The 57,671-nt window shown below is 42.7% G+C and carries 46 protein-coding genes, 2 tRNA genes, 1 rRNA gene and 2 pseudogenes (1 of these 51 running past the window's edge); 31 read left to right on the plus strand and 20 right to left on the minus strand.

Features of this window, described 5'->3' with window-relative positions:
- Positions 1–174: 174 nt before the first annotated feature.
- The 8 genes from rrf (at position 175) to HMPREF9007_RS02295 (ending at position 6,579) form a co-directional block, all read left to right on the plus strand.
- Positions 175–285, plus strand: a 5S ribosomal RNA gene (rrf, locus tag HMPREF9007_RS02330).
- 323 nt (positions 286–608) lie between these two features.
- Complete coding sequence (locus tag HMPREF9007_RS02325; RefSeq protein ID WP_008763542.1) at positions 609–1,052, plus strand: hypothetical protein; 444 nt, start codon at positions 609–611, stop codon at positions 1,050–1,052.
- A 152-nt stretch (positions 1,053–1,204) separates the two neighbouring features.
- The gene (locus tag HMPREF9007_RS02320; RefSeq protein WP_008763543.1) at positions 1,205–2,002 is read left to right on the plus strand and encodes a MotA/TolQ/ExbB proton channel family protein; all 798 of its coding nucleotides are present in this window, start codon (positions 1,205–1,207) and stop codon (positions 2,000–2,002) included.
- Between the two features lie 29 nt (positions 2,003–2,031).
- Positions 2,032–2,637: a biopolymer transporter ExbD gene (locus tag HMPREF9007_RS02315; RefSeq protein ID WP_008763544.1), complete on the plus strand. Its 606-nt coding sequence runs from the start codon at positions 2,032–2,034 to the stop codon at positions 2,635–2,637.
- 15 nt (positions 2,638–2,652) lie between these two features.
- Positions 2,653–3,306 carry a biopolymer transporter ExbD gene (locus HMPREF9007_RS02310; protein WP_008763545.1) on the plus strand — a complete coding sequence of 218 codons (654 nt, stop codon included), beginning with the start codon at positions 2,653–2,655 and terminating at the stop codon, positions 3,304–3,306.
- 26 nt (positions 3,307–3,332) lie between these two features.
- Positions 3,333–4,145, plus strand: coding sequence for an energy transducer TonB (locus HMPREF9007_RS02305; protein WP_008763546.1), 813 nt, complete (start codon positions 3,333–3,335; stop codon positions 4,143–4,145).
- Between the two features lies 1 nt (position 4,146).
- Complete coding sequence (locus tag HMPREF9007_RS02300; RefSeq protein WP_008763547.1) at positions 4,147–5,091, plus strand: substrate-binding domain-containing protein; 945 nt, start codon at positions 4,147–4,149, stop codon at positions 5,089–5,091.
- Positions 5,092–5,112: 21 nt separating this feature from the next.
- A complete protein-coding gene (locus HMPREF9007_RS02295; RefSeq protein WP_008763548.1) occupies positions 5,113–6,579 on the plus strand; it encodes a tetratricopeptide repeat protein in 1,467 nt (488 codons plus the stop codon).
- A gap of 93 nt (positions 6,580–6,672) precedes the next feature.
- Here the strand turns inward: HMPREF9007_RS02295 and HMPREF9007_RS02290 are convergent, their stop codons facing one another.
- A complete protein-coding gene (locus HMPREF9007_RS02290; protein ID WP_032850763.1) occupies positions 6,673–8,310 on the minus strand; it encodes an alpha-galactosidase in 1,638 nt (545 codons plus the stop codon).
- A 242-nt stretch (positions 8,311–8,552) separates the two neighbouring features.
- Positions 8,553–8,625: transfer RNA gene (locus HMPREF9007_RS02285), tRNA-Pro, on the minus strand.
- A gap of 797 nt (positions 8,626–9,422) precedes the next feature.
- On the opposite strand from HMPREF9007_RS02285, the gene HMPREF9007_RS02280 reads away from it, so the two are divergent.
- From HMPREF9007_RS02280 to HMPREF9007_RS28110, 7 genes are read left to right on the plus strand one after another with little or no spacing between them, the layout of a single operon-like run.
- Complete coding sequence (locus HMPREF9007_RS02280; protein ID WP_008763550.1) at positions 9,423–10,013, plus strand: DUF3575 domain-containing protein; 591 nt, start codon at positions 9,423–9,425, stop codon at positions 10,011–10,013.
- Between the two features lie 18 nt (positions 10,014–10,031).
- Positions 10,032–11,450, plus strand: coding sequence for a DUF3868 domain-containing protein (locus HMPREF9007_RS02275; RefSeq protein WP_032850764.1), 1,419 nt, complete (start codon positions 10,032–10,034; stop codon positions 11,448–11,450).
- Positions 11,451–11,504: 54 nt separating this feature from the next.
- Complete coding sequence (locus HMPREF9007_RS02270; RefSeq protein WP_008763552.1) at positions 11,505–13,523, plus strand: Mfa1 family fimbria major subunit; 2,019 nt, start codon at positions 11,505–11,507, stop codon at positions 13,521–13,523.
- Between the two features lie 10 nt (positions 13,524–13,533).
- On the plus strand, positions 13,534–14,550 hold the full coding sequence (locus HMPREF9007_RS02265; protein WP_008763553.1) for a FimB/Mfa2 family fimbrial subunit: 1,017 nt from the start codon (positions 13,534–13,536) through the stop codon (positions 14,548–14,550).
- Positions 14,547–15,635, plus strand: coding sequence for a hypothetical protein (locus tag HMPREF9007_RS02260; RefSeq protein WP_008763554.1), 1,089 nt, complete (start codon positions 14,547–14,549; stop codon positions 15,633–15,635). Before HMPREF9007_RS02265 ends, HMPREF9007_RS02260 begins: the two co-directional genes overlap by 4 nt.
- 45 nt (positions 15,636–15,680) lie before the next feature.
- Positions 15,681–17,465, plus strand: coding sequence for a hypothetical protein (locus tag HMPREF9007_RS28105; protein WP_317197951.1), 1,785 nt, complete (start codon positions 15,681–15,683; stop codon positions 17,463–17,465).
- On the plus strand, positions 17,462–18,907 hold the full coding sequence (locus HMPREF9007_RS28110; RefSeq protein WP_317197950.1) for a hypothetical protein: 1,446 nt from the start codon (positions 17,462–17,464) through the stop codon (positions 18,905–18,907). The genes HMPREF9007_RS28105 and HMPREF9007_RS28110 overlap by 4 nt, the downstream gene beginning before the upstream one ends.
- A gap of 84 nt (positions 18,908–18,991) precedes the next feature.
- Here HMPREF9007_RS28110 and HMPREF9007_RS02250 read toward each other — a convergent pair whose 3' ends face one another.
- Together HMPREF9007_RS02250 and HMPREF9007_RS02245 are read right to left on the minus strand one after the other, a co-directional pair.
- A complete protein-coding gene (locus HMPREF9007_RS02250; protein ID WP_008763555.1) occupies positions 18,992–20,203 on the minus strand; it encodes a site-specific integrase in 1,212 nt (403 codons plus the stop codon).
- A 377-nt stretch (positions 20,204–20,580) separates the two neighbouring features.
- Positions 20,581–20,653: transfer RNA gene (locus HMPREF9007_RS02245), tRNA-Phe, on the minus strand.
- 204 nt (positions 20,654–20,857) lie between these two features.
- Here HMPREF9007_RS02245 and HMPREF9007_RS02240 point away from each other — a divergent pair.
- On the plus strand, positions 20,858–22,117 hold the full coding sequence (locus HMPREF9007_RS02240; protein WP_008763556.1) for an ATP-binding protein: 1,260 nt from the start codon (positions 20,858–20,860) through the stop codon (positions 22,115–22,117).
- A 66-nt stretch (positions 22,118–22,183) separates the two neighbouring features.
- On the opposite strand, the gene gadC is transcribed toward HMPREF9007_RS02240, so the two are convergent.
- Entirely contained in the window at positions 22,184–23,896 is a 1,713-nt protein-coding gene (gene gadC / locus HMPREF9007_RS02235) for a putative glutamine/gamma-aminobutyrate antiporter GadC (RefSeq protein WP_008763557.1), read from the minus strand.
- Between the two features lie 216 nt (positions 23,897–24,112).
- On the opposite strand from gadC, the gene HMPREF9007_RS02230 reads away from it, so the two are divergent.
- Positions 24,113–24,853 (plus strand): potassium channel family protein, encoded by a 741-nt coding sequence (locus HMPREF9007_RS02230; RefSeq protein ID WP_008763558.1) that lies wholly within the window; start codon positions 24,113–24,115, stop codon positions 24,851–24,853.
- Between the two features lie 325 nt (positions 24,854–25,178).
- Here the strand turns inward: HMPREF9007_RS02230 and glsA are convergent, their stop codons facing one another.
- Positions 25,179–26,144, minus strand: coding sequence for a glutaminase A (gene glsA / locus HMPREF9007_RS02225; protein ID WP_008763559.1), 966 nt, complete (start codon positions 26,142–26,144; stop codon positions 25,179–25,181).
- Between the two features lie 8 nt (positions 26,145–26,152).
- The gene (locus HMPREF9007_RS02220; protein ID WP_008763560.1) at positions 26,153–27,598 is read right to left on the minus strand and encodes a glutamate decarboxylase; all 1,446 of its coding nucleotides are present in this window, start codon (positions 27,596–27,598) and stop codon (positions 26,153–26,155) included.
- Between the two features lie 30 nt (positions 27,599–27,628).
- Here HMPREF9007_RS02220 and HMPREF9007_RS28115 point away from each other — a divergent pair, with 30 nt between their 5' ends.
- Entirely contained in the window at positions 27,629–27,823 is a 195-nt protein-coding gene (locus HMPREF9007_RS28115; protein ID WP_016269929.1) for a hypothetical protein, read from the plus strand.
- Between the two features lie 34 nt (positions 27,824–27,857).
- Here the strand turns inward: HMPREF9007_RS28115 and HMPREF9007_RS02215 are convergent, their stop codons facing one another.
- Entirely contained in the window at positions 27,858–28,361 is a 504-nt protein-coding gene (locus HMPREF9007_RS02215) for an RNA polymerase sigma factor (protein ID WP_008763561.1), read from the minus strand.
- A gap of 253 nt (positions 28,362–28,614) precedes the next feature.
- Between HMPREF9007_RS02215 and HMPREF9007_RS02210 the strand changes: the two genes are divergently transcribed.
- Positions 28,615–29,847 (plus strand): MFS transporter, encoded by a 1,233-nt coding sequence (locus HMPREF9007_RS02210; RefSeq protein WP_008763562.1) that lies wholly within the window; start codon positions 28,615–28,617, stop codon positions 29,845–29,847.
- Between the two features lie 6 nt (positions 29,848–29,853).
- Entirely contained in the window at positions 29,854–30,774 is a 921-nt protein-coding gene (locus tag HMPREF9007_RS02205) for a DMT family transporter (RefSeq protein ID WP_016269927.1), read from the plus strand.
- Positions 30,775–30,851: 77 nt separating this feature from the next.
- On the opposite strand, the gene HMPREF9007_RS02200 is transcribed toward HMPREF9007_RS02205, so the two are convergent.
- The 3 genes from HMPREF9007_RS02200 to HMPREF9007_RS02190 all read right to left on the minus strand — a co-directional run bounded on the left by HMPREF9007_RS02200 (position 30,852) and on the right by HMPREF9007_RS02190 (position 33,093).
- Positions 30,852–31,244, minus strand: a complete 393-nt coding sequence (locus tag HMPREF9007_RS02200; protein WP_008763564.1) for an HIT family protein — start codon at positions 31,242–31,244, stop codon at positions 30,852–30,854.
- Positions 31,245–31,296: 52 nt separating this feature from the next.
- Positions 31,297–31,761, minus strand: coding sequence for a transcription elongation factor GreA (gene greA / locus HMPREF9007_RS02195; protein ID WP_008765198.1), 465 nt, complete (start codon positions 31,759–31,761; stop codon positions 31,297–31,299).
- 180 nt (positions 31,762–31,941) lie between these two features.
- Positions 31,942–33,093: a TlpA disulfide reductase family protein gene (locus HMPREF9007_RS02190; protein ID WP_008763566.1), complete on the minus strand. Its 1,152-nt coding sequence runs from the start codon at positions 33,091–33,093 to the stop codon at positions 31,942–31,944.
- 195 nt (positions 33,094–33,288) lie between these two features.
- Here HMPREF9007_RS02190 and pnp point away from each other — a divergent pair, with 195 nt between their 5' ends.
- The 5 genes and pseudogenes from pnp (at position 33,289) to HMPREF9007_RS02165 (ending at position 42,406) form a co-directional block, all read left to right on the plus strand.
- The gene (gene pnp, locus HMPREF9007_RS02185) at positions 33,289–35,415 is read left to right on the plus strand and encodes a polyribonucleotide nucleotidyltransferase (RefSeq protein WP_008763567.1); all 2,127 of its coding nucleotides are present in this window, start codon (positions 33,289–33,291) and stop codon (positions 35,413–35,415) included.
- Between the two features lie 141 nt (positions 35,416–35,556).
- Positions 35,557–36,117, plus strand: a complete 561-nt coding sequence (locus HMPREF9007_RS02180) for an RNA polymerase sigma-70 factor (protein ID WP_016269926.1) — start codon at positions 35,557–35,559, stop codon at positions 36,115–36,117.
- Positions 36,118–36,222: 105 nt separating this feature from the next.
- Positions 36,223–37,162 (plus strand): annotated as a pseudogene (locus HMPREF9007_RS02175) (FecR family protein).
- A gap of 209 nt (positions 37,163–37,371) precedes the next feature.
- Entirely contained in the window at positions 37,372–40,743 is a 3,372-nt protein-coding gene (locus HMPREF9007_RS02170) for a TonB-dependent receptor (RefSeq protein WP_032850765.1), read from the plus strand.
- A gap of 64 nt (positions 40,744–40,807) precedes the next feature.
- Positions 40,808–42,406, plus strand: a complete 1,599-nt coding sequence (locus tag HMPREF9007_RS02165) for a SusD/RagB family nutrient-binding outer membrane lipoprotein (RefSeq protein WP_008763570.1) — start codon at positions 40,808–40,810, stop codon at positions 42,404–42,406.
- A 721-nt stretch (positions 42,407–43,127) separates the two neighbouring features.
- Here HMPREF9007_RS02165 and HMPREF9007_RS02160 read toward each other — a convergent pair.
- Entirely contained in the window at positions 43,128–43,442 is a 315-nt protein-coding gene (locus HMPREF9007_RS02160; RefSeq protein ID WP_008763571.1) for a hypothetical protein, read from the minus strand.
- Between the two features lie 210 nt (positions 43,443–43,652).
- Here HMPREF9007_RS02160 and HMPREF9007_RS02155 point away from each other — a divergent pair, with 210 nt between their 5' ends.
- Positions 43,653–44,132: a helix-turn-helix transcriptional regulator gene (locus HMPREF9007_RS02155; RefSeq protein ID WP_008763572.1), complete on the plus strand. Its 480-nt coding sequence runs from the start codon at positions 43,653–43,655 to the stop codon at positions 44,130–44,132.
- 29 nt (positions 44,133–44,161) lie between these two features.
- Positions 44,162–45,912: pseudogene (locus HMPREF9007_RS02150) on the plus strand (ATP-binding protein).
- Positions 45,913–46,221: 309 nt separating this feature from the next.
- Here the strand turns inward: HMPREF9007_RS02150 and buk are convergent.
- Entirely contained in the window at positions 46,222–47,283 is a 1,062-nt protein-coding gene (gene buk, locus HMPREF9007_RS02145) for a butyrate kinase (RefSeq protein WP_008763573.1), read from the minus strand.
- A 30-nt stretch (positions 47,284–47,313) separates the two neighbouring features.
- Positions 47,314–48,258: a phosphate acyltransferase gene (locus HMPREF9007_RS02140; RefSeq protein ID WP_008763574.1), complete on the minus strand. Its 945-nt coding sequence runs from the start codon at positions 48,256–48,258 to the stop codon at positions 47,314–47,316.
- Between the two features lie 179 nt (positions 48,259–48,437).
- On the opposite strand from HMPREF9007_RS02140, the gene HMPREF9007_RS02135 reads away from it, so the two are divergent.
- From HMPREF9007_RS02135 to HMPREF9007_RS02120, 4 genes are all read left to right on the plus strand, one after another.
- Positions 48,438–49,244, plus strand: coding sequence for a glycoside hydrolase family 16 protein (locus tag HMPREF9007_RS02135; protein ID WP_008763575.1), 807 nt, complete (start codon positions 48,438–48,440; stop codon positions 49,242–49,244).
- 10 nt (positions 49,245–49,254) lie between these two features.
- Positions 49,255–50,163, plus strand: coding sequence for an LD-carboxypeptidase (locus tag HMPREF9007_RS02130; protein ID WP_008763576.1), 909 nt, complete (start codon positions 49,255–49,257; stop codon positions 50,161–50,163).
- Between the two features lie 71 nt (positions 50,164–50,234).
- Complete coding sequence (locus HMPREF9007_RS02125) at positions 50,235–51,230, plus strand: M28 family peptidase (RefSeq protein ID WP_008765186.1); 996 nt, start codon at positions 50,235–50,237, stop codon at positions 51,228–51,230.
- Positions 51,231–51,260: 30 nt separating this feature from the next.
- Positions 51,261–51,686: a SufE family protein gene (locus HMPREF9007_RS02120; protein ID WP_008763578.1), complete on the plus strand. Its 426-nt coding sequence runs from the start codon at positions 51,261–51,263 to the stop codon at positions 51,684–51,686.
- A gap of 51 nt (positions 51,687–51,737) precedes the next feature.
- On the opposite strand, the gene HMPREF9007_RS02115 is transcribed toward HMPREF9007_RS02120, so the two are convergent.
- From HMPREF9007_RS02115 to HMPREF9007_RS02090, 6 genes are all read right to left on the minus strand, one after another.
- Entirely contained in the window at positions 51,738–51,962 is a 225-nt protein-coding gene (locus HMPREF9007_RS02115; RefSeq protein ID WP_008763579.1) for a helix-turn-helix transcriptional regulator, read from the minus strand.
- A gap of 22 nt (positions 51,963–51,984) precedes the next feature.
- Positions 51,985–52,641: a DUF2975 domain-containing protein gene (locus HMPREF9007_RS02110; RefSeq protein ID WP_008763580.1), complete on the minus strand. Its 657-nt coding sequence runs from the start codon at positions 52,639–52,641 to the stop codon at positions 51,985–51,987.
- Between the two features lie 12 nt (positions 52,642–52,653).
- Positions 52,654–53,457: a CPBP family intramembrane glutamic endopeptidase gene (locus tag HMPREF9007_RS02105; protein ID WP_032850767.1), complete on the minus strand. Its 804-nt coding sequence runs from the start codon at positions 53,455–53,457 to the stop codon at positions 52,654–52,656.
- A 364-nt stretch (positions 53,458–53,821) separates the two neighbouring features.
- Positions 53,822–54,784 carry a bifunctional riboflavin kinase/FAD synthetase gene (locus tag HMPREF9007_RS02100; protein ID WP_008763582.1) on the minus strand — a complete coding sequence of 321 codons (963 nt, stop codon included), beginning with the start codon at positions 54,782–54,784 and terminating at the stop codon, positions 53,822–53,824.
- A gap of 10 nt (positions 54,785–54,794) precedes the next feature.
- Positions 54,795–55,418 carry an HAD family phosphatase gene (locus HMPREF9007_RS02095; RefSeq protein ID WP_008763583.1) on the minus strand — a complete coding sequence of 208 codons (624 nt, stop codon included), beginning with the start codon at positions 55,416–55,418 and terminating at the stop codon, positions 54,795–54,797.
- A gap of 7 nt (positions 55,419–55,425) precedes the next feature.
- Positions 55,426–57,671, minus strand: partial view of a calcium-translocating P-type ATPase, PMCA-type gene (locus HMPREF9007_RS02090; RefSeq protein WP_008763584.1) — the 3' portion only. Its footprint extends 445 nt past the window's final position; only the last 2,246 of its 2,691 coding nucleotides appear in the window; its start codon lies beyond the right edge, outside the window; its stop codon occupies positions 55,426–55,428.

Genomic DNA, 57,671 nt, shown 5'->3' on the forward strand with positions numbered 1-57,671 from the left:
TTTCGGACGGTGCGGATCGCGATATATACTTTAGCTTTTTAATTGTACAATTGACAAATGACAATTGACAATTAGATTAACAGATACTTGAATTACTTTTTATCATGTCGATAACTTATCATGACAGCTGCGATAATTGTCATTTGTCAATTGTCCATTGTCAATTGAAGAAATTCAGGTGGTTATAGCACGAGGGTTCCACCTCTTCCCATTCCGAACAGAGAAGTTAAGCCTCGTCACGCCGATGGTACTGCGTAACAGTGGGAGAGTAGGTAGCCGCCATTTTTAGAGAAGCCCTTCCGGTAGAAATACCAGAAGGGCTTTATTGTTTTGGATACTTTCGGATTTAAGACTGGAGAGGATTTATTGATTATACATATTTCTCTCAATTATTAAACTTGGCGGACTTCTTTAAAACGTATGTATGCCTAACTACTTTTAACACATAAAATCACAAACTGCGAGAACAAAACACTTTGTACGTTGTTTCAATAATAGAGTTAAACTTTTATGCTTAAATGATGTGAATAACGACAAACGGATATATTTAATTGCTACATTTGTCGCCGAAATACGAGAATTCGATATAAACAACTAAAATAAATATCATGAAAGGTTCTGTGAGATTCATATTAGCGATTGTTCTGCTGATGCTATCATATAGCATAGGTGGAAATGCTATGAATATCACTTCATGTATTTCTCAGAACGAATGCTCTTGTCAGTTGTCTGAATCAACTTCCGATACGAATTCTAATTCTTCATTTAAGACTCGTTCGCTGGGGTATGACAGATCATCCCAGTCTTTGTCTATTTCTGACGTAGAATTAGGCTTTAAATCAGTAACAGAAACATCTTCTAATAATTATCGTCTGCGTAGAATCATTGAATCCAATGATTTCTTTAAAGACGTTATGTATAAGTTCTTCTTGTTAAGAGAAAACTCACTTGTATTAGATCAAAGTAAATCCTATTATTCGGATAAGGATCCACATTACTCCATTATCTGTAGCGACTACTACGTGTTCGCTCTAAGACGTATCCTTATTTAATTACTTATCCCATCTTATTTACTTTTTCGTACCCTGTATGAAGCTGTGTGACTTTCATTCTTGAAAAGTCACAGGGTCTATAGCGCAGTGTATCTAATCATTTGAAAATTTTCTAAATAACTAAAATTAATATCTTAACAAAAAAACTTATTATGGAAACTACTAAAAAGTCTCAGATTGTAGGTATAAAGAATGCCGGTATCGTAATCATCTGCTGTTTCATTGTAGCAGTGTGTATTTTTCAGTTCCTGTTGGGAAATCCGTCTAACTTTATGAACAATGACCCTAACAACCATCCATTGAACATGTTGGGTACCATTTACAAAGGTGGTGTGATTGTGCCTGTTATTCAGACACTGTTGTTAACTGTACTCGCTTTGAGTATTGAACGCTTTTTTGCTCTTCGTTCTGCTTTCGGTAAAGGCTCGTTGGCTAAATTTGTAGCTAACATCAAAGAAGCTCTGGCTGCCGGTGACCTTAAGAAAGCACAAGAGATTTGTGACAAACAACGCGGTTCTGTTGCCAATGTAGTTACTGCTACTTTGCGCAAGTATGAAGAAATGGAAAAGAACACTGCTTTGCCTAAAGAACAAAAGCTGCTGGCTATCCAGAAAGAACTGGAAGAAGCAACTGCTCTGGAAATGCCTATGATGCAGCAGAATCTTCCGATTATCGCTACAATTACTACTTTGGGTACATTGATGGGATTGCTCGGTACTGTAATCGGTATGATCCGTTCATTTGCCGCATTGTCCGCCGGTGGTGGTGCCGACTCTATGGCTTTGTCACAAGGTATCTCTGAAGCCTTGATCAATACGGCTTTCGGTATCTTGACAGGTGCGCTGGCTGTTATTTCTTACAACTACTTCACTAACAAAATTGACAAATTGACTTACGGACTCGACGAAGTCGGATTCTCTATCGTGCAGACTTTTGCAGCTACTCATTAATTTGGCGAACCCTTTAAAATCTATTAATCATGGGTAGAGCGAAAATTAAAAAGAAAGATACGTTCATAGATATGACCGCTATGAGTGACGTAACTGTATTGCTTCTGACTTTCTTTATGTTGACATCAACATTTGTGAAGAAGGAGCCGGTGCAGGTTACCACTCCAGCCTCCGTATCGGAAATCAAGATTCCGGAGACAGATGTACTCCAGATTCTGGTTGACCAGGAAGGAAAAATATTTATGAGTCTCGACAAGCAGCAGGATATGCAGGCTGTCTTGGAGAGTATGGGTGAAGAGTATGGCATCAAGTTCACTCCGGAACAGGCAAAGAGGTTCACAGTGGCTTCTACGTTTGGAGTGCCTATCAGAAGTATGCAGAAATTCCTTGACCTCCCGGAAGATCAACGGGACAAAATTCTGAAGAATGAAGGAATTCCTTGTGATAGTACCGATAATCAGTTCAAGTCGTGGGTACGTAATGCACGTGCCGCCAATGCTGATCTGCGAATTGCTATTAAAGCGGACGCTTCAACTCCATACTCAGTGATAAAGAACGTAATGAACTCACTTCAGGATTTGCGGGAAAATCGGTATAATCTGATTACTTCTCTCAAAGCAGAATCTGAAAATTAAAAGGGAGGAAAGACAATGAGTGCTGAAGTACAAGAGAGCAGCGGAAAAAGAGGAAAAGGCAAGCAGAAGAAAATGACTGTCCGGGTAGACTTTACCCCGATGGTGGATATGAACATGTTGCTGATTACTTTCTTTATGCTTTGTACCACGCTGAGCAAGCCTCAGACGATGGAAATAAGCATGCCGAGCAATGACAAGGATATAACTGAACAACAAAAGAGTATGGTGAAAGCCTCTCAGGCAATTACATTATTGCTGGGAGCCGATAACAAGCTCTATTACTATGAGGGAGAGCCTAACTACAAGGATTACACCTCATTGAAAGAGACTAGTTACGGGGCAAACGGGTTACGTGCCGTACTTCTTCAGAAAAATGCTGCAGCTGTTAATCAGGTAAGAGCTTTGAAACAACAGAAGCTCGATCTGAAGATAACAGATGACGAATACAAAAAGAAGGTTTCCGAAATAAAAAGCGGAAAAAATACGCCGACCGTCATTATCAAGGCGACGGATGATGCTTCTTATATGAATCTGATTGATGCATTGGACGAGATGCAGATATGTAATATAGGTAAATATGTGATAACGGATATTGCCGAAGCTGATGAGTTCCTGATTAAGAATTATGATGCTAAGGGAGAACTGTCACAGAACTTGGCCGATAAATGATGTAACACCTAAAAAAAGAAAGTAAAATGGCAAAATTAGATTTAGCTTCTTCGGAATGGTGTCAGCTGATTTTTGAAGGCAAGAATCAAGCGTACGGCGCATATAGAATGCGTGCCAATTCACCCAGACGGCATACTATTGCAATGCTGATTGTGGTGGCGATAGCAATCGTTGGATTTACTATCCCTACGCTGCTTAAGTTGGCAACCCCGGAGCAAAAGGAAGTAATGACAGAGGTAACAACTTTGTCGAAATTGGCAGAACCGGAAATCAAACAGGAAGAGATGAAACGGGTAGAACCGGTTGCACCTCCCCCTCCTGCATTGAAGAGTTCTATTAAGTTTACTGCCCCTGTTATCAAGAAAGATGAAGAGGTGCACGAAGACGATGAGATCAAGAGTCAGGAAGAATTGACTTCTACCAAAGTGGCAATCTCCATTGCCGACGTAAAAGGTAATGACGAAGCCAACGGAGCCGATATTGCTGACCTGAAGCAAGTGGTGACACAGGCTGCAGAACCGGAAAAAGTATTTGATATGGTAGAGCAGATGCCGACCTTCCCCGGTGGACAGCAGGAACTGATGTCATACCTTGGAAAAAATATCAAGTATCCGACAATTGCGCAGGAGAATGGAACACAAGGTCGCGTTATTATCCAGTTTGTGGTAGAGCGTGACGGTACTATCACCGATGTGCACGTAGCTCGTGGTGTAGACCCTTACTTGGATAAAGAAGCCGTGCGTGTGGTACAAAGTATGCCGAAATGGATTCCTGGTAAACAAAATGGTAAAGCGGTACGTGTGAAATTCACCGTTCCGGTAATGTTTAGATTACAGTAAGATGATGAAGAGACAATTTTGGCTGGTAGGAATCGTTTTGTTGGCGGTGTTGAGTGCTTGCCGTTCCAAATCGGATGGACCGACGGATACGTATTCGTCTGGGGTGATATCTATTGCGGCGGATGAAAGTTTTGAGCCTATTATACAGGAAGAGATAGATGTGTTTGAAAGTCTGTATCCTTTGGCCGGAATTGTTCCTCGCTACACGACGGAAGTCGAGGCTATTAATTTACTTCTGAAAGACAGTGTCCGGTTGGCTATTGCAACCCGGACATTGACTGAGGAAGAAATGAATTCCTTTCACAGCCGCAAGTTCTTTCCCCGCGAGATTAAGCTGGCTACAGATGGTCTGGCATTAATCGTCAACCGGGACAATCCGGATTCTTTGTTGACCGTACGGGATTTCAGCCGCATCCTCACTGGTGAGGCGAAAGACTGGAAGGATATAAATCCGAACTCCCGCCTGAAGAGTATTCAGGTGGTGTTCGATAATAAAAACTCCAGCACTGTACGCTATACAATGGATTCTATCTGTGGTGGAAAACCACTGGCTACTGACAATGTCAGTGCCTTGAAGACCAATCAGCAGGTGATAAAGTATGTAGCAGAGAACCCCGGAGCAATGGGAGTCATTGGTGTGAACTGGCTGGGCAACCGCAGCGACACCACCAACCTTTCTTTCACCGAGGAAATCAGAGTAATGGCAGTGAGTGCGGAGGATGTAGCTACTCCTGCTAACAGTTATAAGCCTTATCAGGCTTACCTGTATTATGGTAACTATCCATTGGCACGACCCATTTACGCATTACTGAATGATCCTCGCAGTGCGCTGCCTTGGGGATTCGCTTCTTTTATGACATCCGACAAAGGGCAGCGGATTATATTAAAATCTGGACTTGTTCCGGCTACTCAGCCAGTGCGTATTGTCCATGTGAAAGACGAATAATAACTAAAATTAGAGACTATCATGAAAAGAGTACAAATGTTTTTAGCTGGAGCGTTTATAGCAGTTGGGTCGCTCTATGCGCAATCATCTGATGCCGAATGGCAGGCAGGAGTTGCAAAATTGAAAGAAACCATTCAGACGAATCCGGCTCAGGCCAATGAGGAAGCTGAACAGTTGATAAAAGGAAAGAATAAAAAGAATGTGGAACTTCTGGTGGCTATCGGCGAGGTATATCTGAAAGCCGGAAAACTTCCGGAAGCACAGGAGTATGCTGCTCTTGCCAAAAAAGTGAATGGCAAATCGGCTCTTGCCTCCGTACTGGAGGGAGACATCGCCTTTGAGCAGAAAAACGCCGGTCTGGCATCTCAGAAATATGAAGAAGCTATCTATTTCGATCCGAGTTGCACAGAAGCATATCTGAGATATGCGGATATTTATAAATCAGCCAATGCTGCTCTGGCCATTGAAAAACTGGAACAGCTGAAAGCCCAGGAACCGTCCAACACAGCCGTAGATAAGAAACTTGCCGAAATCTATTATTTGAAGAATGATTTTAGTAAAGCCGCCGAAGCTTATTCGCGTTTTGCGATGGGACCGACAGCGACAGAAGAGGATTTAGTGAAATATGCATTTGCCCTCTTCCTGAACCATGACTTCGAGAAGTCACTTGAAGTGGCGAATATGGGATTGAAAAAGAATGCGCGTCACGCGGCGTTCAATCGTCTGGCAATGTATAATTATACAGACCTGAAGCGCTTTGATGAAGCAATAAAAGCGGCGGATGCTTTTTTTACCGAATCGGACAAGGCTGATTATTCATATCTTGACTATATGTATTACGGGCATTTGCTCGAAGCTCTGAAGAAATATGATGAAGCTGTAGGACAATATGAGAAAGCCATACAATTAGATCCGACAAAGACGGACTTATACAAAAATATCTCTTCTGCTTATGAACAGAAGAATGATTATAAAAAAGCAATCAGTGCTTACCAGAAATATTATACATCCCTTGATAAAGAACATCAGACTCCGGATTTACAATTCCAGTTTGGCAGACTTTATTATGGTGCAGGTACGCAGACTGATTCGCTGACAATCAATGCTGAAGAACGCAAGCAGGCTTTGATGGCTGCTGATTCTGTTTTCCATTCCATCGCAGAAGCAGCACCGGACAGCTACCTGGGTAATTTTTGGAGGGCACGTGCCAATTCCGCACTTGACCCTGAAACGACTCTTGGACTGGCGAAGCCTTTCTATGAGGAGGTAGCCACCCTGCTGGAAAGCAAGAATGATCCTCATTATAATTCAGCTTTGATTGAGTGCTACAGTTATCTTGGATATTACTACTTGTTGGCTATTGAAAATCCGGCACTGAAAGCGGAAGCAATGGCGAATAAAGAAAAATCGAAGGAGTATTGGAGCAAAATTCTGGCTATAGACTCCACTAATGCTACTGCTAAAAGGGCATTGGATGGCATCAAATAGTGAATAATTTTAGTTGTTTGTCGTGACAGGAGGAGTGGAGAGTGATCTTAGCTCCTCCTTTTTTATTGTCACGTTTAGCTGTTTTTCAGTCTGTTACATTCCTTTGGTAAGCGTAAAGCAGTCGATGTCCGGTGCCCAGTTGTAGCTGTTGCCCATACGGATATGATTGTAACCGGCTTTCAGATCAACGGGGATTGTGACTTGATTGTGCTTGTCATCTTCTCCCAGTGAATCGATTTTGGTTACGATGCCGTTGACATCTATCTCCAGTTGTCTCCCTTTGCCGAATGAATAATGAACCGTCATTTGGTAACGTCCGCCGTCTGCGCTGTATACTTCCGCCCATTCTGCGTAATTCTCCGGTTGTCCGCCCAAGAAACCTACTTTCATTTTTCCGGAAGCTTCCTGATCGGCGGCATATATGATGCCTTTCGGATTTTTGCCAAGATCATTGAACATTGGCAGGTATGCCCATTCTGCTTCATATAATGTCGGTTCCAGACGTGTTTCGCCTTCCATGCGGAGGAACATAGCGCTGTGTGCAGGAAGCGTTTGCTCAAAGACATCAGAGAAATTTCCTAAATCACTGCGTTTTGCCAAGTCACGTACTTTTACGTTCCCGCCAAACTCCAGTGCCGAGAAAGGTACGGAGAAGCTGCAAACAGTATCCGATGGATTGTAAAGAGCAACGGCACGTACATTACCACGTTTTTGTTCGATGTCTTTTACCAGTACATAGCCTTCGTTCTCATGTTGTGCTACGTATGCCTGCAAGCCCAACGGGTCTTGGTTCAGAGCGATTAATTCTTTGTTTGTCAGCAGTTCAAGAGAAGATTCCGGCAAACTTTCCAGATTACATCCGATCAGCAGAGGCGAGCTCATGATACACCATAAGCCGAAGTGAGCTTCTTCTTCTGTCGGGGTAAGTCCTTTTCCTCCTACTTTGCTGTTGTCGCGGAAACCGATGACCATCATATCCATATCATTGTAGTGCCCGTCTTTGGCGTAGGCAGACAGGTATAGGTTTTTGCCGACCACATATCTCAATGACCCCCAATGTGCATTGATGTCACCGCTGATACGCCATGAAGTAGCTACATCCTTTGCCCATGTGCCGGGAAAAGCCCAACGGCAGATGTTGACAGAGACGTCCTTGTTTACTTTGTCGATGCTGTTCCGGATGGAAGTATAGCGTTCCTGTTCATTCAGGCCCAGTACATCTCCGCCGCAATAGTCTATCTTGATAAAGTCGAATCCCCAGTCGCCGAAATAGAGTTGGGCGTCTTGTTGCTCATGTCCGTAAATACCGGCACCTACTCCTGCATGATCGTTGTCCCAGATAGAACCGCAAGTGTTGTTGCCGGCATCTGTATAAATACCGGCTTTCATTCCAAGACTATGTATATGGTCGGCAACCGGTTTCATGCCATTCGGGAAACGGTTTTTGTTGGTCTGCATCTTTCCATTGCCGTCCCGTTCGCCGAAGAAACCATCATCAATATTAATATAATGATATCCTGCGTCTTTCAGACCTTTTTTAACCATCAGGTTGGCCTGATTCTTAATAATATCTTCACTGATATCTACCCGGAAAGCGTTCCATGAGCTCCAACCCATAATAGGGGGATTGACTGCTTTTTCACTTCCGGACTGAGAAACCTGAGTTTCTGCACAACTAACACATAACAAGGAAACTACCGCTGTGGCTAAAAGGTGGAATCTGTTTTTCATGATGTAATAGGTTGATGAATTAATGGGATTAAATGAAATATTGGTAACAAAGATATAAATGAATCTATTGGCGTGCAAATAAATTAAATTGAAAATAGGGAGGAATCGAACGAAAAAGAAATTGATTATTGAATTATCCGATGGATGATCAGTACTTCATACCCGCCGTCCCGATTTCGTCCCGGCTGTTTTAAAAAATAAGGATTAACTTTCTGAATCTCAGTAAGCTAACCCTTATCTTGTCGGAATGAGGCGACTCGAACGCCCGACCCCTACGTCCCGAACGTAGTGCGCTACCAACTGCGCTACATTCCGCTCTTGAATGTGATGTTGCTGAAAATTGAGCTTTGAAAATTTTTATTCGTAAAACTCTGATTAACAATACAATTATTATCACATTATAGTCAAAGAAATAGATTGTATATATGTTAAATGTTTAACCTATATTGCTCTTATTTTTTTGACGGTGCAAAGATATGGAAAAGGTTCGATTTATCCAAATACTATAGGAATATTTTTTGGAGGGAACTTCATAATGTATTCTTTTATAATGATAAGAACAAAGCTATATCCCGTGTTCTTCTCTTTAGTGCTGACTTTTAAGACAAAGAGTTTATCTCCTAATGAGAAACTGAAATATTCATTATTAGGTATATCGGCAATATGCAAAATTGAATATATGCGGATATTTAGTTCTAGTATATATACAATTTAAGTACCTTTCTTCCTAAGAGATGTATCCAATCTGTTGCAAAATTATATAAAATATTGTAAATGACAATGTAAAATATAAACTTTTTTTAGCTAAACTATTAAAAACTAGGGGATTTGCAAAACTTTGTAATCTATACATATTTCTAGTTAATTCATTATTCGTTGAAATTCAATTAATTACAATTATATTACAGATTGGAAACTTCTCTTAGGAAGAGATATATTTGAAATGTCATTTATTTCTACTCATATATATAGGGGTGTTGAAAAGATGTATGTAACATTGATTTGATATATAACGTATGTCTAAAATATTTCTATTTCCGATATATAGGATAAATAGGATTCGAATTGTATGCGTGTATGTGTGAATTTAGTAATATATAATACTTATATATATGAAAAAAAACAAATTGAAACTGTATGCAATTATGATTTTTGTGCTTCTTTGCACAGAAGTACATTGTCAGAAAGTAGCAATCAAAAGCAATTTATTGTATGATGTTACTGCAACTGTTAATGCAGGAATAGAAGTTGGCCTTGCTCCGAAATGGACATTTGATCTTTCCGCCAACTATAATGGCTGGACTTTTTCACATGAGCGTAAGTGGAAACATTGGCTTCTACAACCAGAAGGGCGTTATTGGTTTTGTGATCGTTTCGCTGGTCATTTTGTTGGTGTTCATGCTTTGGGTGGGCAGTATAACATTGGTAATCTGAACAATCATATTTCATTTCTTGGAACAGATTTATCTGTGCTTTCTGATCGTCGTTATCAAGGTTGGTTTGCCGGTGGTGGTATTGCTTATGGTTATGCGTGGATATTGAACAAACGTTGGAATTTGGAAGCGGAGTTAGGTCTGGGCTGGATTTATACTCGCTACGACAGTTATCCCTGTACCCAATGCGGTACAAAAATAGCCGATGGAAAATCGCATAATTATGTTGGACCTACAAAAGCGGCAGTCAATCTTATATATACTTTTTAAATCACACAAATTACGGATATGAATAGAACAACAAAAATATTTTGTAGTAGTTTGCTATTCCTACTCTTGATGATGGGAGCAAAGGCTCAAACAATAATGGGCGGTAATGTGACAGTATCTGACCTTGCCGTGTCTCGTTCGGAAGATAAATTGTTCGTATCAATGGATATTGATGTTTCGGCATTGAGTGTAAAAAGTAACCGTGAAGTGATTCTTACGCCTAGATTGTCAGGAGAAGGTAATGAATTGAACTTACCTTCGGTGATGATAGCTGGTCGCAACCGCTATTATCATCATCTACGCAATGGCTTGTGTACGGATGATGTGATGCTTTATCAAAAAAACAAAGTATCTGTGGTCAAATATCGTACAGTCGTACCTTATGCCGATTGGATGAAACGTGCCATGCTCAGTACGGGCAATGAAACATGCGGTTGTTGCGGCGAGGCACTTGTTGATGGCAACGAGCCTCTGTTGGTACTTCAGTTGGAGCCGAAAGAATTTGTGCCTGCCTATGTATACATTCGTCCGAAAGCAGAACCGAAAATTAATGTACTGGAAGGTTCGGCTTATATTGACTTTCCTGTGAATCGAACAGAAATTCATGAGGATTATCGTCGTAATCCGACTGAATTGCAAAAGATACTTAATACTATTGATGCGGTGAAGAATGATGTGGATACACGGATTATCTCTGTCAGCATTAAAGGATATGCTTCGCCTGAAAGTCCCTATTCGAATAATGAACGTCTGGCGATGGGACGAACGAAAACACTGAAAGAGTATGTACGCAAACAGTACGATTTTGCCGATTCACTATTCATTACCGATTACGAGCCGGAAGATTGGGCAGGACTTGAACGTTATGTAGAAAACTCGTATCTCGAAAACAAAGCAGGTATTCTGGCATTAATCCGCAGTAACCTGGAACCAGATGCAAAAGAACGTAGCATCAAGACTGCCTTTCCCAAAGATTATGCATTCTTACTGAAAGAGGTTTATCCGGGGCTTCGTCATTCAGACTATGCAGTCAAATATGAAGTGCGTACCTATACTGATATCAACGAAATCAAACGTCTGATTAAGACACAGCCACAGAAGTTAAGTTTGAACGAGATGTATCTTGCTGCACAGGATATGAAACTGGGGAGTGAAGAATATAATGAAACATTCGAAGTCGCTGTACGTATGTTCCCTGATGATGAAGTTGCTAATCTGAATGCTGCAAATGCCGCAATGGACAGGGGGGATATGAAGAATGCGGAATATTATCTGAAGAAAGCTGGAAACTCACCTCAGGCTGTTTATGGTCGGGGAACATATGCTGCCTTGAAGAAGGAGTTTGATATGGCAGAGAAAATGTTTACTGAAGCTGCACATAGGGGGCTGGCTGATGCGGAGGAGATGTTAAAGCAAATAAAAGAGATAAAACATTAACAGGATCTAAATATAAAAACATAGAAATTATTAATTCATTCAAAGTTGCAGATTATGAAAAGAATTAGCAAGTATTTTTTATGCCTTTTTGCCGTAGTTCTCACAGCAGGTTGTGCTGAGGATAAACTAGGTGAAACAGAATTTGACCCTACTGTTTATGAGGGAGATAAGGCATACATGACAGTACAGGTAACTATGCCGTCTGTACCCGGTTCGCGTAGTAATACGGTTGAAGGTGGTGGCAGCAATGTTGGTGTCGAAATCGGTAAAGATTATGAGAACAATGTGAAAAGAATGTACGTGGTACTTGCCCGCAGCACGGATAATGCATTCATTGCTTTTGGTGACATGTCGGACAAGATGAAACAATCCGCAAATAAACAGGCTTATATCGGAACTTCCGAAATAACTAAAACACAGTTGTCTCAGTTCTATAATGATACAGAAACACCAACTGATAAAAAGGAAGTGAATGTATTTATATTTTGTAACCCGACAGATGAATTGGTAGAACTTATCAGTAAAACTGAATATAAGAATACGACATGGTATAATGCAATTTGCAAGGGTGACGATAAGGAATTAGGAAAGATATGGAGCAAGAATGAAGGTGGCAGCTTCCTGATGTCCAACTATTCCATAGCCAAACGCTTGCTTCCTAATACGATGAATGACTGGTTGTTATATAATGAAGCTACTCCGTTTAATCTTTCCGGAATAAACAATGCGGGAAGTTTGTCACAAGTAGACAACAGTGTAGGTGGTGCAGTGAAAGTAGAACGCGCAATGGCACGTTTCGATTTTAGAGATGGTAGTCGTAGTTTGCCTGAAAATATACGTCCTCAGGAAGGCAATACCTATCCGGTTGTACAAGATATTGCACCGGACGGAACACCTGGTGCTTACATTGTAAACGTTCAATTAGGTAAAATGGCTTTGGTGAATATGAATAATAGTTTTTATTATTTGCGTCGGGTATCTGATAATGGACTTCCGGCACAAGCTAGTCTTTGCAGCCCGGAAAAGCCCTGGTTTACCGTTGCGGGAGGTGGGGAAACTCATCTTGTTGGTAATTATGTCGTGGATGTGTGGGCAACCGAGAAGAATCAAGGCATTGAGACAGCAAGATTAAGTGAGTATTTTAATTACCCTCTCTTTCAAGCTGACGGCTCAATAGACAATACAAAGCAAGATCAATGGAACACACATTTATTATCTAACATTCTTGGTGGTGAAGCAGATACAGATAATAGCTGGAATACTGGTAACAAATATGGTGATTATCGTATATGGCGATATGTAACGGAGAATACAATTCCGGGACCGGTTGACAGACAGGTAAACGGTATAACAACCGGTATTGTTTTCAAAGGAAAAATGATAGCTACTGAAGATGCTGCTAATAGCTCTGACGAAGATCTCAAGCGCTTGGCAGAAGTTATTAATTACACTGCTTCTGATTTGAAGCGTGATTCTTATAAAGATCCGATTATTTATATGTTTGGCGGCAATTTGTATGTAAGTTGGCCAAATGTGCGAAAAGCAGTGAAAGCTGTTGCATACAACAAAGAGACCAAAACATGGAGTCGTTCTCATCCGCTTTATGTGGCTGTATATGGTACCGGTGGTACAGGTGAGGAAGGGGATGCTAGCCCTCAAGATGAAAGTAGTGCTAATTCTAAATGGAACACTTGGGACAGAAACAACAAAACACTTGAAGGTTCTTATCTCAGTGATTTCAGACAAGCAGCTACTGATGCCGGCATAACCATCTATCAGTCAAGCGAGGACAAAGACGGTGGTTGGGGCTATTATTGCTACTATTATTATTGGAATCGCCACAATGACAATGGTGTGGAAGGTGAAATGGCTCCGATGGAGTTTGCTGTAGTTCGCAACAATGTTTATAAACTTGCTGTAACTAACATTTCCCGTCTTGGGCATCCACGTATTTCAGATAATGACCCTGATAACCCAGGCCCTGATACTCCGGATGAGCGAGGTGATATTTATCTGACAGTTTCGGTAGATGTATTGCCTTGGGTGGTTCGTGTCAATAATATCGATTTTTAAGAAACCAAAGATGCATAATAAAAAACGAAATATAATTTCAGGGTTTATCAGTACGGTGCTTGGCATCGTACTGATAAATTTTGCCTTTTCATCGTGTGAACGTATTTATGAAGATCTTGCTCCATGTCCGCATGGCGTGTCACTACGCTTCATTTACGACTACAATATGGAATATGCCAATGCATTTGCTAAGAAGGTGGATTGTCTGACATTGCTGGTCTATGATGAAAATGGCAATTATGTGGATACTCGCATAGTGACGGGTACGGAGTTGCAGGACGAGAATTATCGCATGAAGCTGGACCTCAAACAAGGAAATTATCATTTCGTAGCTTATGGTGGTCTGGCTTGTAATAAGAGCTCTTTCCTTATGAAGTATACACCCGGAGAAGGAACTGGATATACCGATTTGCAAGTGGAACTGGATTCGGAATGCTTGACAAATCCCAGACGAAAGAACTTGCATGGTTTGTATTGGGGTGAACTTACTCTCGCAACTGCCGACCTTTACAGTGAAGGCACCGTTGAGATGATGAAGAACACCAATAATATTCGTGTTGTGTTGCAACAAATGAATGGTGAGCCGGTAGATGATAAGAAATTTGAATTTGAAATTACCGATGATAATATACTGTTCAGTTACGATAATAATTTGCTTGAGAATGGTATGGTGACATACACTCCATGGGCGCAAGGGCAAGCTTCGGCAGGATTCACTGATGAGGGAAGAGAAGTGGTGGTAGCTTATGCCGAACTATCTACTTCACGGTTGATGGTGCGTGACTGGTACTCGCCTAAGCTGACGGTGCGTCGCAAAGCAGATGGTGTGGAAATTATCAATATTCCACTTATTAACTATTTGCTTATGCTTAAGAGTGATCTGTATGCAAGCATGGATTCGCAGGAGTTTCTCGATCGTGAAAGTGAATGGTCAATGATATTCTTCTTAAGCCCGAATCTTGAATGGATTAAAACTTATATTAAGATAAACGATTGGACTGTCAGAATCAACGATATAGGACAATGAAGAAAATCGCATATATCATTATACCATGGGCTATTTCTCTCCTTTTTCGGGGGTGTGCTCATGATGCAGATAGTGAAATGTTTGACAGGGGAGTGCCGTTAGTGAATCTTAATATCAGCGTTGCCCTGTCTGACATATCGCAATCGGGTACACGGGCCAGTGATATCTATCCAGAGTCTCCGGTAAATGATAATGAGAAGATGAAAACGTTGCGTATTATTGTAGTACGTAACAATGATAATATAGTGGAACATAACCGGATTTACAATTTGGAGGTTGCATCTACTGATTGTTATAGCGAGCCGATGAAGGTTATCGGAAACGAAAAGAAACGAATTTATTTGTTTGCAAATGAAGCTACGGAAATAAAGACAACGGGATTTTTTCCGAAACGTAAATTGGTAGAGTGCGATTTTGAGAAAATTCAGCCCGGAAGCTTATTCTTTACGGATTATATATCCAACCTAACCATTCGGCTAGGCAGTAATACGGAACGAATCGACGGGCCGTTGCCGATGAGTGGACTTTATATGGTAGATGTGCCTGCCGAGGATTGTGAACGTGAGCTTTCCATAACGAGAGCAGCTGTTAAATTTACTTTCAATATGACGAATGAAAGCAGCCGGTCCATAGAGATCACGAAACTGACTATTGATAAAATGGCGGAAAGGGAGTATTACTTGCCGCATAATGCTACATATATAGAGAGAGAAACGACGGAGGGAACAAAGTTCTGGGACATAAATAGTTTTGATGTTCCTACTTTGAAAGGGTATTATACATATGATGCGTCATCGTTGTTTAAAGGGCAACTACTCCCGGGAGATGAAAATACGAAAACCAATGAGCAACCGATTTACCTGTTGGAGGGGAAGCATAGTGATGACAACAATAAGGAAAACCCTTATCTGCTGACTTTGGGTGTCAACGGAACAGAATTGAAAAGTTACTTGCCAAATCTTCCACAGTTGCCGCGAAATACACATGTGGTGGTAAATATCACAATTAATGAACATGCAATGGATTGCATAGTAGATGTGCGTCCTTATACCGGAATCACACTAGAACCCGATTTCGGATTATAAAAAATGAAAGGAAAGATTTCCTTAAATAACTTTATACAGGAAAATATGAAACGCAACATTATTTATAGTCTTACAGGTATGCTGATATTTGTCTTGACTGCCTGTACAGATGATTGGCTGAACAACGAAGGCGAAAGAATGCCGGAAGGAGAAGTCAGTGTGAGTGCTACTGTAGAGTTTCTTCCTCTTCGGCCGGCTCTGGATGTAAACACTCGTACGGCAGGAGATGTAATCAAAGACATCAATGATCTTTGTGTGTTGCTGTATGATGAGGAAGGAAATCTGGTGAAATCGTACTATCTTCTTCCGAAAGGTACTGCTTCAACGAAAACTACAGATAAATTCGATGTTGATGATATTGACCGTACAGACGCAGATGCGGAAGGAGACAAAACGGCGGAAACCAAAACCAAGCGGGCTACCTTCAAGTTAGCTCAAGTTCCTTACGGCTATTATTACATGTATGCGGTAGCAAATATGGGTAACTTGGCTGAATCGGAAAAAGATAATATACAAACAGTCGATAAACTGAAATCGATTAATCTGACATGGGAAGCAGAAAACTGGTTCTCGACAGAAGAAACTACTGATGGAAAAGTGACAAAAGCTACTAAAAACCATCAGATGTTTGGCTACTTCACAATAAAAGAGAATACACCTGCGGGTGCTAACCGCAATACGGAAGCTTCACGGATAGCTATAAACAAGAAAGATATGGAATTGCATGCATGGATTCGCCGCGCAGCTTCCAAAGTAACCATTGCTTATGATGCCAGTGGATTGAAAGAAGGAGTTTTTATTTACTTGAAATCGGTTCAGATAAAGGATATTCCTGTTAATTGCTACTTGGGAAAAACAAACACACCAAGTGAAAATGAACAATCGTCCTTAATAAAAGACGGAGAAATTATAAAGTATTATACAGGAACTACCCCACCTGCATTTGACGAATCTTATCCGGTGCGTTTAGCTACGGGAAGAGCTTATTATCCGTGTGAAGAAAATGGAACTTTTAAATATGGACACGAAGAGGCAGCTGATGCTTTGTTTTTCTTTGAGAATATGCAGGGAGACCAGCCATATGATAAGCGCCAGGATGCAGATAAAGATGGAGAACTGGATCATCCCGGATTACCTCCTCATCTGCAACAGCCGGACAAAGATTATTCAAAATATAGGCCAAAAGATAACGTGCCTTATGGTACATATATTGAAGTAGACGCTTATTATCGTTCTATTAATGAAGAAAAAGTAGGTAGTGGTGATATTAAATACCGTTTTATGCTTGGCAAAAACATTACAACAAACTATGATGCCGAACGTAATCATCACTATAAACTTACATTGAAATTTAAAAATTTTGCAAATGATGCAGACTGGCATATCGAATATGCTGAACCGGAACCAGGTATTGAGGTGCCTAATCCCTATTATATTTCCTATTTATATAACAGAACGATGGATTTGCCTATAAAAATAAATCCAGGTTATGCGAAAGTGGAAAGTGTGAAAGCGGAAATAGTCAACAATGGTTGGGCGCCTATTGGTGCAGATGCTAATAATTTTGATTATTATCATTTTGATTTGGAAGGCAAGAATGTATGGAATGGATTTCTTTCTTTGCGCCGTACTACTGCAACCATACTTACAACAACAGAAAAAGATGCTAGTGAAGGCTCGGGTATTGTTTATGCAGAAAGCAACCAAGAATACTATAACCGAACTCAACGAGGAAATCGCGAATATGCCGTAGATCCAGGCATTCACGAAGATACTGAATATGGTAATTATTCTGTGCGTAAAGAAGAGGGACGAATATACTTCATATGAGTATACCTTTATATACACGTGCGAAACAGATGATCGCAAAAACTAGTTATACCGGGAATAATCCATATGTAGCCTACCGGCGTCAGGCAAAAATAAAAATAACCGCTACTTTATCGCAGGGTGAGCCATTAACAGAAATAGTTGATATATTCCAGGTACGTCGCGTAGTCAATCCTAAAGGAATATATCGACGGCATAATAATGACAAGCCTTTCCATGTCGTTTTAAAACGTTTGGCACGGGAGAATGCTACAAATTTCGAAGAATTTACTTCCGAGGGGGCTTGGGAAGCTGTTGTTGCAGCGACAACACACGAAGGATTTGTGAAGTTAGAAAAAAGTAGTAGTAACAAGTATACGAGTATAGATGAACATGGTACACTTAAGGGGCTTTCCGGTTCAGTAATTGATTTCAAAATTACTTTCAATGGTACATGTACAGAAAATGAATCCCGCCATGCCGTTATTCGTGTCAGCTATCACAACAATACTTGCAATCACCTTATATTTGTCCGCCAGGGCTATGCTCCTGTAGCTTTGCTTGATGAAGGACGGGCTTGGCATACGTTTAATATGAAAACTGCTACGGAGGAAACAGATTCGCCAGTAGAAGAAGGGTCATTGTTTAAGTGGGGAAATCTGAATGAGCCAATTGATGCGTCAAGTAATAAGCATGAGAAAGAATATTGGATAGAAGTACAGCCGAAAGACTTTAAAGATGATAAAGCCAAGCCACTAAAGATTGCTGGAAAAGAGACTACTAAATTGTGGGATGAAATCACATCTCAGCCTTTTAATACCCCTTTTGAAAAGCCTAGAATCAATGGAAAAGAAGTGGAAATTGCCAATTACGATGATTATAATGTATTGTATAAAAGCAAGGATATAGAAATGGGCTATGGTGTACTCTATGGTGATGATGCTGAGGAAACACTTTCCGATATCAATGAAATATACGGATATCGTTATGGCAGTTCCGGCACATATGGTATGCGTGGTTGTTTTATATATAATAAAACGAATGGACGGAATCTATTCTTTCCGATAGGAGCGTCAGGCTATGGACATAGAAAACAAGGATATGGTGATATGAGAAATTGGCAGGGCGTAGTTACTGGTCAGGGCTATATACATGGTGAGACAAAGAATGCAGTTGTACTCCGTTATTCTGCTGGACGTAGTGATAAATTCAATATGACGGCAGGTGATGAGAAACCTTTGTTTTATGATTTGTATATGCGTCCGGGGGCTATCTATTGGTTACAGCGGGTGTATCCACCAGGACGCGATGGAGAAAGTGATATTATGGCGTGGGATATTAATTATTTCTCTTTTGATTTTAATCTGATTTCTAAAAGTAATGTTTACGCAACTCTTACTGGTGAAAATAAAATAGAAACACCTAAAAGTGATGCATGTTTTATCCGTTGTGTAGAGCCATGATAATCTTATTTATTAATAATGTAGTATTGGAAAACTAAACAGGGCTGACTTTTGGGTCAGCCCTACCAATACTTTTTTTGTATACTATAATGATTTAAGTATAATACTGTTTGCTTTATCCACTATGGAGGCGTCTAACGAGGCTAGATAAATACGTGTTGTGTTTTCGGAGTCATGTCCCATAGCTTCGCTAATAACCGAGATAGAGATATTCTTACTCTTGGCAATGTTTGCCCATGCATGGCGGGCGACATATGTTGTTAGTGTGACGGGGATCTCTAACATTTGTCCTATTACCTTCAGTTTTCTATTAATCAAATGTGAGGCATTTTTATATTCTCTTCTTGGGTCTTTACCGTTATTTTTGATGATAGGTAGTAGATAAGGACTTTCTATAGTGTTATATTTATCGACAATTTTTTGCATGGGCTTTTCCCACTTAATGAACAATTGTTGGTCGGTTTTATGTCTGCGATAGGACAGAACTCCATTTTGCAGATCTTTCTTTTTCAGATATGCCATGTCAATGAATGACATTCCGCGGGTGTAGAACGAGAACATGAAGATGTCTCTTGCATAATCCATCAAAGGGTTTGTGCTCAGATCTAAATTTTGTATTTGGCGAATTGTTTTTAGAGATACAGCTCGTTTTACTGTTTTGTCAATACCGGTATATACATACTTGAACGGATATTGTTGTTGTGTTAACTCTTTTTCTACAGCACGATTGTATATTGCTCGGAGATTCCGCATATAATATGAACAACTGTTTGGACAGACACCGCAGTTTTTAAGGTATATTTCATATTTTATCATCAGATTGGAATTTACATCTTCAAGTAGAACGTCACCATTATTGTCCATAAAACGCTTGAAACTGTTGTATGCTGAGGCATAAGACTCGGCAGTGCGTTCTTTGCCGATTTGTTTTAGTTGTACAATAAGATCTTGTGCGAATGATAGAAAACTGTATTTATTGATGGGGGGAATACGGAATAGCTCTATTATTTTTCCGGAGGTAAAAGGATTGCCCGAATGTTCAAGCTTTGAAATGATATTTTTCAGTCTATGCATGTCTTCTGCTATTTGGCTTGTTAGTTGAGCGAGAAAACGTCGTCTTATGTCATTATTGTCCGGAAGAATGATGCAAGCCAAATGCTTATCCCATTCTGAAGGAAAAATTTTATAGCCGGTATTGATTTGCCTGGTTACTCTGGCATGAATGATTTGATAGAATAATACGCCTTCTTTTGTTTTTACGGAAGAGGTACGGAATTTGATTTTTATTGTTGCCATATCTACATGATTTGTTATATAAAACTATAAATAAATGAATATAACAAATGAGCATTTATCTGTCTCTTTATAAAATTAGTCCTTTGTCATACAGAAAAAATGCCTAATGGAAACATTTTTATTTATCATTCATTTAGGATATTAGAAAACATATTTGCTATAGAAAAAGTTTGTTCATTAAATGAATTTAAAAGTGGGCGAAAAGCTGTTGCTTAACATGAGATGATGATTGAATAAATGCTGTACCAAAATCAATTGCAGAATGGTACCATATTTATGTTGATTCTCATTCCTATTGATTTTACCTGTTCCAGAAAAAGAAAAATCCCTGAATTTTGAAAAAAATCAGGGATTAATATTGTTTTGCTTTTTAAAAGTGGTGCCACCAGGAATCGAACCGGGGACACAAGGATTTTCAGTCCTTTGCTCTACCAACTGAGCTATGGCACCTTTCTCGTTTGCGGGTGCAAAGATAAGTATATTTTTTAATACTGCAATAACTTAGAGAGAATTTTTCGTCTAGTTAGGGAGAAAGAAAAGAACTTTTCTTTTTAGGTAGAATAAATATGCAAATGTAGCATCATTTATTCGGTATATTTTATACTTTTACGAGTCAAAACGATCAGGGCACTACAAACAATAGAATATATTATTATGACATTACAGTTTGTTACAGTTGTTTTATTAGCTGCATTCATTTATCTACTGATTAAGTATCAGTCGGTTAAGAAGAAAATGATATCGGAAACATCTGTAATGTTGCATGAATCCAAAGAGTTAACTTCCATCCTACAGAATATAAACGTTTACTATCTGTTGATTGACAGAGACTTTATCGTTCACAATACCAATTATTATACACTGAATCATTTGACTCCTGTGCAGGGAGAAATAAAAAGAGTCGGAGATTTATTGCATTGCAGAAATGCGATAGCAGCCGGAGAATGTGGAAAACATGAACAGTGTAAATTGTGCTGCATACGTACATTCATAAGCAAGGCTTTTTATGAGAAGAGAAGCTTTAAGAAACTGGATGCCTCTATGCAACTTTTAAGTGAGGATGAAAAGACGGTTATTCCCTGTGATGTTTCTGTTTCGGGCGTTTATCTGAAAATAAACGGTGAAGAACGTATGGTGCTGACAGTTTATGATGTGACGGAACTTCGAAATATGCAGCGCCTGCTGGATGTAGAAAGAGAAAATGCGATTTCTGCCGACAAACTTAAGTCTGCCTTTATTGCCAATATGAGTCACGAAGTCCGTACTCCATTGAATGCCATTGTCGGATTCTCGGGGCTGATGGCTACTGCTACCAGCGAGGAGGAAAAGAAGATGTATACCGATATTATCTCTGAAAATAATGAGCGGTTATTGCGACTGGTAAATGATATCTTCGATCTTTCGCAAATAGATGCAGGCGTGTTGAACTTTGTATATTCGGAGTTTGATGCTAATGATCTACTGAGGGAGCTGGAAGGACTTTTCGGAATGAGGCTGAATGAGAATCCTTTGGTGGCACTGGTCTGTGAAGCACATCTGGAACCGATTATGATGCATTCGGAGAAACAGCGTATAATTCAGGTATTGACGAACTTGCTTCACAATGCGATGAAATTTACTAAAACAGGTGAAATCCGTTTCGGATGCCGTATGGAAGGTACGGATGAAGTCTATTTTTATGTATCGGATACCGGTATTGGTATTCCGAAGGAGGAGCAGGAGAAGATATTCTCCCGTTTTACGAAGCTTGATCGGGAAATGCAGGGAACGGGGCTTGGACTGACGCTTTCCCAAACGATTGTTCATAATTTTGGGGGAAGATTCGGTGTAGAATCGGAAGTCGGTAAGGGTAGTACTTTTTGGTTCATCTTGCCTTTGGTTACGAAGAAAGAAATAACAAATGATGAGATATGAATAATCCCACCTTGAGCATTCCCTGATTCAAGGTGGGATTATTTATGTAAACAATATGTTTAGCTTTTAAGATTTAGGTGTACCCGCATCTTTAATTCCGGAATTTGGCGATCCGTTGCTTGCTGCGGTATTTCCACCGGAAGGAGCCGGATTGCTTGTCGGAGTAGAACCGGAGGTTGTAGAGCCTGCGCTTGCCGGGCCGGAAGTTGGGGTACTTGCTGGTCTGGCAGTAGCGGAACTGACCGGACTTGCAGACGATGTCGAAGCAGAAGCCGGACGAGCGGCATTTGCACTGTTGGCAGTAACACCGGCAGTCACAGCCTGAGGCTGAACTTCCCAATGGAATGGCTCGAAATTAGAGTTCGGATCTACCCAAGACGGTTTCTTGGATGCGTAGATGATAAACGGAGCAACGACTACGATCAATGCACCGATGATCAATACGGAGAACCAAACGGTATTGCTACCGGTAGAAATCTGGCTGGGGGGGATGAAGCTCAGAATGAATGCGAGCAATGAACCACAGAAGCCAAGACCACCAATGAACCACATCAAACCGTTACCGGACTTACCGATACGGAACGGGCGGTTCAATTTCTTCATCTTATAACGCAGTGCGATAGCTCCGGAGAACATTAACAAATACATAATCAGATAAAGAATCACTGTCAGCTGTGACAGAATCTGATAGAAACTCTGTACGGAAGGCATAACGACGAACAACAAACTCAGCACAGTCACAGCGATACCCTGCACGAACAAGATATTCTTCTGTACACCCAGTTTGTTTGTTTTCTGGAAGAACGGAGGCATATAACCTGCTTTACCTACGGCAAAGATACCTTTTGACGGACCTGCAACCCATGTCAGTACACCTGCCAACACTCCGAATGCAAGAGCGATAGCGATGATCGGTGACAACCAGGAAGCGTGAATGTATCTGAAGTAGTTATCGAAACCGACGAGCAAACTCTGAGTTAAGTTAATATCCTTGGCAGGGATAATAACGCCCAGTGCGAAGGTTCCCAATACGAAGATAAGAACAGTGATCAGTGCACCGATAAATACTGCTTTCGGATAGTTCTTGGAAGGGTTTTCTACGTCTTTTACGTGGATACCGCCCATTTCCATACCGGCATAAAACAGGAAGATACTGGCAGCAAGGACGACGTTATCGAAGTTGGTAAAGTCAGGGAAGAAGCTGCTGTGGAAATCCATATTGGATTGTCCTCCGGTTGCCAGATAGATAATACCTAATATAATCAGCAAAGCGGCCGGAATAATCGTACCTACCATACCACCGATTTTGGCTACCTTACCAACCCAGCTCATACCTTTCAGAGAAATGAATGTAGCCAGCCAGTAGATGATAAGAACTACGACGAGGGTGTAATACTTGTTGTTTGCCAGCGACATATCATGTACGTCGTTCATTCCGATGAAGGCGATGGATACGGCACCGAATGTCAATACGGTAGGATACCAGATCGTACTTTCGATCCATTGTACCCAGATGGCGAGGAATCCCAGTTTTTTGCCGTAGGCTTCGCCTACCCATCGGAACACACCACCTTGCTTATCCTGAAACATAGCTGCCAGTTCGGCTGCTACGAGCGATGTCGGGATAAGGAAGACAATCGCCGCGAAAAGATAGTAGAAGGCCGAACTCATTCCGTATACGGCCTCGGCTGGTAGCCCACGCAATGATACTACTGCCGTAACGTTCATGATAGCCAGGGTAAACACGCCTAGCTTCACTGCATTTTTAATATTTGCCATAAGTTAAGGTTTTAAGTGAAAAATATTTTAAAGTCAGTGTTATAACAACATTTTGCGTGAGATGTTTCCGCAATCTCTTTCAAAGTTCGTTAATTAACATCGCCGGATGGCTCAATTGTAAACCTCCGGATGCCTGTTCCGAAACAATCGCTTTCTTAGATTGTTTCTAAGCATTATAAGTTACATAAGAATCATTTTATTATAAATTAAGTAGTTATGAAATCAGCGCTTTCCGATTTTATTCTGGGGAAAAAGGGAATTTATGGCATTCTCCACATTATTATATTGTTAATGTCTCTTTTTCTGGTTATTAGTATTTCGATTGATACGTTTAAAGGGATTCCTTTTTATACACAGTCCTCGTACATGAAAATCCAGTTGTGGATCTGCATCTGGTTCCTGTTCGATTTTGTACTGGAGTTTTTTCTGGCAAAGCATAAGTGGCGTTATATACGGACGCACTTTATCTTTTTGCTGGTGGCGATCCCTTATCAGAACATCATTGCGTATTACGGGTGGACCTTTTCTCCCGAAGTCACTTACCTACTCCGGTTTATTCCTTTGCTGAGAGGGGGGTACGCATTGGCCATCGTAGTGGGCTGGCTCACCTATAACCGGGCTTCCAGCCTGTTCGTCTCCTATCTGACAATGTTGTTGGCAACGGTCTATTTCGCCAGCCTTGCCTTCTTTGTCCTTGAACATAAAGTGAATCCGTTGGTCACAGATTATGGAGACGCTTTGTGGTGGGCATTTATGGATGTGACTACCGTCGGGTCGAATATAATCGCGATGACGACCACCGGAAGGGTACTTTCCGTGCTGTTGGCAGCTTTGGGAATGATGATGTTCCCGATCTTTACAGTCTATATTACGAATCTGATTCAGCAGTCTAATCAAAAGAAAAAGCAGTATTATGCGGAAGAGGAAGAAAAGACGGCGCCTGCACAGGGGACATAATCCTTTTTTATAAGGTCAGACTCATATCAGTATCGATTTGTATTGGAATGATACACAGTGCGATATGAGTCTCTATATTCTCAACGTGTTCTCATACCTTTGAGAAAAAATTCTCACCACAATGAGAAAAAATACTCATGCCTTTGAGAAAATATTCTCACTGCAGTGAGAAATTTTTCTCATTGCAATGAGAATATCAGTGTTCAAGTACATTGTTTTTTTGAATAGAGTACTTAAGGAAAATAGAAGTAAGATATTGATAGTAGAAAAGGTTACTACCCCCTTAAAGGATAGCAACCTTTTGTTTTTCTCATAGAGCGATAAACTAGTCGACTACGATCAAGTGATTGTCACTGAATACATTCAGTCCCAGTTTATTCATGACATATTGGATAGCCAATTGTGCTTTTACCGAATTGCCTGCACCATCCAAAGGAGGAGCGAATGCGGCAATACCGAACTGTCCGGGCAATACGCCCATTACACCACCGCCTACACCGGTTTTAGCCGGAATGCCGGAGGTATACATCCAGTCTCCTGTATGCTCGTAGAAACCTACGGCAGCGATCATTGCAGTGATCTTGGGAGCGAGGCTGGCATCGAATACTTCTTTCTTTGTCACCGGATTCACACCACCGTTGGCGATTGTCCCGGCTGCCACAGAAAGCTGCAAGGCCGTTACTCCCAATGAGCATTGGCGGGTATACAGGTCCAGCGCCATATCCGGATCATCATAGATACGGTTGTAGTTCTTCAGCAACCACGCAATGGAACGGTTGTTAAAGTTCGTATCCGATTCGGATTTGTACAATTCATCAATCAGTTGGGGAGCGCTGCCGCATAAATCGGTCACGTTCTCTACGATGGCATCCCACTTCTTGGCAGAGTCGCCGATAGGTTTTACCATACTGCAGGCTGAGATGGCACCGGCGTTTACCAATGGAGTAGACGGGTGGTCATTTTCCAGCAGGATAGCGATGATTGAATTGAAAGGCAGGCCCGTTGCGTCAGCTCCGATCTTGTCTAATATTTCTTTGGCACCATATTGGCGCAGTGCAAGGATGGCCGTATGTACTTTGGATACGGATTCGATGCCGAAGCGGTAGTCAGTATCTCCCACATGGATGGTCTGCCCGTTGAGCAGGCAGACACTGATTCCAAAGAGATCTTTGTTGACATTGGCCAGATAAGGGATATAGTCGGCATTCTTACCGCCTGTATTCGTTTTCACCTGATCGTATGCCTCCTGTACCACTTCTTTCAATTGAGCGAGTGTTACTTTTTTGTCCATAGATCAATTTATTTTTTTACGGTTTTATGACGACGACCACCGTGATTGAACATCTTGGCTTCTACCGGAAGATTTTTTTCCTGAGCCATGCGGGTAGGAGTCGGGAAATCAAGTTTTTCCAGTTCGGCAATTGCATTCTTGATATCACCCAGCAACATATCTGCCATATCGCGGCTGAATCCCTGGCGAACAACTACACGCATTACTACATAATCTTCCAATTTGGAAGGCAATGTATAAGCCGGAACCATCCAGCCGTGCTGAGACAGTTTATCCTGCAAATCGTACAATGTCCACTTGGCTGTTTTTGCATATTCCGGTTTCAGATACCAGATGAACAATGGGTTCACTACATTTTCGGAGTAGTTGACGAACGGAGCCATCTTGGCGATTTCACCGTGGATGTATTTGGCAATCTGCAAAGAATTATATTGTACTTCCTTGTAACCTTGGAATCCCAAACGGATGAATTGATAATATTGTCCCAGAATCTGAGCGGCAGGACGAGAGAAGTTCAAGCCGACCTGAGTAATGTTGGCACCCAGATAGTTGACGCTGAATGACATTTCTTCGGGCAGATATTCTTTGCCTTTCCAGCAAACCCAGCCAAGTCCCGGATATACCAGACCGAACTTATGACCGGATACACTGATAGAAAGTACCCATTTCAGACGGAAATCCCACTTCGTATCCGGATAGAGGAACGGAAGAATGAAACCACCACTGGCGGCATCTACGTGGATAGGAATGTCATAACCGGTTTTGGCGTTGTAAGCGTCGAGAGCTTTGTCCAGTGCTTCAACGTCATCGTTCAGTCCTGTCCATGTAACACCTTGGATAGGTACAACACAGATAGTGTTTTCATCACACATTTTCAGCGCTTCTTCGGGGTCGAGAGTGGTCTTTTCAAGAGTCAAAGGCACTTCACGCATTTCGATCTGCCACAGTTGCGCGAACTTTTCCCATACAACCTGGAAACCTGTTGAGATAACGAAGTTAGGTTTGTCAAACGGTTTACCTTGAGCTTGTCTTTTCTTACGCCAGCGCAACCATGCAGCTACACCGCCCAGCATACAAGCTTCGGAAGAACCGATTGCCAATGCACCGGTTTTCCATGTATCTTTTTCCGGAGAGTTCCACAAGTTGGCGACGATGTTGATACATTTGCCATTCATTACGGCGATACGAGGATATTCGGTTTCATCAATATAGTTGATGTTGATTGCCTCATTCATCAGCTTGGTAGCGTAATCGTCCATATAGGTGGTTACGAAAGTAGCTAAGTTCAAGCGTGGCTGAGTCTGGGCAAATGTTTCATCTTTAACCATCTGGTAAGCGACTTCAGGGGTGGTTGGTCCATCAGGAATTCTTTCTACCGGAGAGGGTTGTAACATTCTGTCTGAACCGAATACGTCGGTTTTTGCATCACCTTTTCTGAAATTTAAATCTTCCATACTAATTTGTTTTTTTAAAGGTTTAGGGCGATGGGGATTTTCCCCGTCGAATTTCCCTCAACAACAGCAGATGGTTTTGAAAGTTTTCGGCTTTTACATTATTTGGCGTTTATTAAGGGGCGGCTTTGGGGCAGGCGTAAGGCGGTGGGAACGGAAATAAAAAAGGCAAGAAGGGGTTGTTTCCCTCTTGCCTTTGGCTATTTGCTGACAACTGGCAGCTTATAGTTATCTGATACCTATTGAATTGTGTTGTTAAGGTTTAGCGGAAGTCCTTCAGTTCTTCCTGCAGTTTTTGGCGGGTGAAGAATATGCGGCTCTTTATCGTACCTAACGGCAGGTTCAGCTTTTCCGCGATTTCGCGGTACTTGAAGCCGGAAACATGCATGGCAAACGGCACTCTGTATTCTTTGGGTAATGAATTGACTACACGGTGCATCTCTTTCAGGTCATAGGCTTTTTCGGTGCTTTCAAACCCTGTGTCCTGCGGTAAATTCAGGTGGTAAAGGTTGTCCGTCCGGTCAATGAATGTCTGGTCACGAACTACTTTGCGGTAGTTGTTGATAAAGATATTGCGCATGATGGTATACATCCATCCTTTAAAATTTGTGTCAGGCATATATTTATCTTCATTGTCTAATGCTTTTAATGATGTTTCCTGCAACAAATCGTTTGCTTCTTCGCGGTCGGTTGTCAGCTTATAAGCGAAACGGAGTAATTCGTCCTGTACTCCTACTAAATCTTTTCTGAAGCTTACACTTTTCATATACGTTGCTTTTTAAATTGTGAATATTCGTTGTTAAATTTCGATGATGCAAGTTTACGGGATTTTTTTAAGTACGGCAGGGGTGAAACTGACGGAATTTAACCTAAAAACTGTCTACGGATAGTTTTTAGGTCATAATCTGATAGTTTTTGGGTGTTTTTCACCCGTTTTTTGAATATTCACTGTTGTCTCATTTGAACTTTATAAGGTAATCATTGTTTTCATCAGACCTAAACTTTTAACGAACCGGTATATGAAAATACAAACTGGGAGGGGAACAATACCTCTTATCACTTTAATAGCTATCTGGTCTATCTCGGCATTGACCTCTTTGCCGGGGCTGGCTGTTTCGCCTATATTGGGCGACCTTACCAAAATTTTTCCGAAAGCAACCGACCTGGATATTCAGATGTTGACTTCGCTGCCATCGTTGTTGATTATCCCTTTTATCCTTTTGGGCGGTAAACTCACCGAGAAGGTCGATTTTGTCCGTATCCTGAAAATCGGACTCTGGCTCTTTGCAGCAAGCGGTATCTTGTATCTGATCTCCAATAAAATGTGGCAGTTGATCGTTGTGAGTGCCCTGCTGGGTATCGGCTCCGGACTGATTATTCCTCTGTCCACGGGGTTAATCTCAAAATATTTTGTGGGTACTTATCGGGTGAAACAATTCGGATTGAGTTCTGCCATTACCAATTTTACATTGGTGATAGCTACTGCCGTGACCGGATATCTGGCGGAAGTCAGCTGGCATTTGCCGTTTTTGGTCTATCTGCTCCCGTTGATTTCTATTCTGTTGGTTGGTCACTTAAAAGAAAGTCAGTCTGACGCTGCCGTCAAACCTTCTTCTCAAAGTACCGCGCCATCCGGACAAACGGCTGCCGTAGATACCGGAGGAAGTAAATATGGAATCCATATCAAGCATCTGCTTCAGATCATGCTTTTCTACGGAGTGACGACTTTTATTGTGCTGGCAGTCATATTCAACCTTTCTTTCCTGATGGAGAAACACCATTTCTCCAGTGGCAATTCGGGACTGATGATCTCGCTTTTCTTTTTAGCGATTATGGCTCCGGGTTTCTGTCTGGACAAGATAGTGGATGAACTGAAAGAACGTACCAAAGCATACAGCCTCCTGTCTATGGCTGTGGGGCTGGCGCTGATCTGGATTGCCCCGATCGAATGGCTGATTATTCCGGGATGTATCCTGGTCGGTTTGGGATATGGCATTATTCAGCCTATGCTGTATGATAAAACGACGCATACGGCACTGCCTCAAAAGGCGACAATGGCATTGGCTTTTGTGATGATGATGAATTATCTCGCCATCTTGCTCTATCCTTTTATTATAGATTTTCTCCAAAATCTGTTTCATACCCAGTCGCAAGAGTTTCCTTTTGTCTTCAACTTGTTGATAACTATTGTCACATTCTTCTGGGCTTACCTGCGCCGCGATACCTTTTTGTTTAACGATCAACTGAAATAAAAAAAGATGAAGAATAAGAAACTGGAAGCCAATCTGAGTATGGCTGTATCAAAAATATTCAGCGGTTTGAATATGAATGCCCTGAAGTATCTGCTTCCCCTATGGATGAGCCCGTTGACAGGTGCGACACTTCGTTGCACCTTTGCCGCCGCTGCATTTTGGGTGATCGGATGGTTCATGCCGCCGGAAAAGTCATCCGCCAAAGACAAATGGCTGCTTTTCCTGTTAGGGGCATTCGGACTGTACGGCTTTATGTTTCTTTATCTAGCGGGATTGAGTAAAACGACTCCTGTATCCAGTTCCATATTTACCAGTCTGCAGCCTATCTGGGTGTTTCTGATTATGATTTTCTTTTATAAGGAGAAGGCGACATGGAAGAAAATTCTTGGAATCTCAATCGGACTGGTCGGTGCACTGGTCTGCATCCTGACCCAACAGAGCGATGATTTGGCCTCCGATGCTTTCATGGGAAATATGCTTTGTCTGATCAGTTCTGTCGTTTATGCTGTCTATCTGATTTTGAGTCAGCGCATCCTTTCTTCTATCGGAGCAATGACTATGTTGAGATATACATTTTCCGGTGCGGCGGTCTCCGCTATTATCGTGACATTTATTACGGGATTTGATGCGCCGGTGTTCTCTATGCCGTTCCATTGGACACCTTTCCTGATATTGATGTTTGTACTCATATTTCCGACAACGATCAGCTATATGTTGCTTCCGGTCGGTCTGAAGTATCTGAAAACAACAGTCGTCGCGATCTACGGTTATCTGATTCTGATTGTTGCGACCATTGCCTCTCTGGCTCTCGGACAGGACCGTTTTAGCTGGACGCAGACGTGTGCCATCATTTTTATTTGTATCGGTGTTTATCTGGTTGAGGTGGCCGAAAGCAAAGACAAGTCGCCGGACCCCTTGAAGAAATAATCATATATAATGTATGATATGAAAAAAAAGCGGGCGCCCTTCTCAGGGTGCCCGCTCACTTATGTCGTCATCATGTTTTATAGAGAGGAGCTGATTGCTTGCGCAATGGATTTAAATTCTTCATCCGATAATTTCAGCTTCGGATTGGAGAACAACATATCCGATTCCTTCTGAATAGGAATTAAGTGGATATGGGCATGCGGTACTTCCAGGCCGATAACCGCTTCGCCTACCTTTTTACAAGGGAAGGCTTTTTCGATGGCACGGGCTATCTTCTTTGCGAATACGTGCATTGCTGCGAGGTCTTCGTCACTTAAATCGAAGATGTAGTCTACTTCCTGTTTGGGGACTACCAGCGTATGTCCCTTTACCAATGGATTGATATCAAGAAAAGCAAAAAAACGATCGTTTTCCGCTATCTTGTAGCAAGGAATTTCGCCTGCGATGATTCTACTGAATATTGTTGCCATAATCTTTGATAGATAAAAGAAGGCAAGCCTCACACGGAGACCTGCCTTTCTGTTAAATTGATATGTTTACTACTTCTAATGCAATTTTACCCTGTGGTACGGTAATTTCTGCAATATCACCTACTTTCTTGCCAAGCAGACCTTGTGCAATCGGGGTGTTTACGGAAATCTTGCCTTCTTTCAGGTTAGCTTCGCTTTCGGAAACGATGGTATAAGTCATCTTCATGCCATTCTTGACGTTCTTCAGCTCCACTTTGTTCAGAATCTGTACAGAGTCTGTCTTTAGTTTGGACTCGTCGATGATCTTGGCATCTGCAATGACCGTTTTCAATTTGTTGATGCGCATTTCAAGCATCCCCTGTGCTTCTTTGGCTGCATCATATTCTGCATTTTCCGACAAGTCGCCTTTATCCCTTGCTTCGGCTATAGCCGCAGAGATTTTGGGGCGTTCCACTGTTTCCAGTTCCTTTAATTCTGCCATTAACTTTTTGTAACCTTCTTCTGACATATAAGCCATGATGTTTTTCCTCCTTTTATTTAAAATGGTCATATAAACAAAAAAGAATTCCAACATGGCACATGTTGGAACCCTCTCTTCAATTATTTCTCTGCAAAGATAGACTTTTAAGTGATATCTGTCAAGTGAAAAATGATGCTATGTAACATATTTAAATGAAATATGCTAAATTATAACAACTTAGAGTAATGACTTGACGGATGCTTCGAGGTCTTTGATGTCTTCGCCGCGGAGCTTCAGTTCGTTGTTCCGGTTGATCAGGAAGATGGATGGAACCTGGCGAACATTATATACAGCTACGTTGGTCGAGTAGACACCGTTGCCGTCACGTACGCAAACCCAGGGCAGGTTGCCTGCTGCGGTTTTCCAGTAGTGCTCGTCTGCGTCGAGAGATACCTGATAGATTTCCAGCCCATCCTTTGCGTATTTATTATATAGTTCGCGAAGCATCATATTGTGAGGAGCTCCTGCCGGTGACTGGAATACGGAGAAATCCAGCAGCACTACTTTCCCTTTCAGGTCGGTCAGTTTGCGGGTATTTCCTTTCACGTCACGCAGGGCGATGTCGATAATACCGGTCTCGATGATCTTGTCCTGTGGAATTTCCAGAGACTTGCTCTGTGGCTGACGGGTATTTTTCATCCCTTTGATTACGATATTATATAGATTTTTTGAACGTACAGCATCCGGATATGTATTGTTGAGGCTGGTAGCGACAGCTGCAAAACATTTTACATCGTCCTTGTTGTTCAGCGGATCGAAGATCAGATAGTCATTCAGCTTTTGGAACAGGGCGAAGTAAGCGGCTGCCGTGTTGGGAGCTGCGAATATATAATTCACTTTGACGTCCTCCTTATAGTTCTTCAGCAGTGTTGCGAGGTTCTCTTCAAACGTATCGTGTCCCAGTTTGTTGGCACGCAGCGCATTCAGTTGCTCGTCCACATTCTTTTGAAGATTGATTTGTTTCAGCGTCAGTTCCTTTATCTTACTGCTGTTTTCAGATCCTTCTACCGTGTAGGCGGTAGAGAAATCAACATATGGAGCGTTGATCTGTAGCGTTTCGATAGAATCCACAGAAAAGTTGATGACTTTGTTGTCTACCCGCAAGCGATAAAACTCGGGTGATTCGGGGCGGGGTTGTTTAAACTTGAATGTACCTTCTCCTTTCAATTTAACCGAATCAAGCGGAACAATACCTTCCAGACCGGAAGCTTCGAGATAAAGCATTTTCCCGTCGGCCCCTGATATGTCTCCGTTCACTTCAAACTCAGGACCGGAACTACAAGCTGTAATGGTAAGTGCGGCAAGCGCTACAAAAGTTATCTTTTTCATATCTCGTGTGTTTTTTAAGAGTTGCAAATATACGTCTTTTCGAGATTACTCAAAGCTTTTTGCCTGCTTCTTCACCTCTATTTTGCAAAAAAAACATATAGCGTCTAACTTTTTAGCTCATTTCCACCTGATTACAACGAGAAATGTATATCTTTGCAGGAATTTTGAAAGAAAAGTATAGATAAAACAATTTTTATGATTAACCCAATTGTTAAGACGATCGAGTTACCTGATGGAAGAACCATCACACTCGAGACGGGAAAGTTGGCAAAACAGGCAGACGGTTCTGTAATGCTACGCATGGGAAACACCATGTTATTAGCTACTGTTTGTGCCGCTAAAGATGCAGTTCCCGGAACAGATTTCATGCCTTTGCAGGTAGAGTATAAAGAAAAATTTGCGGCATTCGGCCGTTTTCCTGGTGGCTTTACCAAGAGAGAAGGTAGAGCTTCCGATTATGAGATTTTGACTTGTCGTCTCGTTGACCGCGCTCTCCGCCCACTATTCCCTGATAATTATCACGCAGAAGTATATGTAAATATCATCCTTTTCTCTGCTGACGGTGTAGATATGCCGGACGCACTGGCCGGATTGGCAGCTTCTGCAGCACTCGCTGTTTCAGATATTCCTTTCAACGGACCGATCTCGGAAGTACGTGTAGCACGTATCGACGGTCAGTTTGTAATCAATCCTACTTTTGACCAACTGGAAAAAGCTGATATGGACCTGATGGTTGCCGCTACTTATGATAACATCATGATGGTAGAAGGCGAAATGCACGAAGTATCTGAAGCTGAACTGCTGGAAGCAATGAAGGTAGCTCACGAAGCTATCAAAGTGCATTGCAAGGCTCAGATGGAGCTGACTGAAGAAGTAGGCAAGACAGTGAAACGTGAATATAACCATGAAGTAAACGATGAAGAATTGCGTAAGGCAGTTCGTGAGGCTTGTTATGACAAGGCTTATGCAGTAGCTGCTTCCGGAAATAACAACAAGCACGAACGTTTCGATGCTTTTGATGCTATCCGCGAAGAGTTCAAGGCTCAGTTCTCTGAAGAAGAACTTGAAGAAAAAGCTGCGCTGATCGACCGTTACTATCATGATGTAGAAAAAGAAGCGATGCGTCGTTCAATTCTTGACGAGGGCAAGCGCCTGGATGGTCGTAAGACTACTGAAATCCGCCCGATCTGGTGTGAGGTTGGTCCTCTGCCCGGTCCTCACGGATCTGCTATTTTCACTCGTGGTGAAACTCAGTCTCTGACTTCTGTCACTTTGGGTACGAAGCTCGACGAAAAGATTATCGACAATGTATTGGAACACGGAAAAGAACGTTTCCTGCTGCACTATAACTTCCCTCCTTTCTCTACAGGCGAAGCAAAAGCTCAACGTGGTGTAGGCCGTCGTGAAATCGGTCACGGTCACTTGGCTTGGCGTGCCTTGAAAGGACAGATTCCTGCTGACTATCCATACGTAGTACGTGTTGTTTCGGAAATCCTCGAATCTAACGGTTCTTCTTCTATGGCTACCGTATGTGCCGGAACATTGGCATTGATGGATGCCGGTGTGAAGATCAAGAAGCCGGTATCGGGTATTGCTATGGGACTGATCAAGAATCCGGGCGAAGAAAAATATGCTGTATTGTCTGACATCCTTGGTGACGAAGACCACCTCGGAGATATGGACTTCAAGGTAACCGGAACAAGAGACGGTATCACTGCTACTCAGATGGATATCAAGGTAGACGGTCTGTCTTACGAAATTCTGGAACGTGCTTTGAACCAGGCTAAAGAAGGACGTATGCACATCCTTGACAAGATCACCGAGACAATCGCTGAACCGCGTGCTGACCTGAAAGACCATGCTCCTCGCATTGAAACAATGACTATTCCTAAAGAATTTATCGGAGCTGTAATCGGCCCTGGTGGAAAAATCATTCAAGGTATGCAGGAAGAGACCGGTGCTGTTATCACTATCGAAGAAACAGACGGTATGGGACGCATCGAAGTTTCCGGAACCAACAAGAAATGTATTGATGATGCAATGCGCATGATCAAAGCAATCGTTGCTGTTCCTGAAGTAGGCGAAGTATATAAAGGTAAAGTTCGCTCTATCATGCCTTACGGTGCATTCATTGAATTCCTGCCGGGTAAAGACGGTTTGCTGCACATTTCCGAGATCGACTGGAAACGTCTGGAAACAGTGGAAGAAGCCGGAATCAAGGAAGGTGATGAGATCGAAGTGAAACTGATCGACATCGATCCGAAGACAGGAAAATTCAAACTTTCAAGAAAAGTATTGATGCCAAGACCGGAAAAGAAGTAAAAAAGCAGATAGCTTTTAGATAATGTGATAGCCCGATTACTCAGTATTCGGGCTATTTTTTTGTCTATTATTTTGCTTTTCTGCGAAAATATGTGTTCTTTTGTACGAACTAATGAAAATAGCCTGTAAATCTTATGCGTGATGCACCAAACGAACAACATATCTTCTATTCAACTTTTTTCTGAATTCTTTCATGAGAATCAAGAGAAGTTTTTGTCGTTTGCCTATTCTTATATAAGAGACAGGCAGGAGGCGGAAGATATATTGATGGAGTCAATGATTACTCTGTGGGAAAACAGGGATAAGTGGGAAGAAGATTCCAATCTGCACGGTCTGCTGCTGACTATCATCAAAAACAAAGCGCTCAACTATCTGGCACATCTGCAGGTGCGTCTTCGGGCCGAAGAAGAGATAAATAGCCATAGCCAGCGGGAACTGGACCTGAGAATCTCTACACTGGAAGCCTGCGAACCGGATGCGATCTTTGATTCGGAAATACAGCATATCGTACAGAAAGCATTGAAACGTATGCCGAACCAAAGCCGGCAGATTTTTATATTGAGCCGTTATCAAAATACTCCGAACAAAAAGATAGCGGAACAACTCGGCATTTCCGTCAAAAGTGTGGAGTTCCACATCACCAAAGCATTGAAAATTCTGCGTACCGAACTGAAAGATTACCTGGTTTCTATTCTTTTTTAAAAATAATCGCATTTTTCGTTAGGGTTGTTCAAGGCTGACCTGTTTTATATATAGAAGGGAGAGAAAAAGCCTTTCTATAAATATAAATAGGAAAAGCCAATATCTATGAACCAGGATTTACTACATAAATATTTTAAGGGCGAGACTTCTGTCGACGAAGAAAAACGCATTCTTAACTGGGTGGACGAATCGGAAGAAAACCGGAAGACATTGCAGAAAGAACGTATGCTGTTTGACATCGCCCTTTTTACTGACTCTAAGAGAAAAATGAGAGAGAAAGCAGGCGCGGGCGCTCGCATCATTCCCATGTTAAGGTGGAGTGCCCGTATAGCTGCTGCTGTAATTGTAGCTGTCAGTTGTGGATTTCTGATTAATGAATATCGGTATGATAAATTGGCACAGTTGCAGACGGTCACTGTTCCTGCCGGTCAACGGGCACAGATTACGCTGGCGGACGGAACCAAAGTCTGGCTGAATTCTGAATCGACGCTGAGCTACAGATCTGACTTCGGGCGCCGCGACAGAGATGTGGAACTGGACGGAGAGGCTTACTTTGAAGTAGCGAAGAATAAGGAGATACCTTTCTACGTAAATACGGAGACCAATCAGGTCAGAGTGGTAGGCACTCATTTCAACGTCTGCGCTTATAAAGGAAGCAATGAATTTGAGACTACCTTGGTAGAGGGCATCGTTGATATTTACGCTTATGACAATGAACGTCCGCTGACCCGCCTGACTAAGAATGAATTCTTCGGTTCCTATCAGGGAAAATATAAAAAAAGCCGTTCTGCCTTCTTATGATTATCTGCGCTGGCGGGAAGGTCTGTATTGCTTCGACGATTCTCCTTTCAGTTGCATCCTCACCAAGCTGGAGAAATATTATAATGTGAAGATCACCGTAGAGAATCCGAAAGTGCTGAATTATCGCTGTACGGGCAAGTTCAAGGAACAGGACGGCGTTGAACACATTCTCAAGGTTATCCAGAAAGATCACCCGTTTACTTATTCGATCAGTGAAGAAGGAGACAGCATCCGGATAGAATAAAGCCAGAATAAAAATTAAGATGAATAACTGAGCTCAATGATATACACCTTAAATTAGTACTAACCCTTTAAAAACATAATGATTATGAATAACAGTCAATAAGTATACCCCTTACCGAAAAAGAATCGGAAAGTACCCCCATACTTCCCGATTCGAAACAGTCAAAAATCGACCTTAATCAATTTATTAACTTAACACGTTGCAAAGATATGAGAAAAATTTCTTTGAAAGGGCTTTTTTGCCCAAAAAGTTTAGAATCTAAGCAAATAATACTGACTATGAAGATCACATTATTCCTTCTTCTGTTCGTAACATTCCAGGCTTATTGTGAGAATGGATACTCTCAGAGTGCTAAAATAAGCATTCCGCGTTCGACTCTGAAAGTAAGCGAATTGCTTACCCAGATTGAGTCTCAGACCGACTATTTGTTTGTCTACAATAAAAAAAGTGTCGATACCAAGCGGGTAGTTAATGTAGATGCTACCAATCAGCCGGTATCCGAAATACTCGATAAGGCTTTTGAAGGAACAGGTATCCATTATGTGGTGGAAGGCAATAATATCGTGCTGACCAAGAACATAACGGAACATGCATCCACACAGCAACAGAAACAAATTACGGTGAAAGGTGTCGTGACCGACATGAGAGGCGAGCCTATCATTGGCGCCAGTGTCGTGGAAAAAGGTACGACGAATGGTACAATCACCGATTTGGACGGTAACTTTACTTTGAAAGTGCCAAGCGACGCTATCATTAATATCACCTATGTAGGTTACCAACCACAGAGCCTCTCTGTCAGCGGACAAACCACTTTCAAGATCAAGATGGAAGAAGAATCGATGGCACTGGAGCAGGTAGTGGTAACTGCTATGGGTATCAAGAAAAAAGCCGCCTCGCTGACTTATTCTACCCAACAGCTCGGAGGCGACGAACTGACCCGTGCCAAAGACCCCAACATGATTGCCGCCCTTGCCGGAAAATCGGCAGGTGTGCAGATCAGCAAGAGTGCTTCCGGTCTGGGAGGTTCGGCCAAAGTATCTATCCGTGGTATCCGTTCGGCCAACGAAGACGGAAATAACCAGCCGTTGTATGTGATTGACGGTGTGCCTATGCTCAATAGCACCACAGAATCCGTATCTACTGTTATGGGTGGTAAGAATGACGGTGTCAACCGTGATGCAGGTGACGGTATCTCCAATCTGAATCCGGATGATATTGAAAGCATGAGTATTCTGAAAGGTGCCTCTGCTGCTGCATTGTACGGTTCGCAGGCAGCCAACGGGGTGATTCTTATTACGACTAAGAAAGGTAAAGCAGGAATCCAGAGAATTACTTACTCATCCGGTCTGACAGTTGATCATGCGATCAGTTTGCCGGAATTTCAAAATAGTTATGGAGCGAAAGCCGGTTCAAGCTGGGGAGAAAAGGAAAATGTGAAGGACTATGATAATGCCGGAAACTGGTTCAGCAATGGAGTGACCGCTATCAACTCGGTTTCTGTGATGACCGGTAATGAGAAACTGCAGACTTACTTCTCTTATGCCAACACGACCGCCAAAGGTATTGTCGACTCCAACAAATTGCGTAAGCACAATCTGACTTTGCGTGAGAGTGCTTCTCTTTTCAATGACCGTCTGAAACTGGACGCCAATGCTAACCTGATGGTGCAGACTATTAAAAACTCTCCTACTTCCGGAGGTATCTATCTCAATCCGTTGGTGGACGTTTATGGTTTCCCGCGCGGACAGGACCTGAGCGAATATGCCACTAATTTCGAAAAGTTCGACGAGAATCGTAATATGCCCGTACAGAGCTGGTTTACCACTCCGAGCGAATGGACACAAAACCCATATTGGGTAAAGAACCGTATCTTGAACAACAATAAGCGCTACCGTGCATTGGCCTCCCTGACTGCTAATCTGAAAGCAACCGACTGGCTCAACCTGCAAGCTCGTGGAAATGTGGATTACGTCAGTGATAAGTTTGACCAGAAAATGTATGCGAGCACTTCTCCTGCCATTGTAGGAAATAACGGCCGCTATGTATATGCCGACACACAGAACTTCCTGATTTATGGTGACGTGATGGCTATGTTCAACAAGCATTTCGGTGATTTCTCCGTGAATGCCGCTTTGGGTGGTAGTATTAATGTGCAGACCGAGAATTCATTGACATTGGATTCCAAGACAGCTTCTTTGTACAAACCCAACTTGTTCACTGTTCCCAATATTGTAATGAACACCAGTGCTTCTGCCGAGCAGGTGATTGACCGCAGACGTACAATTCAATCCGTATTCGCAACGGCACAGGTAGGATGGAAAGACGCATTGTTCCTCGACTTGACAGCACGTAATGACTGGTCGTCCACGTTGTCACATACCAATAGTGTGGACAAAGGATTCTTCTATCCTTCTGTAGGACTCTCCTGGGTGATCAACGAAAGCTTTAAATTACCGCAATGGATTTCTTTCGGAAAGATTCGCGGATCATGGGCGCAGGTAGGTAACGACTTACCGATTGGTATTACCAATTTGTCCGATATCATCGGGGCCGGAGGAAAGTTGCAGGCAGTAGACGTATATAACAGAGGTGACCTGAAACCGGAAATCAGTAACTCTATTGAATTTGGTCTGGAATGGAGACTGTTCAACAGCCGTGTTGATTTTGATTTTACTTACTATAAGACAGATACTAAGAATCAGTTGCTGAAAGTTCCGACCAGTGCGGGTGAAGATTATGCATACCGTTATATCAATGCAGGTAAGATTCGCAACAAAGGATTTGAAATCACATTGGGAGCTACTCCGGTGCTGACCGAAGATTTCCGTTGGAAAACGACTTTCAATTATTCACAAAACCGTAATAAGGTAGTCGAACTGGCTCCGAATTATACTTCCTTCGTATATGGTGACCCGGGTTTCTCTATGGCATATATGATGCAGATTAAAGAAGGCGGCTCTTTGGGAGACATCTATGGAAATACGTTCGCACGTGACGAACAAGGTAAGATTAAGGTATCCGATGAAGGCAAACCTATTTCAGAGTCAGGTAATAAAACATATCTGGGAAATTGTAATCCGGACTTTCTGTTGAGTTGGGCTAATACCTTCACTTATAAGGGTTTCTCTCTGTATTTCCTGATCGATATGCGCAAAGGCGGTGATGTCATGTCTCTGACACAAGCTACATTGGACGGCAGAGGGGTAACGAAGGCTACGGCTGAAGCACGTGACAGAGGTTATGTGGAAGTTGACGGAACAAGATTTGAAGATGTAGAAGGTTTCTATTCAGTAGTAGGTGACCGTAACGGTATCTCCGAGCGTTATATGTACAGTGCGACCAATATTCGTTTACGCGAATTATCTCTGAGCTATTCGTTCCCGTCTACTTTGCTGGCCAAGACTAAGGTATTCACCGGTATTGATGTATCATTGGTGGGACGTAACCTGTTCTTCTTCTACAAAGATGCTCCTTTCGATCCGGATGCTATCTTGTCTGTAGGTAACACTAATCAGGGAGTTGATGTATTCGGTATGCCGACAACCCGTAACATTGGTTTCAACGTTAAATTTACATTCTAACTTTAAAGCAAGCGAATTATGAAAAAAAAATCTATATATAGCGAATCTGTTAGTAGCCGGACTGATGACATTTACCGGATGTACGGATGGTTTTGAATCAGATAATGCCAATAAAGCCGGATATACGCCTGAACTTCAGGAATATGATCTTCAGAAATATGTGCTGAACCTCGGCGTCATGCAGCAGGGTATTTACTTTAATTACGATTGGGGAAGAGGTACCGACTGGACTTTCCAGACTATACAGAATCTGGGTCATGATATGTTTGCCGGATATTTTCACGATATGAACAACAGTTTCAATGACAAGAACTCTGTATATGCTTTGAATGACGGCTGGACAGGCTCGGCATGGACATATACTTATGGATATATAATGACCGCCGCTCAGAAATCGGAGAAGATCAATCAGGAACAGAAAGGTTTGCTGGGAGTGACCAAAATCCTGAAAGTCGAGTTGATGCACCGTATAGCTGATACTTATGGCCCTATTGTCTACACTAAATTCGGACAGGAAGAGGGTGATAATGTCGATAGTCAGGAAGCCGCTTACCGTCAGTTCTTCAAAGATTTGGACGAAGGAGTCAAACTGATCAACGAATATAAGAAAGCCAATGCCGCTCTCGAACCTTTTGCTGCTGCCGATATTCTGATGCCGGCAGGCAAACGTACACTGTCACAGTGGGTGAAGTTTGCAAACTCTCTCCGCTTGCGGCTTGCAATCCGTGTATCGATGAGTGCCCCTGATCTGGCGAGAGCAGAAGTTGCCAAAGCGATGGATGCAACTGCCGGTGGCGTGTTGGAGAGTGCGGATGAAACAGTTGCCGTTTCTACCGAAAGCGGTTATAAGAATCCGCTGGGAACAGTCAATGAAGGCTGGGGAGAAGTATTCATGGGTGCTACGATGGAGTCTGTTTTGGTAGGATATAATGATCCGCGACTGATTAAGTATTACTCGAAAGCGGAAGGTGGTGATATAAAAGACGAAAAGGGTAATTTGATTATTGCCGAAAGAAATAAGATTGCCGGTACTTATAAAGGTGTTCCCCAAGGAACAGGAGTTACTGTAAAAGACGAAAACCGTTACCGTCTGCATTCCAAGAGTACGATTACCAAACAGACCGATGCTATCTTGATGACTGCTGCCGAAGTATGGTTCCTTCGTGCTGAGGCTGCCTTGCGTGGATTTACTTCCGAAAACGTGAAAGACTGCTACGAGAAAGGTATTACGGTTTCCTGTCAGCAATGGGGAGTGAATGTAGGCGATTATCTCACAAGTGATGCTACTCCTTCCGATTATGTCGATGCCTTCGAAGCAAAATATGATGTGAAAGCGCTGATTAAAGTGACTCCGAAGTGGGATGGAGGTGCTTCTCCGGAAGAGCAACTGGAAAGAATCCTTACACAGAAGTGGATTGCTTGTTATCCTGAAGGCTATGAGGCTTGGACAGAACAACGCCGTACAGGTTATCCGCAGTTGTTCAAAGTCTTTGTGAACAATAGTGGTGGAGCTATCGATACCAACATACGTATTCGTCGCTTGCCATATCCGTCAGACATTCAAAAAAACAATCCTACTCAATATTCTGCTTTGAAGAAAGCTTTGGGAGGTGAAGATAACGGTGGAACTCGCCTCTGGTGGGATACTGGTAGAAATTTCTAGAGGTTTATAAATATTAGGTGTAACTTTTTTTAATTCAAACTTGTTTTCTCCGTGTATTAGGCAAAAAGTAGAGGAGAAAGATTGTGGGGGAGTGAAGTCAAGGGGGGGCTTCGCTCCCCTTTTTTTAATAAGTTTTTATGGGAGTTATAGAAAAAGCATTATAGTCATGGTTATATTCTTCAGTTTATTATTTTCTTCCATCATCAGATTCCTGAAAACTGCAAAGGAATGAACTAAACAGTAGTACACAATAGTAACTCCATTCTCCTCCTTCCCGAAGGAGGAGAATGGAAGATAGAACCGACTATCATTTAGTTTAAAACCGTGCGGAAATGAGCTATACGAGTTTGGACATGAACATAAACTCTATAACATTACCGATAGAACTCTATGTGGTTAGATCTCAATGACTTATAGTTTCCTGTCATTTCTTGTAATGGAAACTGTCGTTTCCCGGTGAGGGAACGGGCGTTCCTTTTAATGGAAACGACCGTTCCTTTTAAAGGGAACTGGCGTTTCCTCCGAGGAAACCAACGCTTGCCCCATATGATACTGATACTTGAATTATATGGACTAACAATTTAGCGTATAACTGATTCGGATATGAAGCTTTCCGCTGTTTGGAGTTGATGTCTTTATTTTAAAAGGGACGACCCCTTCCTTATAAAAAAGAAAGAGGCCGTGGGGATAAAAAAAGACTGGTGGGGTATTTATATATAGATTAGGATTTATTGTTTTTGCTTAGATGTTGGGTGAATATCTCTTCTGACTGATATTCTTCTGCTATCTGTTTTATTCTTTCATCAGTTTGATCTAATATGTAATTTAGTTCTGTTTCGTCGAAACAATCTCCTAAGTGTATGGGAGTATGTAGTAAATCTGAATTCTGATTTGTTTCTGTTGCTAATTGTTGTCTATGAACTGTGACTTCAATTTCTCCCTTTTCATCTGTAGTGAAAAGTAAGTTGTATTTTTCTATCAAGGCAATGAATTCTTTTAAGAACTTGTATTCTGTTTCGGTCAATACTTTTATCATATTTGTTCGTTTGGTGTTTATTTTATACTTGGCAAAGTTCTAATTTCTTTTTGAACTTTAGAATGAAAGTAATATGATTTTTATTCCATTTGCTAAGTTGGAATATTCCTTTTATTCATATTACCACATCTATTCGTTTTTTTCGTATATTTGCTTCGAGCGAAACTTTTCATTTGTATATTTGTTGGATTTTAAAAAGAAAAAAGAATCATGGAAGCAGAAGAATTAACTGTTGGGAGAGTTCATCATGGACATAACATACGTCGTTTTCGTATAGAAAAGAATATGAATCAGGAGGTTTTAAGCCAATTAGTACATTTATCACAATCAGCAGTATCTAAATATGAGCAGATGAGAGTGATTGATGATGAAATGTTACACCGCTTTTCACGGGCATTGGATGTTCCTTTCGAGTATCTGAAGAGTTTGGAAGAGGATGCGCAAACGGTGGTGTTTGAAAATAATACGGTGAATGATTCGGAACAATATACAGGTGGAGCAAAGATTAGTTTGGGTACAGTTAAGTCTTATACAGAAGATAGTGACAATAGTGTTGATAATAGAGTGAATAACTTTAACCCTATCGAAAAAATCACTGAACTCTACGAACGTCTGCTGAAAGAGAAGGATGAAAAGTACGCAGCACTGGAACGTCGTTTGCAAAATATAGAGCAGAGCTTGCAGAAATAAAGAACAAATATAATGAAAGGAATCGTGATATGATGAAACAAATACCCTATGGATTGACGGACTTTGCCCGAATTCAAAAGGACAATTATTACTATGTAGATAAGACCATGTTCATCGAGAGAATCGAGATGCAACCGGCTTATCTTTTCCTGATTCGTCCTCGTCGGTTTGGAAAGAGTTTGACTTTGGCTATGTTGGAGGCTTATTACGATGTAGTATATGCTAATGACTTTGATGAGCTATTCGGGCATCTTTATATAGGTCAACATCCAACCCCGAAGCATAATTGTTATCTCATTATGCGGTTCAACTTTTCGGAAGTAAGTTCTAATGTCAATGAAGTAGAGCGATCATTTAAATTGCATTGCTGTAGTAAGCTTAGGGATTTTGTGTTCAAATATGAAGATCTTTTGGGAAAAGAAATTTGGGATGTTCTCGATGAAGAAATACAGCAAGATCCGGGTGCTTTTTTATCAGCTATCAATTCTTATGCTTCCCGTAAAGGAAATCTCCCTATTTATCTCCTTATTGATGAATATGATAATTTTACGAATACGATTCTTTCGACCTATGGTACAGAGTATTATCAAAAGGCGACTCATGGTGAAGGCTTTGTCCGTGGATTCTTTAATGTGATAAAGGCTGCTACCACCGGTACGGGGTCCGCTCTTCAGCGTATGTTTATCACAGGAGTGAGTCCTGTCACGATGGATGACGTCACCAGTGGTTTTAATATCGGAACCAATATTACGACTGACCCTTGGTTTAATGATTTAGTAGGTTTCAGTGAAGCGGAACTGCGTGAAATGCTTACTTATTATAAAGAACAGGGAGTGCTCATGCAAACGGTAGATGAGACAATTGTCATGATGAAACCAACTATGACAATTACTGCTTTAGTAGAAGTAGATTAGCAGATTGTATGTTTAACTCCGATATGGTGCTTTACTTTATGAAATCTTTTGTATTGCATGGAGAAAAGCCTGATGAAATTGTAGACCCCAACATTCGTACTGACTTTAATAAATTAGCTTACTTGATTCGACTTGACCACGGATTGGGGGAGAACTTCTCTGTTATTAAAGAAATAGCCGAGCGGGGAGAAATAACTACGGACATTGCTACACACTTTTCCGCATTGGAAATGACGGATGTATGCAATTTCAAGTCTTTGTTATTCTATTTCGGACTTCTTTCTATTAAAGGAGTCGATATGGTGGGAAGACCCATTCTGCATGTCCCGAATCTGGTGGTCAGAGAACAGCTTTTTAGCTTTTTGATCCAAGGATATATCAAACATGATATTTTTAAGATTGATATGAACCGGATGACGATGTTATTTGAGAACATGGCTTTCAGAGGAGACTGGAAACCGTTGTTTAATTTTATAGCAGAGGCTATCCGTGAGCAAAGCCGTATTCGCGAATATATAGAGGGCGAAGCACATATTAAGGGCTTTTTGTTGGCTTATTTAGGTATGTACCGTTATTATCAACTGTATCCGGAATACGAACTGAATAAAGGTTTTTCCGACTTCCTTTTCAAACCTAGTCCGTCGGTTCCTGTAATGCCGCCATTAACTTATCTGCTCGAAGTGAAGTATGCAAAGGCTGGCGCTTCGGAGAAAGAAATAAGGGCACTTGCCGATGAGGCGCGGGAGCAGTTACTTCGTTACAGCCAGGATGAATTGGTAGCGGAGGCTAAAGCGAAAGGCGGACTAAAACTAATTACGATAGTGTGGTGTAGTTGGGAACTTGTGCTACTGGAAGAAGTACTTTAGATTCCTACTGCCTTTATCCCCTTCAAGTAGTTCCAGCATTAGTTTCAAGCGAATGAAACTTTCAGTGAGAGCAAACGTTTGCTCTCACTCTGCTACCATAGTTGCTTCCATTGCTGTAACCCTCATGAATAAAGGGATATAGATAAACTGTTAGAGCATGAGAGCAAAACTGCTATCAAATCACTGTGGAGGCTATATAATGTATCTGCCCGAATCATTTATACTGTACACGAAGAAACAGTAACAATTGAGGTGATTGCCGTGCGGAGCTAAGAGCCTTACAGGTAAAAATAGGAATGGCTACGTTTGTTATTTATAGATTTGTACAGGAAGTTCCCCTCTTAATGCCCCTAAAGCATTAAATGCTAATGACTCCATTTCCCCTTCACCGGGATAGACATGTATAGGGGCTAAGAAAGAGATTCTTTTCTTCAATCTTGAAATGATATAGTCCGAATAAGCAATACCTCCTGTCAGCAGAATGGCATCTACTTTCCCGTAGAGTACGGTGGCGGCTCCGCCAATGGCTTTCGCAACATTATATATCATGGCATCCAGTATCAGTTCAGCTTTTTTGTCACCTTCTTCTATGGCTTTGATAATGGCGGGAACATCGGTAGTGCCCAGATGGGCCGTCAGTCCGGCACGTCCGGAGATACGCTTCTTTAATTCATCTTTCGTGAACTGTCCGCTATAACAAATATCGATCAACTGACCGGCAGGAAGGGTGCCAGCCCTTTCCGGCGAGAAAGGCCCTTCGCCGTCTAAAGCATTATTGGCGTCAATGGCTTTGCCATGCTGATGAACGGCTATAGAGATACCGCCACCTAAGTGACAGATTATCAAGTCCAGTTCTTCATATTTCGTTCCCTGCTCCTTTGCGAAGCGGCGGGCGATTGCTTTCTGATTCAAGGCGTGCCAGATGGTGATCTTAGGCATCAGCGGAGAACCCGAAATACGCGCTACATCTTCCAGTTCATCCACCACTCCCGGGTCTGCGATGAAAGCCGGGCAATCAGGAAGGGAAGCGGCCAGTTCGGCTGCAATCAGTCCGCCTAAGTTGCAGGCATGGGTACGCATGGCGTGCAAAGTATCTTGCTTCATGGCTTCGTTGACTGCGTAGACTCCTCCCGGAATGGGTTTGACGAGGCCGCCGCGTCCGATGACAGCATCGAATGCAAAGGGTATTCCATTTGCCTCTAATTCCTGAAGAACCAGATTCTTACGAAATTCAAACTGGTCTATCACCTGCGGATAAACGGATAATTCTTCGACCGTATGCTTGATGTTACGGACGAGCAACGGAGTTTCGTTCTCGTAGACTGCTATCTTCGTAGAAGTGGAGCCGGGGTTGATGACCAGAATCTTCATATCTTTGGAGTTATAAGGTTTGAATTATGATTAACGGTTCAGGTTGAGCTTCTCTCTGCATTCGCAGCCGGCCACTTGCAGGCAGGCCATTGCGATGCTGTAATATTTCGATAAGCCGGAATCACTGCGGGAAGGGAGCACTACCGGGCAGATAGGTCCTTGCAACAATCCTGCCATATCCGCATTGGCAAACAGGGAGACGGACTTGTAGAACGCATTTCCCGATTCTATATTGGGGAAAATCAGCACATCCGCCTGTCCGTTGATAGGCGAAACAATTCCTTTGATGTCCCCGCTCGCCTGCTCACAGGCAGTGCGTACATCCAGCGGACCGTCGATGATTACATTTCCGAACTCTCCCGCTTCGGCAAGTTCCACGATGTTTACATAATCCAGCGAATGCGGGAATTTGGCGCTCACTTTCTCGGTGCAGTGTATCAGTGCAACGCGAGGCTGCTCGATACCGAAATGGCGGCAAGTGCAGATGGCATACCAGATCATTTCAATCCGTTGTTGCAGCGTGGGGCGTGGAATCACTGCGGCATCGGAAAAGAACAGCAGTTTATGGTAAGTCGGAATCTCCATCACCGCCAAGTGCGTGAGGATTTTCCCTTTGGGTAGCAGTCCTTTCTCTTTGTCGAGGATGGCGTGCAGCAGATTGTCCGTGTTGATGATACCTTTCATTAAAATATCCGCTCCCCCTTCACGCACGATGCGGACAGCTTCACGTGCCGCTTCGTCCGAATCTTCGATGTGAATGGTCTTCACGTAGTCGGGATATTGCTTCAAGGCAGGATATTTTTCCAGAATAGCCGAATCCCCGATCATGAGAAACTCTGCAATTCCTTCTTCCAAAGCACGGGTAATGGCATATTCCGTATTAGGGTCGTTGGCGCAGACTACGGCAATTCGTTTCCTACGATTCTGTTGTTTAAGATGGGCTGTTAGCTGGGCAAAGTTCTGAATAGGTTCCATAACGTTAGATTTTTAGCAAATATCAGAAAAATCATTGAGAAAATAATACTCATAACCCGAAAACTTACGCCTGTTATGTAACATTTTGTTATATTTTAGTTGTTTTAGTGTGTAGATATACACCGAACCGTTTTTTCCTGTATTTTTGCAAATGAATCCCCCTTAAACTTTAAAACAAAATGAAACAGTTCAGAAATCTATTATTTATTAGCACATTACTCCTTTGTTGGGTACTCGTTTCCTGCAAAACGACAAGAGTTTCTTCCTCCGGCTGGTCGTTGGTATGGGAAGAGAATTTTAATCAGAAAAAAGGCTTTGACCCGCAGGTTTGGAGCAAGATTCCGCGAGGGAAGGCCGACTGGAATAATTATATGACGGACTTTGATTCCTGCTTTGCCATGCGCAAAGGCAAGTTGGTGTTAAGAGGCATTGCCAATCAGACGCTGCCCAATGATACGGCACCTTATCTGACAGGAGGCGTTTATACCAAAGGTAAAAAGGCATTCCTTGACGGACGCATCGAGATATGCGCCAAGCTGAATGCTGCAAAAGGAGCATGGCCGGCTATCTGGCTGTTGCCCGAAAATGCCAAATGGCCGTCGGGAGGCGAAATAGATGTGATGGAGCGTCTGAATGACGACTCTATCGCTTATCAGACAGTTCATTCTCATTATACGTACACTTTGGGAATCAAGGATCATCCCAAGTCACACTCCACAGGAGTCATCCATCCCGATCGCTATAACGTTTTCGCTGTAGAAATGTATCCGGACAGTCTTTCGTTCTATGTCAACGACATACATACGTTTACTTATCCCCGCATACAGACGCAGAAGGAGGGACAATTCCCGTTCGACCAGCCGTTTTATCTGCTGATCGATATGCAGTTGGGCGGTTCGTGGGTCGGAGCAGTCGATCCCAAAGACCTTCCGGTAGAAATGGAAGTGGACTGGGTGCGTTTTTATCAGCGAAAGTCACTCAAATAAAACATTAAATATGAATATTCAACTTCCTTCTTTTTTACAGAAAGGTGACAAAGTAGTGATTGTGTCACCTTCCAGCAAGATAGACAAAGAGTTTCTGAAACGTGCGAAGAAACGGCTTGAATCATGGGGATTGAAAGTCTCTATGGGGAAATATGCCGGAGGTTCTTCCGGACGTTATGCCGGAACGATCCGGCAGCGTCTGCAAGACTTGCAGGGTGCGATGGATGATCCGAAAGTGAAAGCTATTCTTTGCAGCAGAGGAGGATACGGGGCCGTGCATCTGGTGGACAAGATTGACTTCACCGCCTTTCGTGAACATCCGAAGTGGTTGCTGGGATTCAGCGACATCACTGCCTTGCATAATTTATTTCAGAAGAATGGATATGCCTCCCTGCATTCGCTGATGGCACGTCATTTGAGCGTGGAGCCGGAAGAAGACCCTTGCGTGGCCTATCTGAAAGATATTCTCTTCGGTAATCTGCCCGTTTATACTTGCGAAAAGCATAAACTGAACAGGCAAGGTACGGCCGAAGGTATCCTGCGTGGCGGAAATATGGCGGTAGCTTACGGGCTGCGCGGCACTCCTTATGATATTCCTGCCGAAGGAACCATCCTGTTTCTCGAAGATGTCAGTGAACGTCCCCATGCGATTGAGCGCATGATGTACAATCTGAAACTGGGCGGTGTGCTTGAAACACTCTCCGGACTCATTATCGGTCAATTTACCGAATACGAAGAAGACTGTTCGTTGGGTAAGGAGCTGTATCCCGCTCTGGCCGATTTGGTGAAAGAATATGACTATCCGGTTTGTTTTAATTTTCCGGTAGGTCATGTGACGCATAATTTGCCGCTTATCAATGGCGCAAAAGTGGAATTGACCGTTGGAAAGAAAAATGTGGAGTTAAAGTTTATTTGTTAATAATCCATTCTATCTGAACGATACTGTGGTGAAAATGACTAATTTTGAGGCTTCATATAGATAAAAGGACGATGAAAAAGAAATCTATGATAGTATTGACGAGTGCCTTTGTATTATTATCTGCTTTTTCTTGTGGAGGAGGCAGCAAGGCAACTGGTACGAATGAACAAAGTGAAAAAGTGGTGGTAAATGTACCTCAGTTTGATGCGGACAGTGCCTATTTGTATGTAAAGAATCAGGTAGATTTTGGTCCCCGTGTCCCCAATACGAAGGAGCACGTAGCTTGTGGCAATTATCTGGCCGGAAAGCTGGAGGCTTTCGGTGCGAAGGTAACGAATCAGTATGCCGATCTGATTGCCTATGACGGCACACTGTTGAAGGCGCGGAACATCATCGGCTCTTACAAGCCGGAAAGTAAGAAGAGAATAGCGTTGTTTGCACATTGGGATACCCGTCCGTGGGCGGATAATGATGCTGACGAAAAGAATCACCATACCCCTATTCTGGGAGCCAACGACGGAGCAAGCGGAGTGGGAGCTTTGCTGGAAATCGCCCGGTTGGTCAATCAGCAACAGCCGGAACTGGGCATTGATATCATCTTTCTGGATGCGGAAGACTACGGAACTCCTCAATTCTACGAGGGAAAGCACAAGGAAGAGGCTTGGTGTCTCGGCTCGCAGTATTGGTCACGCAATCCTCATGTGCAAGGGTATAATGCCCGTTTTGGTATCTTGCTCGATATGGTGGGTGGTGAGAACAGCGTATTTCTGAAAGAAGGATATTCCGAAGAGTTTGCTCCGGATATCAACAAGAAAGTATGGAAAGCGGCTAAAAAAGCAGGTTATGGGAAAACCTTCATCGATGAGAGAGGCGATACCATCACCGACGACCATCTGTTTATTAACCGTCTGGCTCGTATCAAGACAATCGATATTATTCCCAATGATCCGGAAACAGGCTTCCCTCCGACTTGGCATACCATTCATGATAATATGGACCATATCGACAAGAATACGCTGAAAGCCGTCGGACAGACAGTGCTGGAAGTGATTTATAATGAAAAGTAAATAGTTAACTAGTAAACCGTAAATAACTTCATGTCAATTAATGAATTACAAGACGAAGTGATTGCTGAATTCAGCGACTTCGATGACTGGATGGACCGCTACCAGCTGCTCATTGACTTAGGTAATGAACAGGAACCGCTCGACGAAAAGTATAAGACCGAACAGAATCTGATCGAAGGCTGCCAGAGCCGTGTATGGCTTCAGGCGGACGATGTGGATGGAAAAATCGTGTTTAATGCGGAAAGTGACGCTTTGATTGTGAAAGGAATCATTGCTTTATTGATCAAAGTCCTTTCGGGGCATACGCCCGATGAAATACTGAATGCTGATCTTTATTTTATCGATAAGATAGGTTTGAGAGATCATTTGTCTCCTACCCGTAGCAATGGGTTGCTGTCGATGGTAAAGCAGATACGTATGTATGCGCTGGCATTTAAGGCAAAAGAAGGGAAATAAAGATAAAAAGGTAATATAGAATGAACGGTGGATATCCTGCGGACCAGGTATCTACCGTTCATTTTCTTTTTCCTCCTCCTGATATTCCAGTATATCTGCCGGCTGGCAGTCCAGTACTTTGCAGATAGCCTCCAGCGTAGAGAAACGGATTGCCTTAGCTTTTCCGGTTTTTAATATAGAAAGGTTGGCGGGGGTGATATCTATTTTCTCCGCCAGCTCGCCCAGAGATATTTTTCTGCGCGCCATCATGATGTCAAGGTTTACTATAATTGCCATAATTTTATTTTCTCGGTTTGGGTTAAATGGTCAGTTCCTGTTCTTCTTTCATTTTCAGTCCGATAGCGAATGTTTCGGCTACAATCAGGCAACCGAGTCCCAATAATAAATCAGTCGTCTGTAGCGCCAGGGGAGCGATGATATAATGTTCAAGCGCGAATACTTCTTTCAGTCCCCAGTAGTTGACGACCTGCGGAATCAGGTAAAACACGAAGGACATAATCAGCAGACTGCCCAGCCAGCGCAGGCGGCGGACATTCTTCCATTCGAATATCTGCGATTTGTTGATGCTCAGAATCAGCATGACAAAGATAATAAGTGCGGAGATGGTGAGCAGTGCATTCATCAGCGAACAGGAACTGCTGATAATCAGGTAACTGTAATTCACTTCTTTTCCGGTGCGTACCGCCATTTGCGTATACATGACGGGCACTTTCTCATTGTTTTGGGCATTGATGATCGTATCCGGTTTGATCATGGCGATCGTAGGTACGACATCCACAAAACGGAAATCGCCTGCAAGCATAGGTCTGTCACATGCTTTCGATTCCTTGTGCTGTTCTTTGGCCAGACTCATTCCGGCTTTCATTCCTGTTCCGAACTGGTATCCTGTGGTATACAGAGAAAGTCCCAGAACAATGAATACCAATATGCTGAGAATATTCAAACGTCTTTTCATCGCTGTTATTTTTTAGTCCGTGATATTTGTTTCTTCTTTCCAGGGATAATGGACGGTCGTACGACGCATCGCCCAAATAACTCCTGCCAGTATCAAAACTGCTACAAAAATAGCAATTAGATAGGAGGTAGTGTCCATCAGATCGCTCATATTTTCAGCTTCCGGATATTTCGTGCTGAGAAATACGGATAACGAATTATTCAGTATATGCATCAGTATGCAGGGGATGAGGCTGGCAGTCTTGTAATACGTCCATGCAAATAGGATACCGATCAGGAATGCCGGAAGTATCTGGGCAGGATTGATATGGAAAACACCGAATAAAAGGGCTGAAAGCAGAATTGCCTTTGTCGGGCTGTACTGCTGTAGCAATGCTTTGGTGATGGCTCCGCGAAATAGCAGTTCTTCGAGTACGGGACCTATGACGGCTATGGCAAGAATGCCTCCCCAGCCGGACTGGAGGATATCGAAGGATTGTTCCATGATGTTGGGAATCCACTTCATCAGTTCTGCCAATGCGGATACGACGAAGCCACAGGTGAGGACAGCCAATGCACTGAAGAACAGATACGAGGATGAAACGGGCGACCAGGTTATTTTCTTTGTGCTGATGTATCCGGCTTTCCATAAATAGATACCCATCATCAGCTGACCGGCCAGTTGCGCCGGAATCATAAGCATGGTAATGAGCGTGTCTTTGTCTAAGTTTCCGGTAGTGGCTACCAGATAAATCACACAGGGGATCATGACTAAAATGGGAGCAATGATCTGTGCGATAAGCAGATTCAGTAATATCAGTTTAATAGCAGTTCTCATATTCGTAGTATTCTTAGTATTCTTGGATGGGATACAAAGATAATCGTTTGTTATTTACTGGCAATGAAGCTGCACAGAAACATGGCTATCATTGAGATGGATACTACCAGCATCGATATACTCATTAATGACTTTTTCATAAAGTGTTATTTTTTAATAGATGATTAAATAGAAAATGTTTGTTTTTCGATGATTATTTATCGTTTATCGATATGCAAATGTAGAGGTAAGTTTTGAGTTGGCAAAGGAAAAAGAGATTTTATTTATCGAAAAACAATAAAAAAGATATGTTTTTCGATATTAACGGACTCGTTGCAGCCGAAAAGAGGCTTATTAATGTGGTTAATTTAGAGAAAAAGGGGGATCATTTCTCCTGTTTGGCGGCGAGTAGAATGGCTTCAGTTTCTTCCGCATCTTTGTGAAGCTGTGCGATTAGTTCGTCGATACTATCGTATTTCAGTTCGGGGCGTGTCCGTTTCACGAAAGTAAGCCGGATAAATTTGTCGTAAATGTCGGAGTGGAAATGAAGGATATTCACTTCGATTGTGCGGTTGGGACCATTTCCGATGGTAGGGCGGACGCCTATATTCAGCATTCCCATATAGGTCTTCCCGTCGAATGTGACCCATACGGCATAGACTCCGTCTGCGGGAATCAGTTTGTCGGGATCATCCACGCTTAAATTGGCAGTCGGAAAACCGATCTTCCGGCCTACCTGATAGCCGCCTACTACCGTTCCGTCCAGAAAGTATTCGTAGCCCAGACAGCGGGCAGCTGCGTCTACATCTCCCTGATGCAGCAACTTGCGGATTAAAGAAGAACTGACCGGGGCACTTTGGGTGGTATCTATCTGTATATCATCTGTGTAAGCCTGTGCACGGATGACCTCAATGCCGATTGCCTGCCCGTAACGTACATAATCGTCAAACCCTTCGCTGCGGTTGTGACCGAAACGGTGATCGTATCCTATCACCAGATACTTTACCTGATAACGTTCTTTCAGTATCTGAGTCATGAATTCTTTGGCGGTCAGACGGGAGATGTCGGGCGTAAAATCGAGCATCAGGCAATAATCTACTCCCGTGCCTGCGAGCAGGTTTGTTTTTTCTTCGGGAGTAGTTAAAAGTTCCGGATGGTAAGCGGCGTTCATCACTTTGCGCGGATGAACGGGGAATGTGACCAATGCAGAACGCAGACCTTTGGCTGCCGCTATCTCCTTCACCTGTTGAATCAGATAGCGATGTCCCATGTGTACTCCGTCGAAGAAACCGATGGTAGCTACGCATGGTTCGGGAATCATAGCCGATGTGTCATTTATAATCTGCATACTTACACTCTCATTTTTTTCTGAAAAGATGGCTCCAGTCTTCACCGGCTTTCGGTGTGTAGGTCGAGATACCCAGTTCCTGAGCTACTTTACAGTTAATTTCGGAATCGTCAATAAAAAAAGTCTCTTTCGGGTCAATACCCGCATCTTCGGTCACTGCCTTGAATATTTCCGGTTCGGGCTTGGCCATTTTCATTTCGTAAGAGAGATACGTTTTCTCAAAATAGTCCTCTACTTTGAACGTACGGTAGGGGAAGGCATTCTTGCATACCCATTTCCAGTGGATGTCATTTGTGTTGCTGAGCAGATAGACTACGTATTTCTCGCGTAGTTTGAGCAGCAAGTCGAGTTTATAGGTCGGGATGTCTACCAAAAAGCTGTTCCAGGCGGCGTCGATCTGTTTGTCGCTTACCATCTTTCCCATCATCTCCCGAATGCCGTCACGGAATTCGGCAGGAGTGATCAGTCCTTTCTCCTGCTGCAAAAATATTCCGTCCAGCTGGTGGGTGCAGAACTTTTCTTCTATGTTCTGGAACCCGATCTTTTTAAAGTTCTCAATACAACGTTCGCGGTCGAGATTTATCAGTACACCGCCTAAATCAATAAGTAAGTTTTTAATTCCTTTACTTTTCATTATTTTCTCATTTGTGAATACTACGTTGAACAAGGCGAATAAGTTCTCCAACCCATAACACCGTGGACGAAACGCCTATAATCAGAAGCCACGTCTGCCAGTCGAGCGGCTCTGTGCGGAATACAGCTCCACCGAACTGTACGATCAGAAATTGTCCGACCAGAATGGCCAGAACAATCAACTCCATGCCATACGATTTGGAAAGTCCCTTGAATGCCGAGTCGGTAGTGCCGAATACGCGGGCATTGAACAGGTTCCAGAATTGCAGCATGACGAAGAAAGTGAAGAAAATGGTGAGGTTATGTACATCCATACCTTGCGCGCTGTGGTCGAAATAATAAATCATTCCGAGCAATACGGCGAGGAAGATCGTACCTACACCTAATATATTGTTACGCATCGCTTTGCTGATGATAAAGTCAGTGCTGCGGCGCGGTTTTTCCTGCATGACGGTTTCGCTGGGAGGGATGGAAGCGAGGGCCAGAGCGGCAAAAGTATCCATGATTAGGTTCACCCACAGCATTTGTGTCACTGTCAGCGGAAGTTCTGTTCCGATCATCGATCCCAATAACACGATCAGCAAGGCTACAAAGTTGATCGTCAGCTGGAATACGATGAAACGCTGAATATTCTTATAAAGAGAACGTCCCCACATGACAGCGGTACCGATGCTGTTGAACGAGTCGTCGAGCAGTGTGATGTCACTGGCTTCTTTGGCTACGGACGTACCTGTACCCATTGACAGACCGACTTGGGCATGATTCAGGGCAGGCGCATCGTTCGTACCGTCTCCGGTTACGGCGACTACGGCTCCTTTTTGTTGGAGCAGCTGCACAAGACGCTGCTTATCTGTCGGGCGGGCACGAGACATGATTTTGAGGTCCATCACACGGTCCAGCGCCTCTTCATCACTCAGTTCGGCAAAGGCAACACCGGTGATACGATTCCGGTCGGTATCTGTTTCCGGTTGCCACAGTCCGATCTGACGGGCAATTTCCGTCGCAGTTCCCGGTGTGTCACCGGTAACGATCTTGATGCCGATACCAGCCGACTGGCATTTGGCAACGGCGGCGGGTACATCCGGACGAATCGGGTCTGAGATGGCTACGACTCCTAAGAAATTAAGGTCGTTGGCAGACACCAGTTCCGTGCAGTCATTCGGTTCGTTTTCTCCTACTATTTTGAAGGCAAAGCCGAGTGTGCGCATTGCCATATTCTGATAATTCAGTAACTGAGCTTCTACTGTCGAACGATATTCGACGGCATCTACCCGTCGGCCGTCCAGTACGACTTCCTTACATTTGCCGAGCACGATTTCGGGTGCTCCTTTTATATAAAGTACTTTCTTTCCGATGATCGGAGACTCGACGAGAGTCGCCATAAATTTACGTTCGGTCGAGAAGGTGAGCTGGTCGAGGATGCGGGCGTGTTCACGGAGTTCGAGATAATTTCTTCCCTGACTGTTGAGCCATAATAACAGGGCGACTTCCGTAGGGTTACCAACACCTTTCGGCTTTTCGCCCGTTGCCGCTTCTTCGAGGAAAGCGGTTGAGTTGGCGCTGATCCCTTCTGCGACAAGAGCGCTGATGTCATCATCGCCCAGGTTGCCGCCATTCTTGATTCCGTAGAAATTGGGTTCGTGTACCTGCATCAGGTTTTGAGTCAGTGTACCCGTTTTGTCCGTACAGATCACGGTGATAGCTCCCATCGTCTCGCAGGCGTGCATCTTTCGTACCAGATTGTTGGTCGAGAGCATACGGCGCATATTCAGGGCCAGGCTGAGCGTTACGCTCATGGGCAACCCTTCGGGGACGGCTACTACAATTAAAGTGACGGCCATCATGAAATATTTGAGGGTCCGTTCGAAAACCGGAAGCCACTCGTGCCAGCCGTTCAGCGAACTGAAATCAAAGTACAACAGTACATCTTTTACAAAGAAGATAAGGAAGGCAAGTCCGGCAACGGTAAAACCGATTTTACCGATCAGGTTCGCGAGCTTGGTCAACTGTATATTCAGAGGGGTCGGTTCCAGATTTTCTTCGGTGCTCTGGCGTGCTACCTTGCCGATTTCTGTGGCATCTCCCACGTGCAGTACGCGCATGGTACCGTGTCCGTCCACCACTGTCGTTCCGCGCATCACTAGGTTGGAGGCATAGGTTGCTTCTTCGTCAAAGTCCGCTTCGATCACAGTCTTGTTGATTACCGGTTCTCCGGTCAGGTTGGATTCGTTCACTTGCAGGGAGATCGCTTCCA

The sequence above is a fragment of the Bacteroides sp. 1_1_14 genome (assembly GCF_000162515.1).
In the GTDB taxonomy this organism is placed as follows: Bacteria; Bacteroidota; Bacteroidia; order Bacteroidales; family Bacteroidaceae; genus Bacteroides; species Bacteroides thetaiotaomicron.

What these genes read in the sequence shown, in the direction of transcription:
- HMPREF9007_RS02320 (WP_008763543.1), top strand. Translation starts at nt 1,205, where the DNA reads ATGGAAACTACTAAAAAGTCTCAGATTGTAGGTATAAAGAATGCCGGT.
- HMPREF9007_RS02295 (WP_008763548.1), top strand. Translation starts at nt 5,113, where the DNA reads ATGAAAAGAGTACAAATGTTTTTAGCTGGAGCGTTTATAGCAGTTGGG.
- HMPREF9007_RS02160 (WP_008763571.1), bottom strand. Translation starts at nt 43,442, where the DNA reads ATGATAAAAGTATTGACCGAAACAGAATACAAGTTCTTAAAAGAATTC.
- HMPREF9007_RS02265 (WP_008763553.1), top strand. Translation starts at nt 13,534, where the DNA reads ATGCATAATAAAAAACGAAATATAATTTCAGGGTTTATCAGTACGGTG.
- HMPREF9007_RS28110 (WP_317197950.1), top strand. Translation starts at nt 17,462, where the DNA reads ATGAGTATACCTTTATATACACGTGCGAAACAGATGATCGCAAAAACT.
- HMPREF9007_RS02135 (WP_008763575.1), top strand. Translation starts at nt 48,438, where the DNA reads ATGAAACAGTTCAGAAATCTATTATTTATTAGCACATTACTCCTTTGT.
- HMPREF9007_RS02280 (WP_008763550.1), top strand. Translation starts at nt 9,423, where the DNA reads ATGAAAAAAAACAAATTGAAACTGTATGCAATTATGATTTTTGTGCTT.
- HMPREF9007_RS02205 (WP_016269927.1), top strand. Translation starts at nt 29,854, where the DNA reads ATGAAGAATAAGAAACTGGAAGCCAATCTGAGTATGGCTGTATCAAAA.
- buk (WP_008763573.1), bottom strand. Translation starts at nt 47,283, where the DNA reads ATGAAGATTCTGGTCATCAACCCCGGCTCCACTTCTACGAAGATAGCA.
- HMPREF9007_RS02105 (WP_032850767.1), bottom strand. Translation starts at nt 53,457, where the DNA reads ATGAGAACTGCTATTAAACTGATATTACTGAATCTGCTTATCGCACAG.
- HMPREF9007_RS02100 (WP_008763582.1), bottom strand. Translation starts at nt 54,784, where the DNA reads ATGCAGATTATAAATGACACATCGGCTATGATTCCCGAACCATGCGTA.
- HMPREF9007_RS02240 (WP_008763556.1), top strand. Translation starts at nt 20,858, where the DNA reads ATGACATTACAGTTTGTTACAGTTGTTTTATTAGCTGCATTCATTTAT.
- glsA (WP_008763559.1), bottom strand. Translation starts at nt 26,144, where the DNA reads ATGGACAAAAAAGTAACACTCGCTCAATTGAAAGAAGTGGTACAGGAG.
- pnp (WP_008763567.1), top strand. Translation starts at nt 33,289, where the DNA reads ATGATTAACCCAATTGTTAAGACGATCGAGTTACCTGATGGAAGAACC.
- HMPREF9007_RS02110 (WP_008763580.1), bottom strand. Translation starts at nt 52,641, where the DNA reads ATGAAAAGACGTTTGAATATTCTCAGCATATTGGTATTCATTGTTCTG.
- HMPREF9007_RS02230 (WP_008763558.1), top strand. Translation starts at nt 24,113, where the DNA reads ATGAAATCAGCGCTTTCCGATTTTATTCTGGGGAAAAAGGGAATTTAT.
- HMPREF9007_RS02180 (WP_016269926.1), top strand. Translation starts at nt 35,557, where the DNA reads ATGCACCAAACGAACAACATATCTTCTATTCAACTTTTTTCTGAATTC.
- HMPREF9007_RS02315 (WP_008763544.1), top strand. Translation starts at nt 2,032, where the DNA reads ATGGGTAGAGCGAAAATTAAAAAGAAAGATACGTTCATAGATATGACC.
- HMPREF9007_RS02115 (WP_008763579.1), bottom strand. Translation starts at nt 51,962, where the DNA reads ATGGCAATTATAGTAAACCTTGACATCATGATGGCGCGCAGAAAAATA.
- HMPREF9007_RS02290 (WP_032850763.1), bottom strand. Translation starts at nt 8,310, where the DNA reads ATGAAAAACAGATTCCACCTTTTAGCCACAGCGGTAGTTTCCTTGTTA.
- HMPREF9007_RS28105 (WP_317197951.1), top strand. Translation starts at nt 15,681, where the DNA reads ATGAAACGCAACATTATTTATAGTCTTACAGGTATGCTGATATTTGTC.
- HMPREF9007_RS02220 (WP_008763560.1), bottom strand. Translation starts at nt 27,598, where the DNA reads ATGGAAGATTTAAATTTCAGAAAAGGTGATGCAAAAACCGACGTATTC.
- greA (WP_008765198.1), bottom strand. Translation starts at nt 31,761, where the DNA reads ATGGCTTATATGTCAGAAGAAGGTTACAAAAAGTTAATGGCAGAATTA.
- HMPREF9007_RS02305 (WP_008763546.1), top strand. Translation starts at nt 3,333, where the DNA reads ATGGCAAAATTAGATTTAGCTTCTTCGGAATGGTGTCAGCTGATTTTT.
- gadC (WP_008763557.1), bottom strand. Translation starts at nt 23,896, where the DNA reads ATGGCAAATATTAAAAATGCAGTGAAGCTAGGCGTGTTTACCCTGGCT.
- HMPREF9007_RS02170 (WP_032850765.1), top strand. Translation starts at nt 37,372, where the DNA reads ATGAGAAAAATTTCTTTGAAAGGGCTTTTTTGCCCAAAAAGTTTAGAA.
- HMPREF9007_RS28115 (WP_016269929.1), top strand. Translation starts at nt 27,629, where the DNA reads ATGGGGATTTTCCCCGTCGAATTTCCCTCAACAACAGCAGATGGTTTT.
- HMPREF9007_RS02215 (WP_008763561.1), bottom strand. Translation starts at nt 28,361, where the DNA reads ATGAAAAGTGTAAGCTTCAGAAAAGATTTAGTAGGAGTACAGGACGAA.
- HMPREF9007_RS02120 (WP_008763578.1), top strand. Translation starts at nt 51,261, where the DNA reads ATGTCAATTAATGAATTACAAGACGAAGTGATTGCTGAATTCAGCGAC.
- HMPREF9007_RS02270 (WP_008763552.1), top strand. Translation starts at nt 11,505, where the DNA reads ATGAAAAGAATTAGCAAGTATTTTTTATGCCTTTTTGCCGTAGTTCTC.
- HMPREF9007_RS02140 (WP_008763574.1), bottom strand. Translation starts at nt 48,258, where the DNA reads ATGGAACCTATTCAGAACTTTGCCCAGCTAACAGCCCATCTTAAACAA.
- HMPREF9007_RS02325 (WP_008763542.1), top strand. Translation starts at nt 609, where the DNA reads ATGAAAGGTTCTGTGAGATTCATATTAGCGATTGTTCTGCTGATGCTA.
- HMPREF9007_RS02190 (WP_008763566.1), bottom strand. Translation starts at nt 33,093, where the DNA reads ATGAAAAAGATAACTTTTGTAGCGCTTGCCGCACTTACCATTACAGCT.
- HMPREF9007_RS02130 (WP_008763576.1), top strand. Translation starts at nt 49,255, where the DNA reads ATGAATATTCAACTTCCTTCTTTTTTACAGAAAGGTGACAAAGTAGTG.
- HMPREF9007_RS02155 (WP_008763572.1), top strand. Translation starts at nt 43,653, where the DNA reads ATGGAAGCAGAAGAATTAACTGTTGGGAGAGTTCATCATGGACATAAC.
- HMPREF9007_RS02210 (WP_008763562.1), top strand. Translation starts at nt 28,615, where the DNA reads ATGAAAATACAAACTGGGAGGGGAACAATACCTCTTATCACTTTAATA.
- HMPREF9007_RS02125 (WP_008765186.1), top strand. Translation starts at nt 50,235, where the DNA reads ATGAAAAAGAAATCTATGATAGTATTGACGAGTGCCTTTGTATTATTA.
- HMPREF9007_RS02200 (WP_008763564.1), bottom strand. Translation starts at nt 31,244, where the DNA reads ATGGCAACAATATTCAGTAGAATCATCGCAGGCGAAATTCCTTGCTAC.
- HMPREF9007_RS02310 (WP_008763545.1), top strand. Translation starts at nt 2,653, where the DNA reads ATGAGTGCTGAAGTACAAGAGAGCAGCGGAAAAAGAGGAAAAGGCAAG.
- HMPREF9007_RS02260 (WP_008763554.1), top strand. Translation starts at nt 14,547, where the DNA reads ATGAAGAAAATCGCATATATCATTATACCATGGGCTATTTCTCTCCTT.
- HMPREF9007_RS02300 (WP_008763547.1), top strand. Translation starts at nt 4,147, where the DNA reads ATGATGAAGAGACAATTTTGGCTGGTAGGAATCGTTTTGTTGGCGGTG.
- HMPREF9007_RS02275 (WP_032850764.1), top strand. Translation starts at nt 10,032, where the DNA reads ATGAATAGAACAACAAAAATATTTTGTAGTAGTTTGCTATTCCTACTC.
- HMPREF9007_RS02250 (WP_008763555.1), bottom strand. Translation starts at nt 20,203, where the DNA reads ATGGCAACAATAAAAATCAAATTCCGTACCTCTTCCGTAAAAACAAAA.
- HMPREF9007_RS02165 (WP_008763570.1), top strand. Translation starts at nt 40,808, where the DNA reads ATGACATTTACCGGATGTACGGATGGTTTTGAATCAGATAATGCCAAT.
- HMPREF9007_RS02095 (WP_008763583.1), bottom strand. Translation starts at nt 55,418, where the DNA reads ATGAAAAGTAAAGGAATTAAAAACTTACTTATTGATTTAGGCGGTGTA.